Here is a 56,368-nt window from a genome sequence, read left to right on the forward strand (position 1 = left end):
ACGCCGGCGATCTTGAGCGCGAAGCCCATGTTGTCGGCGACGGTCATGTGCGGGTAGAGCGCGTAGTTCTGGAACACCATGGCGATGTCCCGGTCCTTCGGCGGCAGGTGGGTGACGTCGCGGTCGCCGATCCGGATCGCACCGGCGTTGACGTCCTCCAGGCCGGCCAGCATGCGCAGGCTGGTCGACTTGCCGCAGCCCGAGGGGCCGACCAGCACGAGGAACTCGCCGTCCGCGATCTCCAGCTCCAGCGCGTCCACCGAGGGCTTGTCCGCCCCGGGGTAGACGCGGGTCGCCTTGTCGTACGTGACAGAAGCCATGGTTGTCGCTCTCCTTCACCGGCAGGAACGTGCCGGACGATCCGAGTAAAGGGGGGTTTGTCAGGGTTCCGCCGGGCCGCCAGTGGTCTGAACCACTGCTCGAACCGACTCCCGGCGACGCTACCTGCGGTTCCCTGACTTGTCAGCCCCCACCCGACCCGATTTCGGCATCGGTTCCATCACGCCCACCCATCCCACCAAGCCCCGGATATCCCCCCATCCCGTCACCCGGGCCCGGTAGACTGCCCCCGGTGCCGCCGTGATCCATCGCGGACGGCCACCGTGCCTCCTTAGCTCAGCTGGCCAGAGCACCGCTCTTGTAAAGCGGGGGTCGTCGGTTCGAACCCGACAGGGGGCTCAGGTGTACGAGGGAAGGGCCGGTCCGACGGGGTGTCGGGCCGGCCCTTTCGCGTGGGCGGGGTCAGTCCGGGGGGAGGGCGAGGGTGGCGACGGCGCCGCCGTCGGGGTGGTTGGTGAAGGTCAGGGCGGCGCCGATGACGCGGGCGTGGCCGGTGGCGATGGTGAGGCCGAGGCCGTGCCCGCGGCCGCGTTCGGGGGCGTTGGTGCGGAAGCGCTGCGGGCCGTGCCGGAGGAGGTCCTCGGGGTAGCCGGGGCCGTGGTCGCGGACGGTGATCCGCAGGCCGTCGACGTGCAGGTGGACCGGGCCGGCGCCGTGGCGGTGGGCGTTGAGGATCAGGTTCCCGAGGATGCGGTCCAGCCGGCGCAGGTCGGTGCGGACCTGCCGGTCGGCGGTGATGTCGACGGTGACGTCCAGGCCGGTGAGGGAGACGGTGCGGCGCGCCGCGCGCTCCAGGGGGACGGCCGAGAGGTCGGGGGACTCGGCGTCGGCGTCCAGGCGGGAGACCTCCAGCAGGTCCTCGACCAGGCCGCGCAGTGCCTGGACCCGGTTCTGCACGAGCTGGGTGGGGCGTCCGGGCGGCAGCAGCTCGGCGGCGGTGACCAGCCCGGTGAGCGGGGTGCGCAGCTCGTGGGCGACGTCCGCGGTGAAGCGCTGCTCGTCCTCCAGGCGCCGGTGCAGGGTGCGGGACATCAGGTCGACGGCGGCGGCGAGGTCGGCGACCTCGTCCTTGCCGTCGACGAGTTCGCCGATCCGGGTGTCCGTCCCGCCGGCCGCGATGCCCCGGGCGGCGGTGGCCGCGGTGCGCAGCCTGCGGCTGATCCGGTCGGCGACGAGCACGCCGGCCAGCACGGTGGTGAAGACCGCGGCGACGACGGTGAGCAGGATGATCCGGTCCAGGTCGGCGATGGCCTGCCGGTCCTGGGTGAAGTCCACCCGGACGGACAGCACCCCGTTCTGCACCGGGCCGGCCGCCCACATGGACTCGCCGGTGCCGTCGGCGGCGAGCAGCGAGCCGTGCCGGCCGCCGTCGGCGAGGGCGCGCAGCCGGTCGGGCAGGGCCGGGTCGTTCACGGCGGCGCCGTGGCCGGCCACCTCGCCGTCGCGCCCGTAGCCGGCCAGGGCCGAGTCGAGGGCGGCGAGTGCGGAGGAGCGGGCCTGGTCCACGTGCTGACGGATCATCGCCTGGTGGACCAGCAGGCCGACGGCCACCGCGACCAGGACGGCGATGGCGGCGACGGCGGTGGCGATCTGGCGGCGCAGGGTCATGCCGGGCGCCGCAGCTTGTAGCCGAACCCGCGGACGGTCTCGATCCGGCCGGAGCCGATCTTGGCGCGCAGTCGCTGCACGTGGACGTCCACGACCCGGGTGTCGGCGCCCCACTCGTAGTCCCAGACGCGTTCGAGCAGGGTGGAGCGCTCCAGCACGATCCCGGGCGCGGCGGTGAACTCCAGCAGCAGCCGCAGTTCGGTGGGCGTGAGCGGGACGAGGCGGCCGTCCACCCGGACCTCCATGCTGTCGGTGTCCACCTGGAGGCCGTCGAAGCTGCGGACGGACGGGGTGGGGGCGGGGGCGGTCGGCGGGACCGCCGGCTGCGGGACCCCGGGAACTCCGGGAACCCCGGGGGTGCCGGGGAGCGGCGGGGCGTCGGCCGCCGGGGCGTCCGGGGGCGGTGGGGCGTCGGTCGCCGGGACGACCCGGACGCGGCGCAGCACCGTACGGATCCGGGCGACCAGGACGGCGCTCTCGAAGGGCTTGACCACGTAGTCGTCCGCCCCTGCCTCCAGGCCGGAGACCACGTCCACCGGGTCGGTCCGGGCGGACATCATCAGGATCGGCAGCTGGCTCTCCTCCCGGATCCGGCGGCAGAGGCCGACCCCGTCGAGCAGCGGCAGCATGACGTCCAGCAGGAGCAGGTCGGGCCGGACGGCGTGGAACGCCTCCAGCCCCTCCAGGCCGTCGGCCGCCGTGGTGACCGGGAAGCCGTAGCGTTCCAGGGCCATCCGGGTGGCCTCGCGGATCACCTCGTCGTCCTCGACCAGGAGGATGTGCGGGTGGGCGGGGGTGGTGGCGGGGGTCATCGCTTGGCTTCCGGGAGCACGGCGGGGGCGGAGGGCCCCGAGGGGGTGGAGGGCGCGGCGGGCCCGGAGGACGGCCGGACGGGGCGCGGGGACGGGACGACGGCCTCGGGGGCCGCCTGCCTCGGCGCGAACGGGGTGGGGCGTGCCACTGCCGGGCCGGACTCGGGGGCGGCGGTGTCCGCGCCGGTGCGCGGGAGCAGGCCGACGCCCTCGTCCTTGCGCTCCTTCAGGACGAGCCTGTTGTCGTTCCACTGGTAGAGGCTGGTGGTCCGGGCGTAGGCGCTGGTGGGCTCGAACAGCCACAGGTCGGTGCCGACGGTAGCGGCGCTGAACGCCGGCTGGACCTGCACCTGGAGGACGGGCAGCAGGTGCTCCTCGGCGAGGGCGTAGACGTGCAGCACGACCCGCCCGGGGGTGGTGACGACGGTGATCAGCTCGGGCTGCCCGTCCCCGGAGAGGTCGCGGAACTCGGGGGCGCGGACCTCGCACCCGGCGCAGGAGCCGAGCGCCTGACGCTCCTCCGGGCCCACGTTCGGGTCCTTGGCGAGGACGGTGCGCACGTCGACCGCGGTGATGTCGTGCCCGGGGACGGTCAGGTCCGGTACGGGCTGCGGCGGCTCCTGGGTGACGCCGGCCGCGGCGGCGGACGGCGGCGGGGAGGTGGGCAGCTTCGGCCAGAGCGGCTGGAGCACCGGCGGCGGCGTGACGGCCCGGACCGGGCCCTGGTCGCGCAGGTCGCCGGGGGTGGCGCGGCCGAAGGCCAGGCCGGCGAGGGCGAGGACGACGACCAGGCCGGCCAGGGTGGCGAGCTGGACGGCGCCGGGCCGGCGGCGGGGTGGTGGTGTTGCTGCCACGGTCGGTGTTCGTCCTCCTGCTCTGCGGCGTCGCTCCGGTCGTCGTTCCGGTCGTCGCTCCCGTCACCGCCCCGGTGGTAGGTCGCGCGGTCGGTGGTCGGCGGTTCCGCGACGGTGACTTCGTGCGGGCCGTGCGGGCCGTCCGGGTAGTCCGGACCACGTGGGTCGTACGGCTCGTACGGTCCAGGTGGTTCATGCGGTTCATGCGGTCCGTACGACCGGTCCCGGCCGTCAGGCCAGGTCCGCCAGCACGATGATGTTGTCCGTCCAGTGGCCGTCCGAGCCGATCCGCCCGCCGCAGGTGATCAGCCGGAGTGCGGGCGCGGGCGTGTCGCCGTACACCTGCTCGGTCGGGAAGTGGTCCTTGGCGGCCTGGAGCAGCGTGCGGACCTTGAAGTCCACGGTGCTGCCGTCGGCGCGCCGGATCCGGATCAGCTCGCCGGGCCGCAGTTTCGGCAGCTGCTTGAAGACCGCCGGGCCGTGCGCGGTGTCGTAGTGCCCGATGAGCACGGCGGGGCCGTTCTCGCCGGGTGTGGGGCCGTTGCGGTACCAGCCGACCTCCTCGCCCCGGTCGGCCGGCGGCACCTCGACCGTGCCGTCGGGGTTCAGGCCGAGGTCGGTCACCGGTGCGTCCACTCCGACGGAGGGGACCAGCAGGCGGGTCGGCGGCGAGGACGCGTACGGCTTCGGGGCGGTGGACGTGGATGTGGACGCGGCGCCGGCCGTGGCCGGGGTGCCCGGGGCCATCGCCGGGGCGTCCGTGCCGGTGCCGGTGCCGTGCCCGGAGGTCTCGACCCGCACCACCGGGGTCTCCCGGCCGGACAGCGCGAGCGAGGTGCCGAGGACCAGGCAGAGCAGGCCCGCGGTGCCGAAGGCGGTGCGGCGCAGCGGGCCCGGAGCGGGCCGGGCGGCGCGTCGGCGGCCCCGCCGGTGGTCCTTGGCGCGACGGCGGGTGTCGGTCCCCGCCACCGGGACGGCCCCGGCGCCGCTTCCCCGCCCGGCCGGGTTCGGGGAAGCGGCGCCGGGGTGCCCGGCGGACTCGGGACCGGTGTCAGCCGCGCGCACCGGAGCGGCGGCGCAGAACGGCGAAGCCCAGGGCCGCGGCGCCGACGGCCGCGACGGTGCCGCCACCGGCGAGCATCAGGCCGGAACCCTCGGAGGCGGCGGAGCCGTCACCGGCCTGCGCGGCGCCCTTGGGCACCTCGCGGACCTGCGGCTGGGCGCCACCGGGCGCGACCGGGGCGGGCGAGGCGACGCCCTTGGGGGCGGCCACGGCCGGCGAGGCGTCGGTCTTCGGGGCGGCGGACGGCGTGGGCACGGCGGTCCTCGGCGCCGCGTCGCCGTTCGGGGCGGCGACACTGGGGGCGGCCGGCTTCGGCACGCCGTCGGCCCAGGCCTGCCCGCCGCTGATGGTGGCCAGCAGCGCGGCGCCGGTCAGGGCGCAGACCGCCAGGACGCGGCGGGCGGGCGAGTGGTGGGTACGGCTCCTGCTCATGCGGGGTGTCTCCATCTGCATCGGTCGGTAGGTGGTGGCCGCCGGTCCGCGGTGCGGTTCGCGGGCCCCGGCGTGCCGGTGTCGCGGGACGTCCGTCGTCGGCGCCGGACGCGTACGTCCTCGTCGAGGACGCCCTCCGGCCGGCTCATCCGGTTCGACCGGTTCGGCCGGTGGCGTCGTGGATGACGGTAGGAGGGCCGTGTCGCGGTCCTCGGCCGGTCGTGTCACGGCCGTTCATCGGCTGCGTAACGGCGCGGCGCTGCCGACGTTGCGGTTGCCCGTTGCCCGTTGCCCGTTGCCCGTTGCCCGTTGCCCGTTGCCCGTTGCCCGTTGCCCGCCGCGCGCCGCCGCCCCGCGGCTACCGCCCCGCCCGCAGCCGGCGGAGGGTCCAGCCCGGGCCGAGCGGCCGGGTGTGGGCCGTGAAGAGCTCGGCGGCCCGGCGGTAGGAGAGGCGGGCGTGGCCGGTGTACGGGCAGCGGTCGCGGGCGGGGGTGCCGGCGGGGGCGCGGCGGTCGGTGAGGAAGAGCGGGCCGGTGACGCGGCCGGCCACCAGGAGGGGGAGCAGCCGGGCGGTGCCGGACTGCCAGTGGACGGTGGCCTGCCCGGCGCGGGTGCGGCGGCGGGGCGGGTCGAGGTGGTCGGTGTCCAGGGCGAGGACCGTCTCGATCGCGGCGCCGGACTCGTGCAGCAGGTGCCAGAGCGCCTGTTCGCGCAGCGGCGCGCGGAGGGTGAACAGGGCGCGCAGTTGCTCGGGGGTCAACGGGCCTGCGGCCGCCGCGGGTTCGGGCAGCGGGCGGGCGAGCAGGCCGGTGGTCGGGTCGCCGTCGAGCCAGCCCCTGGCCCGCCACCAGGCCACGGCCGCGCGCAGGGTGGAGAGTTCCCGGTTGAGGGTGCGCGGGTCGGTGTCGGCCGCGCGCCGGGCGGCCGCGTCGCGCAGTCGTTCGGCGGCGTCCGGGTGGTCGAGCAGTGCGAGCGGCAGGACGGGCGGCCGGGCCCGCCGCCGTTCGGGGCCGGTGGGGGAGGGCCGGTCGGCGAGCGCCCAGGCCCAGGTGTCCAGCGCGATCCGGTAGATCCGCCGGGAGCCGTCGGCGAGCCCGGAGGCGGCCAGGTAGCGCTCGACGGCGACGGCGTACTCGACCGGTGGGAGTCCTGCCGCGGTTTCTGTCACGATCGCCTTCTTCCGCAGTAAATCAATTCCGCCAAGCCGCTCGAACCCTAGCCAAGAATCGCAGTAAAGGGCAGGTCGGGAGCCATTGAAAGACGAATTTACTGCGGCAGTTCGCTCCGCCCGGAAAATTGACTCCAAAAGGCTCAACTTTTTCGCCGGAATCCCTTGAAGCGCTCCCCTTCGGACCGCAGACTTGCTGCACATGGCAATGCAGACCGAACGGATCCCGGCCCGCAGAAGGCGACTGGGAGACCGTCTCGCCGTGCTCGGCGAGCGCGAATTCACGTGGTTCTTCATCGGATACACGACCTCCCTGATCGGCTCCTCGATGGCGCCGGTCGCGGTCGCCTTCGCGGTGCTCGACGGCGAGGGCGGCGCCGGGGGAGCCGGCGGTGGCGGCGGCACCGCCCTGGGGTGGGTGATGGCGGCCCGGATCCTCCCGGTGGTGCTGGTGCTGCTGGCCGGCGGGGTGATCGCGGACCGGCTCGGCAGCCGCCGGGTGATGCTGGGCTCGGACCTGCTGCGCGGCCTGGTCCAGGCGCTGTTCGCCGGACTGCTGGCGGCCGGGCACGCGCCGGTCTGGGCGATGGTCGTGCTGGTGGCGCTCTGGGGGGTCGGCGAGGGGCTGTTCATGCCGGCCTTCGGCGCGATCGTGCCCGATCTGGTGCGCCGCAAGGAGCTGATGGCGGACGCCAACACCTTGCTGGGGCTGGCCCGTTCGGTGTCCACCGTGGTCGGCCCCGCCACCGCCGGGCTGGTCACCGCCGCCTGGGGGCCGGCGACGGTGCTGCTGGCCGACGCGGTGACGTACGGCGTCGGCGCCTTCGCGCTGGCCAGGTTGCGGCTGCCGGTACGGGCGGCGGGCGGCGAGGAGTCGATGATCCGGGACGTGCGGGCCGGCTGGTCGGAGTTCGTCTCCCGCCCGTGGCTGTGGATCACCACCGCGCAGATGGGCCTGTTCAACCTGCTGGTCTGGGCCCCCTTCCTGGTGCTGGGCCCGCTGCTCTCGCAGCGGGGCCTCGGCGGCGCCCGGGCCTGGGGCCTGGTGATGGGCGTGTACGGCGCCGGGGCGGTGCTGAGCGGCCTGCTGATGCTCGGCCGGGCGCCCGCCCGTCCGCTCGCGGTGGCGTCCGCGGCGGCGCTGGCCTGGGCGCTGCCCTCCGGGGCGCTCGCGGCCGGGGCGGGGCTGCCCTGGGTGGCCGCCGGCGCGCTGGTGGCCGGGGCCGGCTCGGCGGTCTGCGGGACGCTCTACAACACCACCCTGCAGAAGTGGGTGCCGGTGGAGCTGCTCGGCCGGATGACGGCCTTCGGCGTCCTGGGCGCCTTCGCCCTCGGCCCGCTCGGACTGGCGGCGGCCGGTCCGCTGGCGGGCCGGTTCGGCGCGGACACCGTGCTGCTCGTCGGGGCGGTCTGGCAACTGGCGGCCGGGGCCGTAGTGTTGGCCGTACCGGCGGTACGGAACCGCCGCTGGGAGGAGGGCCCGGACAGCTGACCAACCCCTCGGACGGCTTCGGGGCGCACCCCCGGCCCACCGCGCACCGCGCCCGGCCGGCCCCGGAGCGCGACCGGCTGCCCCTCCCGCGCACGCAGGCCTCCGCGGCGGGCGGGGCGGCCGACCCGGTCGTACGGTGGAGGACGGGGGAGACGGAGGAGGTCGATCATGCCCGGCTCGCTCACCATCAGCCATCACGGGACCGCGGTCACCCTGGACCACGCGGACGCGGAGCGGCTCGCCACCGTACTGGCGGACCTGGCGTACCTGCTGGAGATCCCGGGGTCGAACCGGCTCAGTGACGACCAGCTGGCCGTGCTGTGCGAGGGACGGTCCCCGGACCGCGCCGATCTGGTGCACTGGTGCGCTTCGCTCGCCCGTGGGCTGAAGACGCAGCTCTGACCGGAGCCGCCCGTGCCGCAGGCGGGCCGTCGTCCGGCGGACCGCCGCGCCACGGCCTGCCGCCCCGGCACCCGCCGCCCGACGGCCTGCCGCGCGACCGCCCGGCGCGCGACCGCCCGCCGTACGATGGCGCGCGGGGCGGGGACGCCCCCCGGGTGCCGGGGTGGCCGGCGGCCGGTCCGGCGGAGGGCGGGGGCCCGAGCGTGTCGCAGTCCTGGTCGATGTCCTGGCTGACCGTGCCCACGCCGCTGCCCAGCGGGCCGATGCGCATCGCGGTGACCCCGCTCGGCGTGGCGTCGGCCGGTTACACCGGGCCGCGCGAGGGCGAGCTGCCGGCGTGCACCGACGAGTCGAAGATCACCGCCGTCACCGAGCGGATCGGTGCCTACCTGGCGGGCCGCACCCGCGAGTTGGGCCTGCCGGTCGACTGGAGCCTGAGCTCCGGCCCGCACCGCGCGGTGCTGCAGACGCTCTGGCGCGAGGTGCCGTACGGCCGGACCATCACCTACGGCGAACTGGCCGCCCGCAGCGGGGTGTTCGAGGACATCACGGAGCCCGGCCTGGCCGCCCGCACGGTCGGGCAGATGATGGCCGCGAACCCCGTCCCCCTGCTGGTGCCCTGCCACCGGGTGGTGGCGGCGGACGGGATCGGCGGCTTCGGCGGCGGCCGGGTCGGCATCGAGGTGAAGCGCTGGCTGCTCACCCTGGAGGGCGTGCTGGAGCCGACCCTCGACTGGAACGGCCCGCTGTAGCGGCGGGGGTGCGGGCGGGGGCGCGGGCGGCGGCGAGCGGCCCGCGGCCGGCAGTGGGCCCGCCGCTCCCGCCGGTCGTCGCGCCCGGCCCGCCGCTCCCGCCGGTCGTCACGCCCGGGCCGCCGCCGGCTGCGCCCCCGGAGACACCCGCCCGGGCTCCTGCTGCGGGTGCACCGGCCGGATGCCGGGTACCAGGGTGTACTCGATGCCGCGCACGTCCGGCTCCGCCCCCGCGCACTCCGGCCGCTCGCCGAGCGCCAGCCGCACCGCGTCCCACGGCAGGTTGAGTCCGCACAGCCGCAGCTGGTGGAGCCCGGCGGCGGGGCGGGTGTTGACGTCGATGACCACCGGCAGGCCGTCGAGGCGGCGGAACTGGACGTTGGACAGGTACGCCATCCCGGTCGCCCGGACCAGCCGCCGGACGGGCTCCAGGTAGCAATCCTCGGTGGTGAAGCCCCGGCGGCGGCCCTCCTTGGTGCGCCCGACCGCGGCGAGCGGGCTGCCGTCCCGGTCGGCGAGGCAGTCCACCGAGACCTCCGGCCCGTCCAGGTGGGGCATCACCAGCAGGTCCACCGGCTCGCCGTCCGGGCTGCCCCCGGCCAGTGCCGCGGCGACCTGTTCGACCTGCACCCGGTGGTCCCAGCCGGCCAGCCGCCGCGCGTTGTAGGGCTCCCGGGTGAGTACCCGGAAGCCCGCGCCGCCGGCTCCGGTGGTGGGCTTGAGGCAGGCGGTGCGGCCGGTGCCCTCGATCCGTTCGACGGCGTCCCACAGCTCGGCGGGGGTGCGCACCCGCCACCAGGGCGGGGTGGGCAGCCCGGCCCCGGCGATCGTGGCGTAGCCGTCCGCCTTGCTGGTGAAGGCGGCTATCGCGGTGGCCGGCGGGCAGAGCAGCGTGGTGCCGATCGCCTCGAACTCCGGCCGGGCGAGGGCGATGGCGAGCTGGTGCAGCTGCGGGACGAAGACGTCGATCGCGTGCCGGGCGCAGTAGTCCAGGGCGTAGCCGACGTAGCCGTCCGCGGCCAGGCCGGCGGGCTCCGGGGTGCCGTGGTCGGCGGCGGCGAGCACGGGGGAGTCCGGGTCGCCGTGGGTCGCGTGGACCACGACGGGGCGCGGGGCGGCGCGCAGTTGCTCGATGAAGAAGACGTTCTCGGCGTAGGTGCGGTTCAGCCAGACACGTACGGGTGCACTCATGTGACCCTCCCAGGAGGGAAGTTGACGAAGGGTCAGGGCACCCTAGCGGCCTGTTCGAACGCCCCGGACGGCAGGGGCGCCGTGGGCGGATGGTGGCGCGGGGTGGCGCGGGTCGGGGCTTCGATGGGGGAGGATGGGGCGCGGCACTCCGATATGTTCGAATAAATAGTCGAACAAATATCGATCGGGTGATCCATTCGTACTATTTGTTCGGCCATTCGGAACCACTCGAACGAGTGATTGCGGGGCGCCCCTGAATGGGCCCACCATGAAGCTGCAACACGCATGTGCAAGGCGACGCTTCATTGGGATATGCGAAGGGCTCCCCTCATGTCGACCGAAACGAATGCCGGTATTCCCGCGCCCGGTGCGCAACCGGAGATCCGGCAGCAGCAGAGTCTGAGCACGGCGGGCGCGCGGAACCTCGCGACGACCACCAAGTCGGCGCCGCAGATGCAGGGCATCAGCCCGCGCTGGCTGCTCAGGAGGCTGCCCTGGGTGCAGGTGTCCGGCGGCACCTACCGGGTGAACCGCCGCCTGCGCCACTCGGTCGGCCGCGGCCGGGTGGGTTTCGTCAAGACCGGCGCCGAGGTGCGGATCGTCCCGCCCACGCTGGCCGAGGTGCCGGTGCTGCGCGGCTTCCAGGACGAGGCCGTGCTGGAGGAACTGGCCTCGCGCTTCGTGCAGCGGGACTTCGGCGCGGGCGACGTCCTGGTCCAGGCCGGGGCGCCGATCACCGAGGTGTTCCTGATCGCCCACGGCAAGCTCGACCGGCTGGGCACCGGCAAGTACGGCGAGGAGACGGTGATCGGCACCCTCGCCGACGGCGACCACCTCGGCGACGAGGCGATCCGGCAGGACGGCGGCGCCTGGCCGTACACCGTCCGCGCCGCGACCTCCGGCACCGTACTGACGCTGTCCTGGCCCTCCTTCCAGGAGCTGCACGACCGCTCCGAGGCGCTGCAGCTCCAGGTCATCGAGTACCTGAACGGCTTCCAGCAGGCGCAGAACAAGCACGGCGAGGCCGCGATCGACCTCGCCGCCGGCCACCAGGGCGAGTACGAGCTGCCCGGCGCCTTCGTCGACTACGAGCTCAAGCCGCGCGAGTACGAGCTGAGCGTCGCGCAGACGATCCTCAAGGTGCACACCCGGGTCGCCGACCTCTACAACCAGCCGATGAACCAGACCGAGCACCAGCTGCGGCTGACCATCGAGGCCCTGCGCGAGCGCCAGGAGCACGAGCTCGTCAACAACCCCGAGTTCGGCCTGCTCGGCAACGCCGCGTACGAGCAGCGGTTCCAGACCCACTCCGGCCCGCCCACCCCGGACGACATGGACGAGCTGCTCAGCCGCCGCCGCGGCACCAGGATGTTCCTGGCCCACCCCAGGGCCATCGCCGCCTTCGGCCGGGAGCTCAACAAGCGCGGCCTCTACCCGGGGACGGTCGAGGTCGAGGGCAAGCAGATCCTGTCCTGGCGCGGCGTCCCGGTCTTCCCGTGCAACAAGATCCCGATCGTCGGGAGCACCAGCTCGATCATCGCGATGCGAATCGGGGAGGACAACCAGGGCGTCATCGGCCTGCACCAGACCGGAATTCCGGATGAATACCAGCCCAGCCTCTCGGTGCGGTTCATGGGAATCGACGACAAGGCCATCATTTCCTACCTGGTGAGCGCCTACTACTCCGCCGCGATCCTGGTGCCGGACGCGGTCGGTGTCCTGGAGAACGTGGACATCGCGCAGTACTGACGGATCGCGCAGTACCGAAGGTTCGCGGGGCCGCTCGCAGAGCCGCGCCGTCCGCCGGGGCCGTCCACCGGCCCCGGCCGGGCGGATGCGTAACCGGCCCGACGCGTACGTGCTGCGCACCAGCCCGGTGCATACCTGCTGGGTACCGGCGCAGTGCGTACCTGCTGTGCACCGGCCCGGCGCGCACCGGCACAGCGCAACCCCGGCCCGCCGTCGGCGGGCCGTCCCACGACAGGCGCCCGACAGGGGGAAACACCCATGACCAGTCCCACGCTGGAGCGGGACCACAAAGAGGGCCACGAGGCGGCCGACATCCTCGCCCGGACCCGCGCCCTGGTCGACCCGGTCCTGCGGGCCGCCGTCGACTCGCTGCCCGGCACCATGCGCAAGGTGGCCGGCTACCACTTCGGCTGGTGGGAGGCGGACGGCACTCCCGCCCAGGCCTCCGCAGGCAAGGCGATCCGACCGGCCATGGTCCTCGCCGCCACCCAGGCCCTGGGCGGCAAACCCAACGAGGCCGTCGCCGCGGCCGCCGCGGTGGAGCTGGTGCACAACTTCACCCTGCTCCACGACGACGTCATCGACCGGGACGACACCCGGCGCCACCGGCCCACCGCCTGGCGGGTGTTCGGCACCACCGAGGCCATCCTGGCCGGGGACGCCATGCACTCCCTCGCGCTGCGGCTGCTCGCCGAGGACACCCACCCGGCCGCCCACGGCTCGATCCGCCGGCTCGCCGACTGCGTGGTGGAGCTCTGCGAGGGCCAGCAGATCGACTGCGCCTTCGAGCGGCGCAACGACGTCTCGCTGCCCGAGTGCCTGGCGATGGCGGAGGCCAAGACCGGCGCGCTGCTGGGCGCGGCCTGCGCGATGGGCGCCCTGTACGCGGGCGCCTCCGAGGACGCGGCGCAGGCGCTGGACTGCTTCGGACGGGAGATCGGCCTGGCCTTCCAGCTGATCGACGACCTGATCGGCATCTGGGGGGATCCGGCGGTCACCGGCAAGCCGGTCGGCGCGGACCTGGTCGCCCGGAAGAAGTCGCTGCCGGTGGTCGCGGCGCTGGGATCCGGCACCGTCGAGGGCAAGCTGCTGGCCGAGCTGTACGCGATCGAACGCCCGCTGGACGCCGATGAGTTGGCGCAGTGCGCGGCGGCCGTCGAGGCGGCCGGCGGGCGCGGCTGGGCGCAGGGCGAGTCCTGCGAGCGGATGGCCGCGGCGATGGCGCAGCTGGCCGCCGCCGTCCCGGAGCCGGCCGCGGCGGACGAACTGCTGGCGCTCGCCGAACTGGTCACCCGCCGCAAGCACTGAACGGGGCACCCGCGCCGGAGGCGGCGCGCGTCGAACGCGTCCCCGGAGCGCCCTGAGGAGCGTCCCAAGGGGTCTTGCCGGGCGTGTCGCCGGGAGTGGTGCCGGGAGTGGTGCCGGGAGTGGTGCCGGGAGTGGGAAGTCGGTCCGGCCGACTTCCCACTCCCGGTGCCCGGGCACCGCTGCCGACCGGCGCCGCCGTCAGCCGAGGGCGGCCAACAGCCGCCGTTCCTTGGCGGGTTCGAGGCCCTGCCGCACCGCCGCCCCCGGCCGCCCCTTGCGCCCCTCGGCGTCGGTGTCCTCGACCGGCCCGCGCCGCCGCAGCCACTCCCAGGTGTCCCGCGCCGTCTCGGCGAACGGGCGGCAGCGCAGCCCGGCCGCCTCCGCCCGGCCGGTGTCGGCCAGCCAGGCGCCCGCCATCTCGGGCAGGTCCGGTGCCCAGAGGGGGAGTTCGGTCCACGCGCCCACCTGGTCCGGCCCCTCGGCGAGCAGCGGCTCGTCCGGCACCCAGACCAGCTCGGTGTCCGCGGCCCCCGCGACCTCCCGGCAGGTCGCCAGCCACTCGCCGAAGCTCAGCCGCCCGGGCGGCGCCGTGGTGATGCAGCGCCCCGTCGTCCCGGCCGTCAGCAGGTCCAGCCCGAAGCCGGCGAAGTCCCGGACGTCGATCACCTGCATGGTCCGCCGAGGATCCCCCGGGGCCAGCACCCGACCACCGCGTGCCATCCGCTCCAGCCACCAGGGCAGTCGGCCGCCGAACTCGTACGGTCCGACGAGCAGTCCGCTGTTCAGCACCAGCGTGCGCCCGGCGCCGAACCCCGCCAGCACGGCGCGCTCGCAGCCGGCCTTCAGGGCGGTGGCGGGCGGCTGGCCGGGCGGGGTGTCGGCGGGGCAGGGGTGCAGTGCGGAGTCCTCGTCGACCGCCCGGGCGGGCCAGTCGGCGAAGGCGTGCACGGAGGAGACGAAGGTGTAGTGGCCGGCCCGCTCGCGCAGCAGCCGGGCGCTGAGCGCGGCCTGGGCGGGCTGTTGGGCGGAGGTGTCGACGACGGCGTCCCAGCTGCGGCCGTCCACCAGCCGGGCGAGGTCCCCGGCACTGTCGCGGTCGCCCCGGACCGCCTCGACGCCGGGCAGGTCGGCGGCGCTGCGACCGCGGTTGAAGGTGGTCACCCGGTGGCCCCGGGCGAGGGCCTCGGCAGCGTAGGCCCGTCCCAGGAAGGACGAGCCCCCAAGCAAGAGGATCTTCATACCGAGGACCCTCTCCGGGCCGCACCGCCCGTACGCCCGGATTCGCGGTCAGCAGATGCCGGGCCGGAGAAGTCGGGCCGCAGAGGTCGGGTCACGGGTGTCGGGTCACGGGCGTCCGGTCACGGGCGTCGGGTCGCCGGATGCCGCGGGGCGTCCGGTCCGACATGCCGCCCCACCCGGCCCCGCTTAGCATCCGAGGTGTACCGCGGTCGGCGACCGAACCCCGGTCCGGCGCCCGCCCGGAGCACGGCCCGGAGCACGGCCCGGAGCACGGCCCGGAGCACGGCCCGGAGCACGGCCCGGAGCACGGCCCGGACGGCGGACCCGCCGGCCCCCGCCGGTGACGAACGGCCCGCCGACGCCGAGCACTCCGCCGACCGGCTGCCCGCCCCGGACGAAGGACCCGCGATGAACCAGCCCGAGCTGGAGGCCCTGGCCGCCGACGCGTACGTCTACGGCTATCCGCTGGTTGCCGGCCTCACCATGGTCGAGCGCTTCGCCCGCGGCGGCCTGGGCACCCTGCCGGCGGCGCCGTTCAACCACATCAGCCACGCCACCCGGCTGGCCGGTCCGGCCGACCGCTTCGTCTCGGTCAACAACGACACGATCTACTCGATCGCCCAGCTCGACCTCTCCGAAGGCCCCCAGGTGCTGCGCGTCCCGGACACCGCGGGCGCCTACTACGTGCTGCAGATCATCGACGCCTGGACGGACAACGTCGCCTACCTCGGCCGCCGGGCCACCGGCACCGGCGCGCAGACCTGGCTGATCGTCCCACCAGGCTGGCACGGCACCCCGCCGGACCCGAACCGGGTGATCGAGCTGCCGACCACCGTCGGCACCCTCGTCGGCCGCTTCGCCTGCACCGGGCCGGAGGACCTGCCCCGGGTCCGGGCCCTCCAGTCCGCCCTGGAACTGGAGCCGCTGGAACCCGGCGGCCTGGTCGCCGGACTGCCCGAGCCGGACGGGGACGTCCCCGAGCGGCTGGCCTTCTTCGAACGGCTGCGGGTCTGGATGCAGGCCTTCCCGCCCGCCACCGCGGACATCGAGTACCAGCGCCGCTTCGCCCCGCTCGGCCTGCTGGACGACGGCGCCTCGCCGTACCGCTCGGCCGCCCCCGAATGGACGCTGACGCTGGCCAAGGGCCTGGCCGCCGGCCGCGAACGGGTCGAGGACGCCACCCGCCCGCCCGAGGACCACCCGCCCGGCGAGTGGCGCAGCACGCTCCACCTGTTCGACTACAACACCGACCACCTGGGCCCCGGCACCCTGGACGACCCCGAGTGGCGCATCCCCGACCGCCGCGCCGCCTACCTCAGCCGGGCCGCCGCCGCCCGGGCCGGCCTCTGGGGCAACCACGCCTACGAGGCCTCGTACGCGATGACCTACGACGACTCCGACGGCCGACCCCTCACCGGGGCCCACGACTACACCCTGCGCTTCGACCAGCCGCCCCCGGCCGGGGCCTTCTGGTCCGTCACGATGTACTCCGTCCCGGACTACTACCTGGTGGAGAACCCGATCGACCGCTACTCGATCGGCGACCGCACCCCCGGCCTCGCGCACGCCGAGGACGGCTCCCTCACCCTGGCCCTCCAGCACGACCAGCCCGAGGACCCGGCCGCCGCCGCCAACTGGCTCCCCACCCCGCCCGGCGAGTTCCGCCCCATCCTCCGCATCTACCAGCCCGAGCCCGCCGTCCTGGACGGCAGCTACCAGCCCCCGCCGATCCACCGGGCCTGACGCCCCGCAACCCGCCCCCGCCCGGAGAGCTCGTGCCCGCCGTCCCGGCCGGCGACCGCAGGCCCCCTGGCGCCCCGCGGCACGCCGACCACGCCCTCGGCCTGTCCCGCTGGCGCGCTGGCTCCGCGCCTCGCTTGGGAAGTCGGCCTGGTCGACTTCTTGTGCATCCTCGGTCCGGCTTCTGGGGGCGGCAGTGGCAGGTCGGTCCACGGCGCTGCTGCCCTGACCCTGTTGCGCACGAGAAGTCGGCCCGGTCGACTTCTCACGCATCCCTCCCTCCCCGGGGGCGGGCAGCTGCCGTCCCGTGCCCGCGGTCCTGGCCGGCGACCGCAGGCCCCCTGGCGCCCCGCGGCACGCCCACTACCCCTCGGCCTCTCCCGCTGGCGCGCTGGCTCAGCGCCTCGCGCGGGAAGTCGGCCTGGTCGACTTCTTGTGCATCCTCGGTCCGGCTTCTGGGGGCGGCAGTGGCAGGTCGGTCTGCAAGGCCGCTGACGTCCGACGCGTTGGGCGTGGGAAGTCGGCCCGCTCGACTTCTCACGGGTCCCTTCCTGCCCGGGGGCGGGCAGCTGCCGTCCCGTGCCCGCGGTCCTGGCCGGCAATCGCCGGCGCCCTGGCGCCCCGCGGCACGCCGACCACGCCCTCGGTCTCTCCCGCTGGCGCGCTGGCTAAGCGCCTCGCGCGGGAAGTCGGCCTGGTCGACTTCTTGTGCATCCTCGGTCCGGCTTCTGGGAGCGGCAGTGGTAGGTCGGTCTGCATTGGCCGCCGATGCCCGACGCGTTGGGCGTGGGAAGTCGGCCCGCTCGACTTCTCACGGGTCCCTTCCTGCCCGGGCTCGCGGCCGGGACGGGCAGGCCGGCCTACGCGCTGCTGGGCTGACCCTGTTGCGCGCAGGAAGTCGGCCCGCTCGACTTTTCGTGCGCCCTTGGCCCGGCTTCAGGGGGTGGCAGTGGCAGGCCGGCCTTCATGCCCGCCGATGCCTGACTCGCCGCGCGTGAGAAGTCGACTGGGCCGACTTCTCACGGCGCCCCTTCGCCGGATTCCGCGAGGGGTGGGAGGGCCGGGGCGCCGTACTCGGCTGGTGCCCGCCGCTGCTGTGCGTGAGAAGTCGACCGGGCCGACTTCTCACGGCGCCCCTTCGCCGGATTCCGCGAGGGGTGGGAGGGCCGGGGCGCCGTACTCGGCTGGTGCCCGCCGCTGCTGTGCGTGAGAAGTCGACCGGGCCGACTTCTCACGGCGCCCGGGTGCCCCGGCGGGCTGTGGTGTCAGCGAGGTGGCGGTGGGGTGTCCGGGCCGGGGGCGGTGGTGGCCGTGCCCGAGGGGGACGGGGAGCCGGTCGGCGGGCCGGACGGCGAGGGGGACGACGTGGGCGGGCTCGACGTGGTGGGGGCCGCCGTGGGCGAGGTGTCGGCGGAACCGGTCGGCGTCGGCGCCGGTGTCGAGGACGGCGACGGATCGGCCGGGGAGGAGGCGGAGCCGCCGCGGTTGTGCGGCCCGCCCTCCAGGGTGACCACCGCCTGCGAGGGCGGCAGCGCGATCCGGGCGGTCCAGTGCGCGGTCGGCGCCTGGTCCTCGTCCACGGTGACGATCACGGTGATCCGTTGGCCGGGCGCCAGGGTGCCGGAGTCGCGGCTGAGCCGGAGCCAGCCGGCCTCCGTCACCGCGTGCCAACGGATCTCGGTGGTACCGGAGTTGGTGAGGGTGAGGATGGTCCGGCTGCCGTACTCGCCGGCCTCGACGGTGAGCAGCCCGGCCGGGGCGGGTTCTCCGGTGCCCGTCGCGGAGGCCCGGTCGACGGATGGGGCCGGTGCGGCGACCAGGGCCGGGCTGTCGAGCGGGGTCGCGCCGTGGGCCGGGACCGGGATCACCGAGCCCTGGAAGGTGAGCCGCGGAAACCCGGGAAGCAACGTTTCTGCACCGTCCGCACCGGCACCATCCGCGACCATTCCGGCCCCAGCCCCAGCCCCAGCCCCAGCCCCCGCCAGCTCCAGCCCGGGCATGCCGGGCGCACCCGACCCCGTCGGGCCGTCCACCGCGGGCCGTGGTTCCTGCCCGGCGGGCCGCCCGGCCCCGTCCACCCGTACGGCCGACACCGAGGCCGCGGAACCCGAGCCGCCACCGCCCCGGTGCCCGGCCCAGAGCGCGATCACCGGCGCCGCCAGGACGGCCGCGAGCACCCCGGTGGTCACCACCCGCCGGCGCACCGCCAGCCCGCGCCCCGCGTCCGGCGCCCGGTGCCGGGGGAAGCCGCTCTGGTCGAACCGCAGCCCCGGCGACGCCACCCGAGCCGCCGCCACCCGAGCCGCCGTCGCCGGAGCATCCGCCGCCCGAACGGCAGCCGCCCGGGCGGTCGCCGCGCCGGTGACCGCAGCGGTGAGCGGGCCGGTGACCGCGGCGGCCCCGGAGGTGTCCACCGGAGCGCGCAGCAGCGCCAGCCCCGACAGCCCGGCCGCACCCTCGGCGGCCTCGTGCGCGGCCACCCGCTCCGCCGTACCCCGGCAGGTCGGGCAGTCCAGCACGTGCTGCACCAGTTCCCGTCGCAGGGCCGGGCCGAGCACCCAGTCCCGCCAGGACTCCGCCCCGGCGCCGCCGAGCCGGTCCAGCTCCGGGCAGCTGCCCACGCCGAGCACCAGCAGCGCCGCCCTGGTCCGGGCGACCTCGGCCTCGGCTCCGGCCAGCAGCGCGCGGGTCCGCTCGAACGGCAGGCCCAGTACCGCCGCCACCTCCAGCGGGGTCAGCCGGTGCCGGACGGACAGCTCCAGTGCCTCGCGCTGTTCCGGGTCGGTGCCGGCCGCCTCGGGCCAGGCGAGTGAGGACAGCTCGCGCCGCCGCCGGGCCGCCTCGGCCTCGGTCTCGTCCGTCTCGGCCTCGTCCGGTGCGGCGCCGATCGCCGCCGCCCGCCCCGTCCCCGTCCCCGTCCCGGTCCCGGTTCCGGCACCCGCCACGGCCGGGCCACCGTCCGCGAGCCGGCGCAGGCAGCAGTACCGGGCGAGCGAGAACAGCCAGGCGCGCAGCAGCCCGGGCTCGGTGAGCCGGGTGCCGTGCCGCCGGGCGAGTTCGCGGACCTCGCGCAGGGCGTCGGCGGCCGCGTCGTGCTCGCAGAGCACCGAGAGGCAGTAGGTGAACAGGCCGTCCACCTGCCGGTCGTACGCCGCGAGCGCGGCGCCGGTCCGCTGCTCGACGGGATCGGCCGAGCCTGCGGCCCCGGCCGATCGCGCGGCCCCGGCCGACTCGGCGGGCCCGACCGGTCCGGTCAGCCACCGAGGCCTCCCCGGCCGGCCGGACCACCCCGGCCCGACCGCCCCGGTCGGCCCAACAGTTCTCGTCGTCACCCGTCCGACGGTAGAGAACGCGGACGGCTGACTCCGACCATTCGCCGCGTATGTACTTCTTTCGGGTAACAACATCGTCCATCTGTCTGGATGCGCGGCGGGCCCGCCGGCGGCCCGCCGTTGTCACACCCAGGCGCTACGGTGGGCCGCATGCCTCCGCGTTCCAAGACCACCGCCAAGCCCCGCCCGGCGTACCGATGCACCGAGTGCGGCAACCAGCTGCCCAAGTGGGTCGGCCGCTGCCCGGAGTGCAACGCCTGGGGCACGGTCGAGGAGTACGGCGCGGTGCCGATCCGCACGACGGCAGCCGGTCCGGTCAGCGCGCCCGCCCGCCCGATCGCCCAGGTGGACGGCCAGGTCGCTACGGCCCGTTCGACGGGCGTGCCGGAGCTGGACCGGGTGCTCGGCGGCGGCCTGGTGCCCGGCGCGGTGGTGCTGCTGGCGGGCGAGCCCGGCGTCGGCAAGTCCACCCTGCTGCTGGACGTCGCCGCCAAGGCGGCCACCGCGCAGCACCGCACGCTCTACGTCACCGGCGAGGAGTCGGCCGGCCAGGTCCGGCTGCGCGCGGACCGGATCAACGCCCTCTCCGAGCACCTCTACCTCGCCGCCGAGCAGGATCTCGGTGCGGTGCTCGGGCACATCGAGGCGGTCAACCCCGGCCTGCTGATCCTGGACTCGGTGCAGACCATCGCCTCCGCGGAGCTGGACGGCGCCCCCGGCGGCCCGGCCCAGGTCCGCGAGGTGGCGGGCGCGCTGATCCGGGCGTCCAAGGAGCGCGGCATGGCCACCCTGCTGGTCGGCCACGTCACCAAGGACGGCCAGATCGCCGGCCCGCGCCTGCTGGAGCACCTGGTGGACGTGGTGCTGAGCTTCGAGGGTGACCGGCACGCCCGGCTGCGGCTCATCCGCGGGGTCAAGAACCGCTACGGCGCAACCGACGAGGTGGGCTGCTTCGAGCTGCACGACGAGGGCATCGTCGGCCTGGCCGACCCGTCCGGCCTCTTCCTGACCAGGCGTGACAAGCCCGTTCCCGGGACCTGCCTCACCGTCACCCTGGAGGGCAAGCGCCCGCTGGTGGCCGAGGTGCAGGCGCTGATGGTGGATTCGCAGATCCCCTCGCCGCGGCGCACCACCTCGGGCCTGGAGTCCCCCCGGATCGCGATGATCCTGGCCGTGGTCGAGCGGCACGGCGGGGTGAAGCTCGGCAAGCAGGACATCTACACCGCGACGGTCGGCGGGGTGAAGCTGACCGAGCCCTCCGCGGACCTCGCGGTGGCGCTCGCGGTGGCCAGCTCGTCCACCGACACCCCGCTGCCCAGCAACCTGGTGGCGATCGGCGAGGTCGGCCTGGCGGGCGAGGTGCGGCGGGTGACGGGTGTGCAGCGGAGGCTCGCCGAGGCGCACCGGCTGGGCTTCACCCACGCCCTCGTCCCGCCGGACCCGGGCAAGGTCCCGCCGGGCATGAAGGTGGTCGAGGTGGCCGACATCGGCGAGGCGCTGCGGGCCATCCCGGGCCGCCGCCGATCGGCCGCCAAGCCGCGCACCGAGCCGCGCGGTGAGGCACCGTCGGCGCCGCCGGCCCCGCGTTCCGCCCGGGCCGCGGACCGCCCCGCGGCGTACCCCGAGGAGCTGATGGAGGGCTGGGAGCCGCTGGACTCCGACGAACTGCGCTGACCCAAGCCCTGCCGAAGCCACACACAGTTAGACTTTCCCCAGTCTCATTGGCCAAAAGGCAGTACCGAGCGGTACTGAGCGACAGAGCAACAGACCGCGGACCGGCGCACGGCGTGAGGCGCGCGGCACGGGTCGACCGGAGGAGTCACGTGGCAGCCAGCGACCGGGGGGCGGACAAGGCCTCCCGCGAGGAGGCCCTGCTGCGGGCCTCCCTCACCGCCATCGCGCCCGGTACCGCGCTTCGTGACGGCCTGGAGCGGGTCCTGCGGGCCAATACCGGCGGTCTGATCGTGCTGGGCTTCGACAAGACCGTCGAGTCCCTGTGCACCGGCGGCTTCGTCCTGGACGTTGAGTTCAGCGCCACCCGGCTGCGCGAGCTGTGCAAGCTCGACGGCGCGGTGGTGCTCGACAAGGACATCACCAAGATCGTCCGGGCCGGCGTGCACCTGATGCCGGACTCGACCATCCCCACCGACGAGACCGGCACCCGCCACCGCACCGCCGAGCGGGTCAACCGGCAGACCGGCTACCCGGTGGTCGCGGTCTCGCACTCGATGCGGCTGATCGCGATGTACGTCAACGGCACCCGCCGGGTGCTGGAGGACTCCACCACCGTCCTGTCCCGCGCCAACCAGGCGCTGGCCACCCTGGAGCGCTACAAGCTGCGCCTGGACGAGGTGGCCGGCACGCTCTCCGCGCTGGAGATCGAGGACCTGGTGACGGTCCGGGACGTCACCGCCGTGGCCCAGCGCCTGGAGATGGTCCGGCTGATCGCCACCGAGATCGCCGGCTACGTGCTGGAGCTCGGCATCGACGGCCGGCTGCTCTCGCTCCAGCTGGACGAGCTGATCGCGGGCGTGGAGCCGGAGCGCGAGCTGGTCGCCCGGGACTACTTCCCCGAGCGGGCCGCCAAGAAGGGCCGGACGGTCACCGAGGTGCTGGCCGACCTGGAGGCGCTCACCCACGCCGAGCTGCTGGACCTCCAGACCGTCGCCAAGGCGCTCGGCTACTCGGGTTCGCCGGAGTCGCTGGACTCCGCCGTCTCGCCGCGCGGCTACCGCCTGCTGGCGAAGATCCCGCGCCTGCCCAACACGGTCATAGAGCGCCTGGTCGAGCACTTCGGCGGCCTCCAGAAGCTGCTCGCCGCGAGCATCGACGACCTGCAGACCGTCGAGGGCGTCGGCGAGACCCGCGCCCGCTCGGTCCGCGAGGGCCTGTCCCGCCTTGCCGAATCGTCCATCCTGGAGCGCTACGTCTGACCTGACGCGCAGCCGTACGGACGCCCGAACTCGGCGACGGCCCCCGGGGGGACAGACCTCCCCGGGGGCCGTCGCACGTCCGCACGAACCGGAGCCGCACCGAACGGGAGCCGTGCCGCGCCGAAGCGCGGAGCACCGCACCGAACCCGCCTCCGAACGCGACGGAGCCCCCGAACGCGACGGAGCCCCCGAACGCGACGGAGCCCCCGGCCGCGCGGCGGCCGGGGGCTCCAGGAAAAGTTGACCGGTTCTCAGCTGTCCAGCCGGATCGAGGCCCGCGCCGAGACCTTGTCCCCGGAGAGCCCGGTGAGCTCCGCGAGCACCACGTAGGTGCCGCTCGGCGGCGGCGTCTGGTCGGCGGTCGCGCACTGCGGCTTGCTGCGGCTGCGGTCCCAGGTGAACGTCTCGGTCTGGCTGCCGTTCGCGCCGAGCTGCACCCAGATGTTGCCCTTGTCGGCCGGGCAGTCGCCGGAGGACCAGACCCGGTCGTTGGTGCTTCCGCTCACCGTGATCACGGAGGCGGTGCGGCCCAGGTCCACCCGGCAGTTGGTGCCGGAGGAGTTCTTGACCGTCAGGGCCAGCCGGGGCTTGTCCTTGGGCTGGTACGAGTTCTGGGTACCGGCCAGCTCCAGCGCCACCTGCGAGGAGGCGCAGACCGGCAGCGCCATGATCTCGGGGGTGTTCACGGCCGGAGCACCGCCCGTGCCGCCGCCGCCCGTACCGCCGGAGCCGCCCGTACCGCCGCCGGTCGCCGGCGCCGCGCCGCCTCCGGGGGCCGGGTTGGCGCCGCCGGTGCCGGTGCCGCCGCTGAGGTTGACCTCGGTGCCGCCGCCGCCCGCCACCGGGCCGCCGGTGCCGCCGCCGGGGCGCGCCGCGGGGCCGCTCGGGGAGGCGCCGGGCGTGATGGCCTGGGCCGGGGTCTGGTTCTGGGACTGGGACGGAACGGCCTGTGCGGCGTTGCCCGGTGAGCCGCCGTCACCGCCCCCGCCCGGGTCGATCATCAGCCAGGCGATCAGGGCGACGACCGCCGCGGCGGCGACGAGCACGACGATGCGCCGACGCCAGTAGATCGAGGCCGGCAGTGGTCCGACGGGTTGACGCAGAGAAGGCACGATCAAACTCTACGAGACTGTGTGTGGCGATTGACTCACCAACACCGCACAGTCGCCCCTTCCTTCACATGATCCGCCATTTGATCCGTTCGAGCGAGCTCCAATCGGACGATTTCCGGAGCCTCCCCGGGAGGATCCGGAGTGGCCTGATCCACTTCGGCCCGGTCGGCGGGCATGGGAGGATCGAAGGGCCATGACTGCCATCACCACCCCCGCCCTCCCTGTCTCGGCCGCCGACGCCGCCCGGCTGCCGATGCCCCTGCCGCTGTTCCACTCGACCGTCCTGGACTGGTACGAGGCGAGCAAGCGGGACCTGCCCTGGCGGACCCCCGACGCGACGCCCTGGGCGGTCATGGTGAGCGAGTTCATGCTCCAGCAGACCCCGGTCAAGCGCGTGCTGCCCGCCTGGGAGGCCTGGCTCACCCGCTGGCCGACCCCGGCCGCCCTCGCCGCCGAGCCGTCCGGCGAGGCGGTCCGGATGTGGGGCCGGCTGGGCTACCCGCGCCGGGCGCTGCGCCTGCACGCGGCCGCGGTGGCGATCACCGAGGAGCACGGCGGCGAGGTCCCGGACGACCACGCCACGCTGCTCTCGCTGCCCGGGGTGGGGGAGTACACCGCCGCCGCCGTCGCCTCCTTCGCCTTCCGCCAGCGGCACGTGGTGCTGGACACCAACGTCCGCCGGGTCTTCGCCCGCGCGGTGACCGGGGTCGAGTACCCGCCCCAGGCGACCACCGCGGCCGAGCGCCGCACCGCCACCGCGCTGCTGCCGGACGACGCGGAGACGGCGGCCACCTGGGCGGTCGGCGTGATGGAGCTGGGCGCGCTGGTCTGCACCGCGCGCGGCCCGGAGTGCGGGGACTGCCCGCTGTTCACCGCCTGCGCCTGGCAGCGGGCCGGCCGCCCGCCGTACGAGGGCCCGGCCCGGCGCGGTCAGTCCTACGAGGGGACGGACCGCCAGGTGCGCGGCAAGCTGCTCGCGGTGCTGCGCGAGGCGCACGGGACGGTGCCGCAGGCCCGGCTGGACGTGGTCTGGCCGGACGCGGTGCAGCGGGCCCGGGCGCTGGACGGCCTGGTGGCGGACGGCCTGGTCGAGCCGGTCGAGCAGGGCGTCTACCGGCTGCCCCAGTAAGCGGCGGAACACGACGGCGCCCCCGGGAGAGGACCTCCCGGGGGCGCCGTCGTGTGCGGGGGCCGTCAGACGGCCGCCGCCTCCAGCGAGGCCTCGGCCGGCTTCTCGCCCTTGCCGGTTCCGCGCAGCGGCACCTCGCGCAGGAACACCGCCGCGGCGATCGCGATCACGGCCACGCCCGCGCCCCACAGGAAGACGGTGTGCATGCCGTTGGACACCGCGTGGTTGTAGGCGTCCTGGACGTAGTCCGGCAGCTTGTGCAGCTCCTCCAGGCTGCTCTGCTGCGGGTCCTTCATGCCGCCCGGGGGCATCGGCTTCCCGGCCAGCATCTCCGCCATGGTGTCGGTCACCCGGTTGTTGAACAGCGCGCCGAACAGCGCGACACCGAAGGAGCCGCCGATGGTGCGGAACAGGGTGGCGGTGGAGCTGGCCACGCCCATGTCCTTGAGCTCGACGCTGTTCTGCGCGACCAGCATGGTGATCTGCATCAGGAAGCCCATGCCGGCGCCGAGCACGACCATCCAGCAGGCCGAGGTGAACCTGCTGGTCCCGATGCCCATGGTGGAGAGCAGGATCAGGCCGGCGGTCATCACGATGGTGCCGATGATCGGGTAGATCCGGTACTTGCCGGTCTTGGTGACGGCCTGGCCGACCACCAGCGAGACGATCAGCATGCCGAACATCATCGGCATCAGCAGCAGACCGGAGTTGGTCGCCGAGGCGCTCTGGACCGTCTGCTGGTAGAGCGGCAGGAAGACGGTCGAGCCGAACATCACGAAGCCGACGATGAAGCCGATGATCGAGACCAGGGTGAAGTTCAGGTTCCGGAACAGGCTCAGCGGGAGCATCGGCTCCTCGGCCCGCTGCTCCACGTAGCAGAAGGCGATCAGCGAGGCGGCGGCGAGCGCGGTCAGGCCCAGGATCTCCTTGGAGCCCCAGGCGTACTGCTGGCCGCCCCAGGTGGTGATCAGCACCAGCGAGGTGATGCCGGTGGTGAGCAGCACGACGCCCGCGTAGTCGATCTTGGCGGTGTTGCGGACCTTCGGCAGCTTCAGGGTGACGACGACCACGGCGAGCGCTATCACGCCGAGCGGCAGGTTGATGTAGAAGGTCCAGTGCCAGCTCAGGTGGTCGGTGATGAAGCCGCCGGCCAGCGGGCCGCCGATGGTGGCGAGGGCCATCACCGCGGCGAACATTCCCTGGTACTTGCCGCGGTCGCGCGGCGGGACGAGCGCGCCCATGATCGACATGACGCCGACCATCAGACCGCCGGCGCCCAGGCCCTGTACGGCGCGGAAGCCGATCAGCTCGTTCATGTTCTGCGCCAGGCCGGACAGCGCCGAGCCCACCAGGAAGATCACGATCGAGGTGAGGAAGGTGCCCTTGCGGCCGTACATGTCGCCGAGCTTGCCCCAGACCGGGGTGGAGGCGGCGGTGGCCAGGGTGTAGGCGGTGACCACCCAGGACAGGTGCTCGCCGCCGCCGAGGTCGTGGACGATGGTCGGCATCGCGGTGCCGACGATCAGGTTGTCGAGCATGGCCAGCAGCATGGTGACGACCAGACCGACCATCACGAGGCGGATCTCGCGGGGCGACCGCGGTTGCTCCTCCTCGGCCGTCTTGTCCTCCGGTACCGGGCCGGCGGTCTTGGGCTGTGACATGGGGTGGGGTCTCCCGGAGCGTGGTTCGGACGGAGCGTCGTGCCGTGCGGCGGCTCACTTACTTGTCGCCCGGCTAGTTTATCGACCGTCGGCACGGTAGGTTGTTTACTAGCCGGTCGTCAAGCCAGTTTCCCGACCGGCCTTCTGGGCAGGGAGAATGAGTCCGGGGCGGCCGCCGTCCCGGGGTCCGCAGTAGTCAACCGACGCAGTCATGAGGCAGGCCATGGGCACTCCGCACAGCCCCCGCAGCGACACCCGGGCTCGCATCATCGAGGTGTCGCTGGAGCTCTTCTCCGAGCAGGGCTACGAGCAGACCTCACTGCGCGAGATCGCCGACCGCCTGGGCGTCACCAAGGCCGCGCTCTACTACCACTTCAAGACCAAGGACGACATCGTCCTGGGCATCGTCGAGCGGATGGCCGCGCCGATCGACGAGACCGTCGCGTGGGGCCGCCAGCAGGTCTGGAGCCCGGAGGTGCGCGACGAGCTGATCCGCCGCTTCGCGGACGGGATGGCCGAGCGGGCCCCGCTGCTGCGCTTCTTCCACGAGAACCAGCCCGCGCTGCGCGAGTCCCCGGCCGGGCTGGCCTTCAGGGATCGCATGATCACCATGATGCAGCTGGTGCACGGGCCGGACGCGGACTTCCACGACCGGCTGCGGGCCGCGATGGCGCTGTTCACCGTCCATTCGTCGCTGTTCCTGGTCAAGCAGGACAGCGCGAACTGCGGTCACGCCCCGAACGTGTGGGGCGAGCGGCTGCCCCCCGCCGAACTGGACGAGGCGATCGGCGCGGCCCGGGACATCGCGCTGGAGATCGGCGCCCGGATCAGCCACCCCGCGCCCGGCGCCCGCTGAGCGCCGCGGGGCGGCTCAGAAGTTCGTGACGCCGTGCCCCGCGAGGTAGGCGATCGGGTTGACCACCGCGCCGTAGCGGTTGCTGGTGCGGATCTCGAAGTGCAGGTGCGGCCCGGTCGAGTTGCCGGTGCTCCCGGACATGCCGATCCGCTCGCCCGCCGACACCCGCTCGCCCGCCGCGACGGCCACCGAGGACATGTGGGCGTACTGCGCGAAGTGCCCGTCCGCCAGCCGCAGCACGACCTCCTTGCCGTACGCGCCGTCCCAGCCGGCCGACACCACGGTCGCGTCGCCGACCGCCAGCAGCGGCGTGCCCGGGGCGACCGCGAAGTCCACCCCGGTGTGGTACCCGGCCGCGTAGCTGCGGTTGGGCTTCCCGTACGGGTTGCTGGTCGGTGCGTTCGGCACCGGCGCCGACCATCCGGGAGCCGGGGCCGGGGCCGGGGCCGGGGCCGGGGCCGGGCCGGGGTCGGGCTCGGGGGCCGGCTCGGCGGCGGCTTCCGGTGCCGGTTCCGGTTCCGGTGCCGGCGGGTCGAACGGCAGCAGGTTGGCCGCCACGGCCACGGACTGCTGCGCGGAGTCGCCGTCGTCGGGCAGCTTGTAGGCGCTGGGTCCGGCCACCTGGACCAGCCCCGCGCTCGGCACGTCCACCTTCGGCACGGTGAAGGCCGAGCTGCCCGGGGTGGTGGGCAGCACGGTCTGCGCCGAGGCCGAGCCCGGGGTGGCGACCAGCAGCACGCCGGCGAGCAGCACGGCGGCCGCTCCGGCCGAGACCAGCGCGTGGTCGTGCTCGGCCCGCTGCCGGCTGCCGGGCAGCGTGGTGTGCCGGGGCGATCCGAGCGTGCGCAGCGGCGCGGCGTGGGTACGGACGGCGTGGTCGAGCCGGGGCTGCCAGGCCGCGGCCCGGGCCGCCGTACGGGCGGCGAGCGTGTGCAGCGGCGCGGCGTGGGTACGGACGGCGTGGTCGAGCCGGGGCTGCCAGGCCGCGGCCCGGGCCGCCGCACGGGCGGCGAGCCGGCGCAGGGCCGGCGCCAAGGGCGGGACGTTGGACATCGCTTGCCGTACCTCACGGGTCGTACGAGGGCAGCACGAAGGGCCCGTTCGGGCGCGTGCTGAGCGGGGGACCACTCAGGTGTAACGGTCACCGAGCGGAGTCCCAAACGGGGTGACGTACTACGGCGTGTAGTCGGCGTGGCGCCGGAGATTCAAACCGATGGAGTACCGATCATGAGATCCGATCGTCCAGGTCCGCTCCGGCGCGCCCGCCGGTTCCCCCGGGTGCGCTACTACCGCCGGTCGTACCGGGCCGCGGGCCTGTGACCAGCGCCACGCGCGGCCCGGGTTTGGCGGGCTCGAACCGCTTTCGTACGGACCGCTGACCGGTCCGGCCCGCTGCGGCACCATCGAGCCATGTATGGCAACAGGAGCGAAGACCCCGACGCCAGTGACCGCCCGAGCCTGCCGGACCGCCGCTTCGCCGCCCTGCGCGGCTGCGAGCGGCTGCTGTCCGGCGTCCAGCCGCAGAGCATCCGCGAACGCCTCGCCGACCTGGCCGGCCCGCTCCCGGACGCCGGCCCCGGGCCGGACGCCGCTCCCGGCTCGGGCGCCGCCCCCGGGCCGGACGCGGCCCCCGGGCCGCACGCCGTCCCCGACCTGGACGGCCGCCCGGACCAGTACGGCGACGGCGTGGTCCGCACCCTGGAGCACCGGGTCGCCGAGCTGCTCGGCACCGAGGACGCGGCCTTCTTCCCGACCGGCACCATGGCCCAGCAGATCGCCCTGCGGATCCACGCCGAGGCGGCCGGCCCGCGCACCGTGGTCACCCACCCGCTGGCCCACACCGACCGGCACGAGCGGCACGCGCTCGGTGTCCTGTCCGGCCTGCGCAGCCTCTGGCCGACGACCGAGCCGCGCCAGCCCACCGCCGAGGAACTGCGCGCCCTGGACGAGCCGTACGCCGCGCTCAGCCTGGAGCTGCCGCTGCGCGACGCCGGGTTCGTGCTGCCGGGCTGGGCGGAGCTGGTGGAGCTGGCCGCGGTGGTGCGGGAGGAGCACGGTGCGGCGCTGCACCTGGACGGCGCCCGGATCTGGGAGTCCGCGGTCGCCCTCGGCCGGCCGCTGCCGGAGGTCGCCGCCCTGGCCGACTCGGTCTACGTCTCCTTCTACAAGACGCTCGGCGGGATCAGCGGCGCCGCGCTGGCGGGTCCGGGCGGCTTCGTCCGCACCGCCCGGGCCTGGCGGCACCGCTACGGCGGGCAGCTCTACCAGCAGTGGCCGTTCGCGCTGGCCGCGCTGACCGGACTGGAGCGCGAACTGCCGCGGCTGCCCGGGTACGTGGCGCACGCCCGGACGGTCGCCGCGGCGCTGGACCGGGCGTTCGCCGCCGTCCCCGGCGCCCGGGTGCACCCGGCCCCGCCGCACACCCACCAGTTCCAGCTCTGGCTGCCGTACCCGGTCGGGGAGTTGGAGGAGGCCGGACTGGGGCTGGCCGAGGACACCGGGATCGGGCTGTTCGGCGCCTGGCGCGCGGGCGGGCCGCCCGGGCTGTCGATGACCGAGGTCACGGTCGCGGCGCCCGCCCTCGGCTGGACCGCCGCCGACGTCACGGTGGCGGCCGCCGCCTTCCTGGACCGGCTGGCGGCCGGCCGGGCCTGACAAAGCGTCCGGCCCGCCCCCGCGCGCTGCGGGGACGGGCCAGACGTGGAGTTGTCAGAGCTGCCTGGTCACAGGCCGATCGCTACCCGGGGGTGACGATCAGTTGTCGACCGGGCGGACCCGGATCCAGGTCTCCAGGTAGTTCGAGGACTCGTTCTCGACCTCGATGCTGGTGCCCGTCTTCGGGACGTCGACGCCGGCGTACTGGTTGTCCTTGCTCCACCACGACTTCAGGTCGTTGAACTCGTCGACGCCCTTGGCCTTCGGGATGACGGTCTCGACGCCGGCCTTGTGCAGGGTCAGCGGGGAGACGCGACGGGAACCGAAGGTGGAGTCGAAGCCCTGGACGCGCGGCTTCATCAGGGCGCCGTCGGACCACTTCAGCGGGGCCGGGTGCGAGTCGACCGGCAGGACCAGGCCGTGGCCCGGGTGGGCGCTGACGTTGTTGTCGGTCTGCGACTCGTCCCAGAACCAGATCAGCAGGCCGGGCTGGTACGAGTAGTGCTCGACCCAGCCCGGCTTGTCGGCGAAGCCGAAGTTGTACGGGCCGGTCTTCAGGGTCTGGTCGAAGGACACGTACTGCCGGTTCTCCGCGATGTAGTACTGCGCGTAGTCCTTGGTGTACGAGCCGCTGAAGCGGGAGAACCCGTCGGCCACCCAGCCGTTGTCACCGTTCTCGACGTCGTCGCTGAACACGGTGGCGCCGTCGGCGACGACCGCGACGTTGTCCAGGGTCAGGCCGCGGAAGTGCAGGCCGCCGTCGCTGGTGTGGCGGTAGCGGAACTTGACCTTCTGGCCCGCGAAGGCGTCCAGGTTGAACGACAGGTCGCCCCAGGCGGCCACCTGGCCGCTGAGGGCCGGACGGCCGTTCTCGCGCGGCAGGGCGGTGCCGTTCCAGGTGCCGTCCACGACGGTCCAGTTCTTGCCGCCGTCGGTGGAGACCTCGCCGAACGCGTAGTCGAAGTCCTGCTCCAGCTCGTACCAGGCCTTGGCGTTGATGCTGGCCTTGGCCTTGCCGGTCAGGTCGATGTCGCGGGTGAGCGTGACGTTCAGGTTGTCGGCGCTGCCGCTCCACCACTCACCGGTGCCGCCGAACGGCTTGTTGATGTCGGTGGTGATGCTCTTCTTCGGCAGGTCGACGATCAGACCCTGCGGCAGGTTGCTGTTGTACTCCGCCGGGCCGATGTGGTGGGTCGACTCGGTGCCGGCCTTGGCGCGGTCCACCTTCAGCCAGCCGAGCTGGTACTTGCTCCAGCCGTCGAGGTCGTTCGGCATGTCGCCGATGCTGTTCTTGCCCTCGCCGAGCCAGGAACCGGAGGACATCAGCGACCAGAAGCCGACCGAGTTGTCGATGCCCTTGCCGGCGGTGTCGTAGAGGTCCGGCAGACCGAGGTCGTGGCCGTACTCGTGGGCGAAGACGCCGAGGCCGCCGTTCTCGGGCTGCATCGTGTAGTCGCCGATCCACAGGCCGCTGTTGCCGACCTGGACGCCGCCGAGCTTGTTGCCCTCGGGACCGGCCGAGCCCTGCAGGTTGCCGTAGACGTACGAGCGGTGCGCCCACAGGGCCTTGGTGCCCTGCTTGCCGCCACCGGCCGACTTGTCCTCGCCGGCGTGCACGATCTGGAAGTGGTCGATGTACCCGTCGGGCTGGTTGAAGTTCCCGTCGTGGTGCGAACCGTAGCGGTCCCACTGGTCGTACGAGGCCAGGGTCGCCTTGATCTGGGCCTCGGTCTGACCCTTGGCCTGCTGGTCCTTGTACCAGATGTCCACGGCGTCGCGGATCAGGTCCTGGGCGCTGGCGCAGACGTTGGAGCCGCAGTAGTCGGAGCCGTACCGGGCCTCGTTCCACGGGACGCGGACCCAGTCCTGGACCACGCCGTCGACCGAGTAGCGGCCCGAGGACTGCTTCTCGTAGTAGGTCTTCAGCGAGGGCTTGTCCTTGGCGAAGTACAGGTCCTGGTAGTGCTGCTGGTTGTAGTCGGCCTGCCACTGGGTCGAGTTGTTGGTGGCCGGGTCCGGCTTCTCGATCTCGTTGTGCTTGGGGCCGGCCTCGCCGCCGTACTTGACCTTGCCGTCCGGCGTCTTGGTGGTGTTGTCCACCTGGTCACCGAAGTCGACCAGGATGGTGAAGATCTTGTCCGTGCGCTCGCGGGCGAGCTCCACGTACTTGTCCTTGCCGAGCTTCACGCTGGTGCTGCCGTTGTGCTGCTCGACCTCGGCGGTGCCGTTGAGCAGCTTCTCGGTGGCGGCCTTCTGCTCCGCCTCCACCTTCGCCGTCAGCGGGCCCGGAAGGTTGTGCTCGGTGTTCTGGACGGCTTCGGCCGGGTCCCGCGGGACCGGGGCCGAGCCGGCGGCGACGGCGGTGCCCGGGAACAGGCCCGCGCCGAGCGTGACTATGACCGCTGCGGCCGTGGCAGCCGCAGCGGTTCTCCTGGTGCTCTTCAACGTTGTGACGTCCTCCCCGACCGGGGCCCAGCTCTTGGCCAAAGCCCGGCAAACCAAAATGAAAGACAGGTGGACGTCATTTGATACAAGCGTGCACAGAAAAGATAGACCTTGACCGTGACATGGTCACGGCGCTATGCTCCGCGACTCCCTATCACCTGACCGTCTGTCAACCGTATGTTGGTTAAAGCTCGCTGAGAAACCGAGCGCACCCGTACCAGCCCATGCGGAAGCCGTCGTCCCGGTCCGTACCGGTGCCGACCGCGGAGGGGCCGGAACGCACCGAGCCCCCGGCGCGAACGCCGGGGGCTCGGTGGCTGTGAAGTTGTCTGTTAAAAGTTGGGCTACTTCGTCAGGTCCGGACCGGACGAGGCGACCGCGGCCGGGGTGTCCGCGACGGCCGACTTCTCCTCGCCGCGGAAGGTGAACTTGGCCTCCTTGCCCTCACCGTCGACGTCGACGACGACGATGTGGCCGGCCCGCAGCTCACCGAAGAGGATCTTCTCGGAGAGGTGGTCCTCGATCTCGCGCTGGATGGTGCGGCGCAGCGGACGGGCACCCAGGATCGGGTCGTAGCCGCGCTTGGCCAGCAGCTTCTTGGCCTCGACGCTGAGCTCCAGGCCCATGTCCTTGTCCTTGAGCCGCTCGTCCACCTTGTCGATCATGAGGTCGACGATCTGGATGATGTCGTCCTCGGACAGCTGGTGGAACACCACGATGTCGTCGACGCGGTTCAGGAACTCGGGGCGGAAGTGCTGCTTGAGCTCCTCGCCGACCTTCGCCTTCATCCGCTCGTACCCGGTCTGGGTGTCACCCGTGGCCGCGAAGCCCAGGTTGAAGCCCTTGGAGATGTCCCGGGTGCCGAGGTTGGTCGTCATGATGATGACGGTGTTCTTGAAGTCGACCACGCGGCCCTGGGAGTCGGTCAGGCGACCGTCCTCCAGGATCTGCAGCAGCGAGTTGAAGATGTCCGGGTGGGCCTTCTCGACCTCGTCGAAGAGGACGACCGAGAACGGCTTGCGGCGGACCTTCTCGGTCAGCTGGCCGCCCTCCTCGTAGCCCACGTAGCCGGGCGGGGAGCCGAACAGCCGGGAGACGGTGTGCTTCTCGGAGAACTCGGACATGTCGAGCGCGATCAGCGCGTCCTCGTCGCCGAAGAGGAACTCCGCCAGCGTCTTGGACAGCTCGGTCTTACCGACGCCGGACGGGCCGGCGAAGATGAACGAACCGCCGGGGCGCTTCGGGTCCTTGAGGCCCGCACGGGTGCGCCGGATGGCCTGGGAGAGCGCCTTGATGGCGTCCTTCTGGCCGATGACGCGCTTGTGCAGCTCGTCCTCCATGCGCAGCAGGCGGGACGTCTCCTCCTCGGTCAGCTTGAAGACCGGGATGCCGGTGGCGGTGGCCAGGACCTCGGCGATGAGCTCCTCGTTGACCTCCGCGACGACGTCCATGTCGCCGGCCTTCCACTCCTTCTCGCGCTTGGCCTTGGCCTGCAGGAGCTGCTTCTCGTCGTCGCGCAGGGACGCGGCCTTCTCGAAGTCCTGCGCGTCGATCGCGCTCTCCTTCTCGCGGCGCACGTCGGCGATCTTCTCGTCGAACTCGCGCAGGTCCGGCGGCGCGGTCATCCGGCGGATGCGCATCCGGGAGCCGGCCTCGTCGATCAGGTCGATCGCCTTGTCCGGCAGGAAGCGGTCCGAGATGTACCGGTCGGCCAGGGTGGCGGCGGCGACCAGGGCGGCGTCCGTGATGGAGACCCGGTGGTGGGCCTCGTAGCGGTCGCGCAGACCCTTGAGGATCTCGATGGTGTGCGGCAGCGAGGGCTCGGCGACCTGGATCGGCTGGAAGCGGCGCTCCAGCGCGGCGTCCTTCTCCAGGTGCTTGCGGTACTCGTCCAGGGTGGTGGCACCGATGGTCTGCAGCTCGCCGCGGGCCAGCATCGGCTTGAGGATGCTGGCGGCGTCGATGGCGCCCTCGGCGGCGCCCGCGCCGACCAGGGTGTGCAGCTCGTCGATGAACAGGATGATGTCGCCGCGGGTGCGGATCTCCTTGAGCACCTTCTTCAGGCGCTCCTCGAAGTCACCGCGGTAGCGCGAGCCGGCCACCAGGGCGCCCAGGTCCAGCGTGTAGAGCTGCTTGTCCTTGAGCGTCTCCGGGACCTCGCCCTTGACGATCGCCTGGGCCAGGCCCTCGACCACGGCGGTCTTGCCGACGCCGGGCTCACCGATCAGCACCGGGTTGTTCTTGGTGCGGCGGGACAGCACCTGCATGACCCGCTCGATCTCCTTCTCGCGCCCGATGACCGGGTCGAGCTTGGCCTCGCGGGCGGCCTGGGTGAGGTTGCGGCCGAACTGGTCCAGGACCAGGGAGGTCGACGGGGTGCCCTCGGCGGGCCCGCCGGCGGTGGCCGACTCCTTGCCGCCGCCGGTCTGGTAGCCGGAGAGCAGCTGGATGACCTGCTGGCGCACCCGGTTGAGGTCGGCGCCCAGCTTCACCAGGACCTGGGCGGCGACGCCCTCGCCCTCGCGGATCAGGCCGAGCAGGATGTGCTCGGTGCCGATGTAGTTGTGGCCGAGCTGAAGGGCCTCGCGGAGCGACAGCTCCAGCACCTTCTTCGCCCGGGGGGTGAAGGGAATGTGACCGGACGGGGCCTGCTGGCCCTGGCCGATGATCTCCTCGACCTGCTGGCGAACGGCCTCAAGAGAAATCCCGAGGCTCTCCAGGGCCTTGGCGGCGACGCCCTCGCCCTCGTGGATCAGACCCAGGAGGATGTGCTCGGTGCCGATGTAGTTGTGGTTGAGCATCCGGGCTTCTTCCTGAGCCAGGACGACAACCCGCCGCGCGCGGTCGGTGAACCTCTCGAACATCGTTTATCGCTCCTCAGAGCGGTCGGGCAGTTCGGGGTCCGTCCCCGCCCTGTCCTTCCGCATGCTAGTCCCGCTCAGCGGCGCGGCCCACGGATTCACTCCCCGGTAGAGGAGCGAGATGCTGCGCGACCAGCCGACACCAATCCCAACCTGATGCTGGGAAACGGTGTTCCCGCAGGCGGGCCGGATGCACCGGATTCCGCTACGCCATCGGCGAACACGCGCCGCCGGGGCGCGGCCGGAACCGTCCGGCCGGTCGCACATACTGCCCCTGGACGGGCCGAAGAACCCGTCCACCTGCATTCATACCCGGTATCGGGGCGGTTCTCGCGCAGTTTCCGCGGTGGCGGTGTTCGCCTGGCGAGAAGTCGGGCCGTGGTGACGGCGGTTCAACGGCGGCCGGGGCCGGGTACGCCGTCCCGGGTGTCCTCGTTACCGCTTCGCCCTTACAGCGTTGCACAGCCCGTGATTGTTCCGCCGCCCGAGCCCGTGCCCGAGCCCGTGCTCCGCAGGCTCCCGGTGCGGCGGCCCCGCGGGCACGCGCCGCGGGGCGCGGAGGAGACTCCTCCGCGCCCCGTGCGTGTGATGGCGGCGCCGCCTCCGGCCGCCGGGGCCCCGCACCCGCTCCGGCGGGCCTGCGGAGCCGGGATCAGGACGCGTTGGCCTTCTCGTAGGCCTCGCGGACGTTGCTCGGAACGCGGCCGCGGTCGTTGACCTCCAGGCCCTGCTCCTTGGCCCACGCGCGGATCTTGGCGGTGTCCGGGGCGCCGCCGCCGGACGGCCGCGCCGCGGCGCTGCGGCCCGGACGACGGGCGCCGGCGAGCCGGCCGCTCTGCTTGCGGCCCTTCTCCACGTACGGCGCCAGCAGACCGCGCAGCTTGTCCGCGTTGGCGCTCTTCAGGTCGATCTCGTAGGCAACGCCGTCGAGCGCGAACGTCACCGTCTCGTCCGCCGAACCGCCGTCGAGATCGTCTTCAAGAATGACCTGCACCCTCTGTGCCACGGGCTTCCCTTTCCGCTAAACGACCCATTGCCTAAGGAAAGGAAAGCGCCTTTCTCCGGAAAACACAAACCCTTGACCCGGGTGGAGCGGCTCAGAGGTGCAGCAGCATGCGCGAGTTGCCCAGTGTGTTGGGCTTCACCCGCTCCAGGTCGAGGAACTCGGCGACGCCTTCATCGTACGAGCGGAGGAGTTCTTCATAGACATCCGTAGCGATCGCCGCCGGGTCTGTCGTACCATCATCGGTTTCCTGGAGCTCGCCGATCTCGACGAAACCGTGTTTCGCGAAGAACGCGACCTCGAACGTCAAGCAGAAAATCCGACGGACGCCCAGCCAGCGTGCCGTCTGCACCAGCTTCTCCAACAGCAGGTGCCCGATCCCGGTGCCCCGGACGACCGGATCCACCGCGAGCGTGCGGACCTCGGCGAGGTCCTCCCACATCACGTGCAGCGCGCCGCAGGCCACCACCACGCCGTTGTCGTCGCGTTCCGCGACCCAGAACTCCTGGACGGATTCGAACAGTGTGACTGTGGGCTTGTCCAGCAGAATGCCGTCGCGCGAGTAGGTGTCGATGAGCCTGCGCACTGCCCGCACGTCCGTGGTCCGCGCCCGGCGGATGGTGACCTCCATGGTCCCGGACGTTATCGCGCCGCTCCCGGTTCCGTCGCACCGGTATCGGGTCCGTCGTCCGCGGAATCCGCCCCGGTCGGATCGGGCGGGAACAGAGCGGCCACCCGCAAGGCGTCCCGGAGCGCTTCGCGTTGCTCGGGGGACATCAGGCCGAAGAAGTGCACCAGGGCCGCCGCCGGATTGTCGCTGGTGGCCCAGGCGTCGTTCATCAGTGCCGCCGTGTACGCCTCACGCGAGGAGACCGGTTCATATCGATAGGCCCGGCCGACCCGCTCGCGGCGCAGCCAGCCCTTTCTGTGGAGCTTGTCCAGGACGGTCATCACCGTGGTGTACGCGATTTCGCGTTCCGACCGCAGATCCAGGAGAACCTCGCGAACCGTGACCGGTCGGTTCCACTGCCACACCCGGGTCATGATGGCGTTCTCAAGTTCGCCGAGTTGCCGGACCATAGTGCGGCCAGGATAGGGAGTGAATGGGGCAAATCTTGTGAAGTACGCCAAACCGGCGCGCCGCCACCCCCGGGAATCGGGAATGGCGGCGCGCCGGTCGTTCGGGGCGGCTGACGGCGTCGGTCGCGGGTTCCGCCCGCCGGTCCTCGCGGGGCCCGTCGGCCCGCGCGGGATCAGTCGACGTCTTCCTTGGCCCGCTGGGCCCCGCCCTGGCTGCGGACGATGGCCCGCACCAGGAATCCGAAGCCGATCGCCATGACCAGCGGCGGCACGATCGCGCTGACGTAGTCCATCAGGTCACTCCTCCTCGGTCTTCTCCGCCGTCGCGGCGGAAGCCTTCGGCTCCGGCTTCACCAGCGGGAAGAGCACCGTCTCCCGGATGTTCTTGCCGGTCAGCAGCATGATCAGGCGGTCCACGCCGAGGCCGAGGCCACCGGTCGGGGGCATCGCGTACTCCAGGGCGCGCAGGAAGTCCTCGTCCACCTGCATCGCCTCGACGTCGCCGCCGGCCGCCAGCAGCGACTGGGCGGTGAGGCGGGCGCGCTGCTCGACCGGGTCGACCAGCTCGGAGTAGGCGGTGCCGATCTCGGTCCCGAAGATCACCAGGTCCCACTTCTCGGCCACGCCGGGCTGCGAGCGGTGCTGGCGGGTCAGCGGGGAGACCTCGGTCGGGTAGTCCTTGATGAAGGTCGGCCGGACGGCGTTCTCCTCCAGCAGGCGCTCGACCATCTCCAGCACGATCTGGCCGTGGCCCCAGTCCTTCTCGAACGGGATGCCGTGCTCGGCGGCCAGCTTGCGCAGCTCCTCGACGCCGGTCTCCGGGGTGACCTCCACGCCCAGGTGGGCGGAGATGCCCGGGTAGACCGCGACCTCCTCCCACGGCTCGGCCAGGTCGATCTCGTGCTCGACGCCGTGCGCGTCCACGCCCTTGATGACCGTGGTGCCCAGTGCGTCCCGGGCCGCGTTGACGATCGTCTCGCGGATCAGCTCGGCCTGGGTGTCGTAGTCGCCGTACGCCTCGTACGACTCCAGCGAGGTGAACTCCGGGTTGTGGGTGGAGTCCGCGCCCTCGTTGCGGAAGTTGCGGTTGATCTCGAAGACCTTCTCGGCGCCGCCGACCACCAGCCGCTTGAGGTACAGCTCGGGGGCGATGCGCATGTAGAGGTCGATGTCGTACGCGTTGATGTGCGTCTTGAACGGACGGGCGTTGGCGCCGCCGTGCACCGGCTGCAGCATCGGGGTCTCGACCTCGATGTAGCCGCGGTCCTCGTAGGTGCGGCGGATCGAGCGGACGACCTTGCTGCGCAGGTGCAGGATCTCGCGGGCCTCGGGGTTGACGATCAGGTCCACGTAGCGCTGGCGGACCCGGGCCTCCGGGTCGGTCAGGCCCTTGTGCTTGTCCGGCAGCGGGCGCAGGCACTTGGCGGTGAGCTCCCAGCGGTCCACCATCACGGACAGCTCGCCGCGCTTGGAGGTGATCACCTCGCCCTCGACGCCGACCTGGTCGCCGAGGTCGATGTCGGTCTTCCAGGCCGCCAGCCGCTCCGCGCCCAGCTTGTCCAGCGAGAACATCACCTGGAGGTCGCCGGTGCCGTCCCGCAGGGTGGCGAAGCAGAGCTTGCCGCCGGTGCGGGAGAGGATCACGCGGCCGGTGACACCGGCCCGTTCGCCGGTCGCGGTGTCCGGCTCCAGGTCCGGGTGCTTGGCACGCAGGTCCGCGATGGTGGTGGTGCGGGGGAATCCGACCGGGTACGGGTCGACGCCGGCCGCCCGGAGCCGGTCCAGCTTCTCGCGCCGGACGCGCATCTGCTCGGGAAGGTCGTCGGTCGCGGGAACAAGGCTCTGATCGCTCACCCCACAAGGGTAGCCAGCCACACACGGTGCTCCGCGCCGGGATTCCCGCGGGGGAGGCCGTGACGGCGGCCTCCCCCGGGGAACGAGCGGTCGGGTCAGCCGTTGCGGCGGGCCCGGAGCCGGCGGGCGGTGACCAGACCGGCGGTGCCGAGCACCACGGCGGCGGCGCTCGTCGCGGCCAGCGGCAGGGCGGCGGAGCTGCCGGTGGCGGCCAGCGGGCCGTCGGAGGTCCGGACGCTCCCGGTGCCGCCGGTGCCGGTGCCGCCGGTGCCCGTGCCGGTCTCCCGGACGGGGCTCGTGGAGTCCTTGTCGCTGAGGCCGGCCGGGACGACCGCGGTGGTCGGCGCGGGGGAGGGGTCGGTGACGGGCGCGGTGGTGGGCGTCCCGGTCGGGGTCGGGGCGGGGGTGCCGCCGGTGCCGGGGGTGGTGGCCGGGGCGGCCCGCAGGGAGACCTTCAGCAGGTCGTTGGCGGGGTTGCGGTCCCAGCTCATGACGGCGCTGGGGTGGCCCGGCTCGTAGTCGCTCGCCATGTTCTGCAGCGAGACCGTCGCGGTGAGCTCGTCGGTGCCCGCGGGGACCGAGAGGGTCAGCTTGTGGGAGTTGGTGGCGCCGGCCGGGATGAAGAACCCGCCCAGCCCCTCGCAGTTGAACTTGTTGAGCGGCTTGTCGGACTTCTGGCCGAGGACGTAGTCGTTCGGCCGGCAGGTCGACGGCAGGCCGGTGACGGTGACGCCTTCCGGGAACTGCACCTGGAGTTCGGGCGCGCTCTCGCCGCCGCTGCGGTCCATGATCGAGGCCGGGCCGCCGCTGACGGCGCCGAGGGTGAAGGTGCCGGTGGTGCCGGAGGCGTCCGGTGCCCAGGCGCCGTTCACCGCGAAGTCGGCGTCGTTGTCGGCGAGGACCTCCTGCTCGGTGGAGTAGGCGTTCATGTCGAGGCCGTCCGGGATCCCCTCGCCGGAGGTCGGCACCAGGGTGGCGGGAGCGCCGGTGCCGCGCTGGAACGACATCCGCTTGCGCAGGTCCGCGGCGCTGCTGCCGCTCGCTCCCTCGGCGGGGAAGACGGAGTAGTCGGCGAAGGCGTAGCGGGCGTCCGCGCCCACGGTGAGGTCGAGGCCGTTCAGCTTGACGGCCTGGCCGGGGGCGATCTCGCCGTCGATGGTGCAGATGCCGTGCACGGTGGGCATCGGGGAACCGAAGCCGTGGCCCGCCCAGTCGCCCTTGTCCTTCGCGTACTCGCAGTTGGAGGGCCAGGTGGCCACGTCGAGGCCCGGGGTCAGGTAGACCTCGACGACCGCCCGCCGGGCCGCGACCTCGCCGTGGTTGGCGAAGGCGAGAGTCGACGGGAGCGTGCTGCCGACCTTGACGTCACGCTGCTCCGAGGGCTCCTTGGTGCGGAAGCCGGCACCGCCGATCTCCACCTGGATGTCGGCCTCGGCGGTCTCGGCGCCGGGGGCGCTGAGGGTGGCGTGGACGGTGCCGGTGGAACCGGGGCGGACGCCCGCGACGGCGCTCAGCCACGGGTGGCTGGTGATGTTGATGTTCTCCAGGTCGAGGCGCCAGATGTCGCAGGTGATCACCTTGCCCGCGGTGGCGCAGCCCGGGACGGCGAGCGTGGCCAGCCCGTCGATGCCGGTGGTGTCGAACGCGAGTTTGGCGCCGGTCACGACGTCGGTGCCGGTCCGGCCGATCCGCAGGTGGATGTTCTCGCCGAACTGGGGCTGAGGGGCCGGCTGGGTCGAGATCTGGATCGTGCCGGTCGGGAAGATCCGGAGCTGGGTGCCGGCGGCGTGCGCCGGGACGGTCGCGGTGCCGGCGGCCAGGGCGGCCACGATCGTGGCCGTGCCCGCGCCGAGGATCCGGCGCGTGCGAGTCGAAAGCATGTGAATCCCCCGCGGTTGGAGTGGTGAGGCTCCGCACCCTAGGGATTGTTGAACGGTCGTCAACCCGGTTGATCAGTGGCCAATTCGCCCAGGACGGGATCGAACGGCCTGGTCATCTGGGTGAAGGTTATGAAGACGTGATCGACGGCGGCCGGCGGGATCACGGCATTGTCGACACATGGACCGGCCTGCGGGCGATGGGCCGGCGTGCCGGCGGAGGGCGGCGCACGAACGGAGGGGAGACCGCGGTGGCGGTCTCCCCTCCGTTCGGCGGATGGGCCGGTTCAGCCGGTGCCGGTGGCGAGTTCGACGTCCTCGGTCTCCTCGGGGGACAGGTCGGCGGGCGGGGCGGGCCGGGCCGGGGGCTTGGGGCGGCGGCCGAACAGCTCGGCGGGGGTGGGCATCCGGTGCGGACGGGGCGGGGTCTTCGCGGCGGCGGGCTGCTCCGGGCGGGACTCGGTGCTGCTCATGGTGGTCCGTCCTCCTACGGGGGTGGGGTGACTGTGCGGCGGTGCGGCGGGGCTCGGTACGGCCACCAGGTGGCGGGGCTGCCCGGTGTGGAGGGCGAGCCGTTCGCGGACGGCGGCCTCGGCCAGCGCGTGGCAGCGCCCGGCCAGCCGGGAGCGGCGGGCCCGCTCGCCCTGGCCGCAGGGCTGGCGGCTCAGCCCGCGCAGCGCGGTGAGGTCCTCGGGCCCGGGCAGGTACCCGTCGGACACCGCGTCCTCCAGCCGCTCCAGGTAGCCGGGGGCGCTGCCGGGCAGGGCGGAGCGGTAGCGTCCGAGGTCGGCGAGCAGGAAGGCGCGCAGTCGGCCGCCCTCCTGGACGGCCTCGTCGATCGCCTCGGTCAGGCGCAGGGCGTCCTGGACGTCCTCCGCCCAGAGTTCGGCGCCCGGCCCGGCGAGGGCCGGCCGGTCGGGCCGGAGGTGGAGGGGGACGGCGGGGTGCAGGGCTTGGGCGAGGGCTCGGCGCAACACGCGGACTTCGTCGGCGCTGAAGGCCATACCGCCGCGCGATCCGTGTGGCGTAGGCATGGGCTGACACTACGTGAGGAATATCCGATTTGTCGGTAACGTCGCGCCGAACCACCCATGTTCGGCCTGGTGAAAAAACCTTTCGCCGCCACCTGTAACGCCATCCGGGGGCCAGCTGGTCATCCAGGTGTCAGGGGAGAACGAGCGAGGGGGCCGGGCAGGATGCAACCGGACGGTCAGGGGAAGGCGTCCCGGGGCGGGCGGCGGGACGAGGACTTCCAGGCCTTCGCGGCCGCCCGCGCCAGACCGCTCTACCGGTCGGCCTGCCTGCTCGCCGGCGGGGACACCCACCTCGCCGAGGACCTGGTGCAGGAGGCGTTCGGGCGGATCTACGTCCAGTGGCACCGCACCTTCCCGTTCGGGGCCAAGCGCCGGATCGACAACCCGGCCGGGTACGCGCACACCGTGCTGGTGCGGGTCTTCCTCTCGCACCGCGGCCGCCGCTCCAGCGGCGAGCGGCCGGTCGACGCGGTGCCGGACGGCGAGGCCCCGCAGGGCGACCCGGAGCTGCGGCTGGCCCTGGTGGACGCGCTCGGCCGGCTCGCGCCGCGCGACCGCGCGGTGCTGGTCCTGCGCTACTGGGAGGACCGCAGCGTCGAGGAGACCGCGGCGATCCTCCAGCTCACCCCGGGGGCGGTCCGGACCCAGTCCTTCCGGGCGCTCGGCCGGATCCGCGCGTTGCTCGGCGGCAGCCTCGACGAGCTGGCCGAGCGCTGAGCCGGCACGGCACGGCACGGCGCGGCGCGGCGCGGCGCGGCAAGGCGGCGTCTCCGCACTACTCACGTCAACTCGATTGGTAGAGAGGTAGGTTCAGCATGTCCGCTGAGCACGACGGGCCCGACGAGCGGTTCGAGCAGTCCTTCACCGAGGCCCTCGGCCGGGCGGGCGGGTCCTACGACGCCGAGGCCACCCGGCTGGTCGACACCGGCTGGTCGTACGGGCGCCGGCTGCGCCGCAGGCGGCGGATCGGCACCGTGGCGGGCGTCGCCGCGCTGGCCCTGGTCGGGGTGGGCGCGGCCGGGATCGGCAGCCTGCTGCCCGGGCCCGGCCCCGTGCCGAGCGGCCCGGCGTCCGCCGGCTCGGCCTCCTCCGGTGCGGCGGCGGGCCCGCCGGTCTCCGGCCCGGAGTTCCAGCGGATGCTCACCGAACTGCTCCCGCCGGGGACGGTCCAGGTGGGCGAGGCGCGGGGGACCGAGAGCGACACCCCGCAGCTGCGGCTGGTGCTGGACGACGGGAACGGTCCGGTCCAGTACCTGTTCTGGATCATGCGCAACGGCGTCGAGCCCGGCTGCCTGGGCCCGCTTCCGGGCGACGCCTGCAGCGAGACCGACCTCCCCGGCGGCGAGCACCTGACCCTCTACCAGGCGGGGACGCGCCCCGGCGAGCCGGCCGGCTCCAAGACCTGGTCCGCCACGTTGACCGGGCCCGGCTACGAGATCCTGCTCCAGGAGTGGAACCGCAAGCCGCTGGACCAGGGCACGCCGATCACCCGCACCGACCCGCCGCTGACGCCGGACGGACTCGCCGCGGTGGTGAAGGACCCGCGCTGGAAGAAGGTCGTGGCGGCCATCCCGAAGGACCCGCGGGCGGGTAAACCGCTCCCGACCCCGCAGCCGGGAGCGACTCTGCTCACCGTCCCGACACCCGCGCCGACCGGCCTGACCACCCTGCGGCCCTCCGACGCGGTGGCGGGGGCCGCGTCGGCCCTGCCGGGCCTCCCGGCCCCCGGCCGCTGAGCGCCGCTCAGCTCGCGGGGCGGTTGCGCTCGTACACCAGGCGCAGGCCGATCAGGGTCAGCCACGGCTCGTGCACGTCGATGGTGGCGGCCTCGCCGAGGACCAGGGAGGCGAGACCGCCGGTGGCGATCACCTGGACGTCGTCCGGGTCCTTGGAGAGCTCCCGGGCCATCCGCTCGACCAGGCCGTCGACCTGCCCGGCGAAGCCGTAGAGGATGCCGGACTGCATGCCCTCGACGGTGTTCTTGCCGATCACGTTGCGCGGGCGGGCCAGCTCGATCTTGCGCAGCTGGGCGCCGCGGACGCCGAGCGCCTCGACCGAGATCTCGATGCCGGGGGCGATCGCGCCGCCGACGTAGTCGCCGCGCGCGTTGACGGCGTCGAAGGTGGTCGCGGTGCCGAAGTCGACCACGATGCACGGGCCGCCGTACAGGTGGTTGGCGGCCAGCGCGTTGACGATCCGGTCGGCGCCGACCTCCTTGGGGTTGTCCATCAGGACGTGCACCCCGGTCTTCACGCCGGGCTCCACGATCACCGCGGGGACGTCGCCGTAGTAGCGGCGGGTCACCTCGCGGAGCTCGTGGAGCACGGCGGGGACGGACGAGCAGATCGCCAGGCCCTCCACCGCGGCCTCCTTGACCGCGGTGTGGTTGCCCATCAACCCCTGCAGCAGCACCGCCAGTTCATCGGCCGTGCGGCGCGGATCGGTGGAGATCCGCCAGTGTTCCACCACGTCCTCGCCGTCGAACAGGCCGAGCGTGGTCTGGGTGTTGCCGACGTCGATGGTGAGGAGCATGGGCCGCTTTCTGCGAGTCGGGACGGGGCTGCGCGGGTCCGGACGGTCAGGCGCGCAGGTCCAGGCCGATGTCCAGGATCGGCGAGGAGTGGGTGAGCGCGCCCACGGCCAGGTAGTCGACACCAGTCTGGGCGACCTCGCGCGCGCTGGCCAGGGTCAGTCCGCCGGAGGCTTCCAGCTTCGCCCGGCCGGCCACCAGCGCGACGGCCTCCTTCAGCTGTCCGACGGTGAAGTTGTCCAGCAGGATCAGGTCGGCCCCGGCCTCCAGCACCGGCGTGATCTGCTCCAGGGTGTCCACCTCGACCTCGACCGGCAGCTCCGGGTACGCGGCCCGGACGGCCCGGAAGGCCTCGGCCACGCCGCCGGCCGCGACCACGTGGTTGTCCTTCACCAGCGCGGCGTCCGAGAGCGCCATCCGGTGGTTGGCGCCGCCGCCGCAGCGCACCGCGAACTTCTCCAGCGCGCGCAGGCCCGGGGTGGTCTTGCGGGTGTCCCGGACCACCGCGCCGGTGCCCTCCAGGGCGTCCGCCCAGGCGCTGGTCGCGGTGGCGATGCCGGACAGGTGGCAGAGCAGGTTGAGCGCGCTGCGCTCGGCGGTCAGCAGGTCGCGGGTGCGCGAGCGGACCGAGAGCAGCACCTGGCCGGCCTCGACCCGGTCGCCGTCCTCGACGTGCCGCTCGACCTCGAACTCCTCCTCGCAGACCAGCGAGACGACCGCCTCGGCGACCCGCAGGCCGGCCACCACGCCGGCCTGACGGGCGGTGAAGTCGGCGGTGGCGACGGCGTCGGCGGGCACGGTCGCCACCGAGGTGACGTCCTCGCCGCCGGCCAGGTCCTCGGCCAGCGCCAGGGTGGCGATGTCCTCGACCTCGACCGGGTCCAGCCCGGCCTGCTCCAGCAGCTCGGCCAGCTGCGGGTCAAGACCGGTCTCGTAGCCCTCGCCGTCGCCACAGGCGCAGCCGTCGCCGCAGCCGCCCTGGTCGGCCAGGGGGAGTTCCTCGTGGGAGTGGGTCATGGTTCTACTGCTCCTCAGGGGTGCTGACGGGACCGCCGGTGGCGGCGAGGGTGGTGATCAGGTGGCGCCGCCAGTGGGCGTCGTCGCGCTCGGGGAAGTCCTCGCGCCAGTGGCAGCCGCGGGTCTCCTCGCGCTGCGCGGCGGCCGCGACCAGGGCGGTGGCGACCAGCAGCAGGTTGGCGGCCTCCCAGGTCTCCACCCGGGGGTCGGCCGGCTTCTCCTCGGCGACGTGGGCGTAGGCCTGTTCGGCGAGGAGTGCGAGCCCGGCGGCGGTGTCGGCCATCGAGGCGGCGGAGCGCAGGATGCCCGCGCCGCGCGACATCAGCCGCTGGATCTCGGCGCGCGCCTCGGACGGGGGCAGCGGGACGGGCTGCGCGGCGCGCGCGGCGGCGACGTCCACCGCGCGCTCGGGCAGTTCGCCGGACCGGTCGCGGCCGGCCAGGTCGGCGGCGATCCGCTCGGCGAAGACCAGGCCCTCCAGCAGCGAGTTGGACGCCAGCCGGTTGGCGCCGTGCACGCCGGTGCAGGCGACCTCGCCGCACGCGTACAGGCCGGGGACGGTGGTGCGGCCGTGCCGGTCGGTGCGGACGCCGCCGGAGGCGAAGTGCGCGGCCGGGGCGATCGGGATCGGCTCGGTGACCGGGTCGATGCCGTTGGCGCGGCAGAAGGCGAGGATGGTCGGGAAGCGCTGCTCCCACATCTCGGCGCCGAAGTGCCGCCCGTCCAGGAACATGTGCTGGGCGCCCTGCTCCTGCATGCGCCGGGTGATCGCCTTGGCGACGATGTCGCGCGGGGCCAGCTCGGCCAGCTCGTGCTGTCCGACCATGAAGCGGACGCCGTCCGCGTCCACCAGGTGGGCGCCCTCGCCGCGGACCGCCTCGGAGACCAGCGGCTGCTGGCCCTCGGCCTCCGGACCGAGCCAGAGCACGGTGGGGTGGAACTGGACGAACTCCAGGTCGGTGACGGCGGCGCCGGCCCGCAGGGCCAGTGCCACGCCGTCGCCGGTGGAGACCGCCGGGTTGGTGGTGGCGGAGAAGACCTGGCCCATGCCGCCGGTGGCGAGCACCACCGCGCGGGCCCGGACGGCGCCGACGCCGTCGCGCTGGCCCTCGCCCATCACGTGCAGGGTCAGTCCGGCGGCGTGGCCCGCCGCGTCGGTCAGCAGGTCGAGGACGAGCGCGTGCTCGATCAGCTCGATGTGCGGGTCGGTGCGGACGGCGGCGACCAGGGCGCGCGATATCTCGGCGCCGGTCGCGTCCCCGCCCGCGTGGACGATCCGGCGGCGGTGGTGGCCGCCCTCGCGGGTCAGCAGGATCTCGCCGTCCTCGCCCCGGTCGAACAGGGCGCCGGTGGCGATCAGCCGGCGGACGGCGTCCGGGCCCTCGGTGACCAGGGTGCGGACGGCCTCCTCGTCACAGACGCCGGCGCCGGCCACCAGGGTGTCGTCCAGGTGCTGTTCGGGGGTGTCCCCGTCGCCCAGGGCGGCCGCGACGCCGCCCTGGGCCCAGCGGGTGGAGCCCTCGTCCAGCACGGCCTTGGTGACCACCATGGCCCGCAGGCCGGCCTTGCGGACGTTGAGCGCGACGGTGAGGCCGGCGACCCCGGAACCGACCACGACCACGTCGGTGGTGGCGGTCCAGCCGGGGGCCGGGGCGGTGAGGCGGTGCGTGGACATCGGTGGGTGGCTCCTTCAGCGCGAGGCGGCGTCGGCCGCGCCGTTGCCGCCACCGTACGCCGCGTCGCCGCGCAGCAGTCCGGTGCCCTCCTGGGCTTCGGCCGGGTCCCCGCCCAGGCCGGTGATCCGGTTCCGCTCGTCCACGAAGACGACCTTCGGCTCGTAGCCCTTGGCCTCGGCGGTGTCCATCTGCCCGTAGGCGATGAGGATGACCAGGTCGCCCGGGTGGACCAGACGGGCGGCGGCGCCGTTGATGCCGATCACGCCGGAGCCGCGCGGGCCGGCGATCGTGTACGTCTCCAGCCGGGCGCCGTTGTTGATGTCGACGATGTGGACCAGCTCGCCGGGGAGCAGGTCGGCGGCGTCGAGCAGGTCCTCGTCCACCGTGACGGATCCCACGTAGTGCAGGTCGGCCTGGGTCACGGTGGCCCGGTGGATCTTGGACTTGAGCATGGTGCGGAGCATTGCGGGTCACGCCTCCTGTGAGTGCATGCCGGAAGGGGGGTGGTGCCGGTGGTTCAGCGGCAGATGACGTGGACGTTGTCGATCAGGCGGGTGGCGCCCACCTTCGCGGCGACGGCCAGCACCGCCTCGCCCTGGAAGTCGTCCGCCGCCTCCGAGAAGTCGTGCGGGTCGATCAGGGCGAGGTAGTCCGGGGTGACGCCCTCGGCGCCGTCCAGGGCGGCCGCGGCGGCCTCGCGGACGGCCTTCGGGCCCTGCGCGGCGGCGTCCCGGCCGGCGAACAGGGCCTTGGACAGGGCGAGCGCCTGCGCGCGCTCCTGCTCCGAGAGGTAGCGGTTGCGCGAGGACCGCGCCAGGCCGTCCTCCTCGCGGACGGTCGGCACGCCGACGATCTCCACGTCGAAGTCCAGGTCGGCGACCATCCGCCGGATGATCGCCAGCTGCTGGGCGTCCTTCTCGCCGAAGAAGGCGAAGTCCGGGTCGGTGATGTGCAGCAGCTTGGCGACCACGGTCAGCACGCCGTCGAAGTGGCCGGGCCGGGTGGCGCCCTCGTAGCGCTCGCCCATCGGGCCGGCCGCCATGCGCACCTGCGGCTCGCCGTTCGGGTAGACCTCCTCGACGGACGGCGCGAAGACCACGTCGGCGCCGTTCTCCTCGGCCAGCCGCACGTCCTCGTCGAGGCTGCGCGGGTAGCGCTCCAGGTCCTCGCCGGCGCCGAACTGCAGCGGGTTGACGAAGACCGTCACCGCGACCCGGCCGTCCCGGCCGACCTGCCTGCGGGCGGCCCGGATCAGCGCGGCGTGGCCCTCGTGCAGCGCGCCCATGGTCATCACGACGGCGTTGTCCACCGGCTGCTCGTCCGGCCAGAACGCGGCCTCGAATTCGTTCACGGTGCGGGTCACGACGGCCCGGTGGACCTTGGGCGTCCGCTGGGGCTTGTTCGACTGCTTGCCGCGTGCCATCTAGCGCTTCTCCTCGTTCAGTACGTCCAGCAGCGCCGCCGCCGACGTTTCGTCGATCGTTCCGTTGGCGAGCGCCCGCTGCGCGGTGGCGCGGGCCATCGCACGGTAGGCCGCCGGGATGTCCGGGGACACCGTACTGAGCTGCGCCAGGTGGCGCCGCACGGTGCCCGAGTCGCCCCGGGCGACCGGGCCGGTGAGGGCCGCGTCGCCGGAGCGCAGGCTGTTGTCCAGGGCGGCGCCGAGCAGCGGGCCGAGCATCCGGCCGGGCTCGGCGACACCGGCCGTGCGCAGCAGGTCCATCGCCTGCGCGACCAGGGTGACCAGGTGGTTCGCACCGTGGGCGAGGGCGGTGTGGTAGAGCGGGCGGACCTCCTCGGGCACCCACTCGGGCTCGCCGCCCATCTCCACCACCAGGGCCTCGGCGACCGGCCGCAGCTCCTCGGGGGCGGTCACGCCGAACGGGCAGCCGGCCAGCCGGGCCAGGTCCACCGAGGTGCCGCTGAAGGTCATCGCCGGGTGCAGGGCCAGCGGCAGCGCCCCGGCCCGGGTGGCGGGTTCCAGGACGGCGACGCCGTGCGCGCCGGAGGTGTGCACGAGCAGCTGTCCGGGGCGGACCGCGCCGGTGGCCGCCAGCCCGGTCACCAGATCGGCCAGCGCGTCGTCCGGCACGGTCAGCAGCACCAGGTCGGCGGCGGCCAGCACCTGCGGCGGGGTGACGATCCGCACGCCCGGCAGCAGCGCCTCGGCGCGGCGGCGGGAGGTGGCGGACACCCCGGAGGCGGCGACGACGGTGTGCCCGGCGAGCTGCAGCGCCGCGCCCAGCGCGGGCCCGACCCTGCCGGTGCCGACCACGCCGACGGCCAGCCGGGCCGGGCGGTTGCCGGGGTCGCCGGGAGCACCGAAGACCTGGTCGCCGAGACCGTCGGCGAGCGGGGCGAACTCGCCGGAGTCGGCGAAGCCGGACGGATTCACGTCCACCCTTGTCCTGCCTTGTCCTGAATGACCGTTCCAGTCCACTCGACGGGTACCGGACGTACCGCCCCAGTCTACGGGCGCGCCCGAACGCCGGAGCGGATCCGCCTCGGCGGCTCAGTCGGTGGCCCCGGCGCGGATCAGCCCGGCCTCGTACGCCAGCACCACGGCCTGGACCCGGTCGCGCAGGCCCAGCTTGGCCAGGATCCGGCCGACATGGGTCTTCACGGTCGCCTCGGAGAGCACCAGCCGGGCCGCGATCTCGCCGTTCGACAGCCCCTGGGCGACCAGCAGGAACACCTCCCGCTCGCGCTCGGTCAGCGGGCCGAGGACGTCCGAGCCGGGCGCGCTCTGCGGAGTGGGCAGCACCTCGGCGAAGCGGTCGATCATCCGGCGGGTGGTGGTCGGGGCGACCACCGCGTCCCCGCCGTGCACCGCGCGGATCGCGGCCACCAGCTCGGTCGGCGGGACGTCCTTGAGCAGGAAGCCGCTGGCGCCGGCCTTGAGCGCGGCGAAGGCGTACTCGTCCAGGTCGAAGGTGGTGAGGATGAGCACGTGCGGGGCGTTCGGCAGCGGGCTGCCGTCCTCGGCCAGGCAGATCCGGCGGGTCGCCTGCACGCCGTCCAGCCGCGGCATGCGGACGTCCATCAGGATCACGTCCACCTCGGTGCGCCGCAGCTGCTCCAGGGCCTGCGCGCCGTCGCCCGCCTCGGCGGCGATCTCGATGTCGCCCTGTGACTGGAGGATCATCCGGAAGCCGGTGCGCAGCAGTTCCTGGTCGTCGACGAGCATCACGCGGATGGTCAAGGTGGGACTCCTTGGGGGGATGGACGGCGGACGGGGGCTGAGGACTGGACGGGGGCTGGGGGCTGGGGGCGGGGGCCGGACGGAGGGGCTAGTGGGCCGTCCTGAGCGGCAGGACGGCGCGGATCCGGAAGCCGCCGCCGGGGCGGGGGCCCACGTCGAGGCTGCCGCTGACCATGCCGACGCGCTCGCGCATGCCGATCAGGCCGTGGCCGAGACCGTCCACGCCGCCGGCGACCAGCTGCTCGTCGGTGCTGCCGCGCCCGTCGTCCTCCACCAGGACGGCCAGCTCGCGCTCGCCGAAGTCGACCGCGACCCGGGCGTGGACGTCGGGGCCGCCGTGCTTGCGGACGTTGGTGAGCGCCTCCTGGACGATCCGGTAGACGGTCAGCTCGACGCCGCGCGGCAGCTCGCGCGGCTGCCCGGAGGTGGCGTAGTCCACGTCGAGTCCGGCCGTGCGGACCTGCTCCAGCAGCTCCGGCAGCTCCTCGACGCCCGGCTGCGGCACGTACTCCTCGGCCTTGGTGTCGGAGGTGCGCAGCACGCCCAGCAGGCGGCGCATCTCGACCAGCGCCTGGCGGCCGGTGGAGGCGATCGTGCCGAGCGCCTCCTTCGCCTGCTGCGGGGAGTTGTCCAGGACGTACGCGGCGCCGTCGGCCTGGACGATCATCACCGAGACGTTGTGCGCGACCACGTCGTGCAGCTCGCGGGCGATCCGGGCCCGCTCGGCGGCGACCGCCACCTTGGACTGGGCGTCCCGCTCGCGCTCCAGCCGGGCGGCGCGGTCCTCCAGCTCGGTCAGGTAGGCGCGGCGCACCCTGGTCAGCCGGCCCCAGGCCCAGCAGAGGATGAACGGCGTGCTCATCAGCAGCGTGATCAGCGCCGCCTCGCCGAAGGTGTACGGGCGGGTGTGCGCGTCGCCCGCCCGGTCGAAGACCGTCTTCACCGGCTTCATCTGCCAGAACACCAGCGGCCCGGCGGCCAGGCCGGCCACCAGGGCCAGCCGGGAGGTCCACTTCTGGCCGAAGGCGGCGCCGGTGTAGGCGAAGACCAGGTAGGCGATCGAGGAGCCGCCCGGCGACACGTTCGCGACCACCTGGCCGACACCGATGCCCGCGGCGGCGGCCACCGTGAGGTCGGGGTAGCGCCGCCGGAAGACCATCAGCAGCGGCAGCAGCACCGCGACCAGGATCGAGGCGTCGGAGCGCCAGCCCTCGTCGAGGGAGGCGTCGTTCGGCAGCAGGCCGAAGAACAGCACCATCGACGCCCAGGCGGCGTCGACCACCATGGGGTGACGGCGGAGCCAGGCGTTGAGTCGATGCACGTGTCCAGCGTAGGCAGTCGCCCGGCGTGCCCAGGTCCGCCGGTAGGGCGATCCGTCCTACTCCGTAGGTCGGAGAAGCACCTGATCCGATGGGGAGGGGCGGTCCGGCGCCGGGTAGCGTCCCACCCCATGACTTGGATGCGGTGGGCGCCCGCCATGGAACAAGCCCTGTACGACCCCGGGCGGGGCTTCTACCGCAGGCCGGAGGGCCCCGCCGGGCACTTCCGCACCTCCGTGCACGCCTCGCCGAGGTTCGCCCGTGCGGTGGCCCGGCTGCTGCTGGAGGTTGACGCGGCCCTCGGTCGTCCGGAGGAGCTGGCCCTGGTCGACCTGGGGGCCGGGCGGGGCGAACTGCTCACCGGCGTCCTGGCCGAGCTGCCCGCGCAGGTGCTGGCGCGGCTGCGCCCGTACGGCGTGGAGATCGCCGACCGCCCGGCCGGACTGCCGTCCACAGCCCTGTGGACGGACGAGCCGCCGCGCGGGGTGACCGGGCTGCTGTTCGCCAACGAGTGGCTGGACAACGTCCCGCTGGACGCCGGCGAGGTCGACGAGGACGGGGTGCTGCGCTACGTCGAGGTGGACACCGCGACCGGGGAGCAGCGGCTCGGCGAGCCGGTGTCGGAGGCCGACGCGGCCTGGGCCGCCCGCTGGTGGCCGGTCGCGGAGCCCGGCGAGGTGGTGGAGTTCGGCGGCCCCCGGGACGCCGCCTGGGCGCGGGCCGTGGCCGGGCTGGAGTGCGGCCTGGCCGTCGCCGTCGACTACGGGCACACCGCCGGGCGGCGGCCGCCGTTCGGCACGTACGCCGGCTTCCGCGACGGCCGGGAGGTGGCCCCGGTGCCGGACGGCTCCTGCGACGTCACCGCGCACGTCGCGCTGGACGCCGTCGCCGCGCCCGCTCTCCACAGCCTGTGGACAACGCAGCGGGAGGCCCTGCGCGCGCTCGGCGTGAGCGGCGGGCGCCCGGCGCTCGCGCTGGCCACCAGCGACCCGGCCGGCTACCTGCGGGCGCTGAGCGGGGCGGGGGAGGGGGCCGAACTGACCGACCCGGGCGGGCTGGGCGGGTTCGGGTGGCTGGTGCAGGCCGTCCGGATGTCGGAACCTGCGAGCCTGGCGCCCCTGCCGGGATGGCAGACTCTGGGGGCATGAGGGAGACCACGGTCGGCATCGGGGCGGGAGCCGAGAACTTCACCGGCGCGGCGGGCACCACCGACATGGTGCTCAACATCGGCCCGCAGCACCCGGCCACCCACGGCGTGCTGCGGCTTCGGATGCTGCTCGACGGCGAGCGCATCGTGAGCGCCGAGCCGGTGATCGGCTACATGCACCGGGGCGCCGAGAAGCTGTTCGAGGCCCGGGACTACCGGCAGATCATCATGCTGGCCAACCGGCACGACTGGCTCTCCGCCTTCTCCAACGAGCTCGGCGTCGTCATGGCCGTCGAGCGGATGCTCGGCATGGAGGTCCCCGAGCGGGCGGTGTGGATCCGCACCCTGCTCGCCGAGCTCAACCGGGTGCTCAACCACCTGATGTTCCTCGGCTCGTACCCGCTGGAGCTCGGCGGGATCACCCCGGTCTTCCACGCCTTCAACGGCCGCGAAGACCTCCAGCACGTGCTGGAGGAGGCCTCCGGCGGCCGGATGCACTACATGTTCAACCGGGTCGGCGGCCTCAAGGAGGACCTGCCGGCCGGCTGGCTCGGCCGGGTCCGCACCGCCGTCGCCACCGTGCGCTCGCAGCTGCCGGTCTTCGAGGACCTCGTCCTCGGCAACGAGATCTTCCGCGCCCGCACCGCCGGCGTCGGCATCCTCACCCGGGCGCAGGCCGAGGCGTACGGCGTCAGCGGCCCGATCGCCCGGGCCGGCGGCCTCGACCTCGACCTGCGCCGCGACGAGCCGTACCTCGCGTACGGCTCCGAGGAACTGCGCCAGGTGCTCACCGTGGTCACCCGCGAGGAGGGCGACTGCCTGGCCCGCTTCGAGTGCCTGCTGGAGCAGACCCTCAACTCGCTGGACCTCGCCGACGCCTGCCTCGACAAGCTCGCCACGCTGCCGCCCGGCCCGGTCAACCAGCGGCTGCCCAAGGTGCTCAAGGCGCCCGAGGGCAGCACCTACGCGTGGACCGAGAACCCGCTCGGGATCAACGGCTACTACCTGGTCTCGCGCGGCGACAAGACGCCGTGGCGGCTCAAGCTGCGCTCGGCGTCCTTCAACAACGTCCAGGTGCTGACCGAGCTGCTGCCGGGGACGCTGGTCGCGGACATGGTGGCGATCCTGGGGTCGATGTTCTTCGTGGTCGGCGACATCGACAAGTAGGGCGGTGCCGGCGGGTGGGCCGGGGCCGACCGGTGGGGCCGGTGCCGGCGGGCGGGGGTGGTGCCGGGTGCCGACCGGTGGGGCCGGTCAGTCCTTCGCCGGTCGGTCCTTCTTGGACTTCCTGACCGGGTCCGCCGGGTGCGGGGCCACCTTGCGGTCGCCCTTGGTGGCGATCCGCTCCTCGCACAGCCGGGCCAGCACCTCGTACCCCTTCCGTCCCATCAGCTCGGTGAGCTCGGGGCGGTAGCTGACGTACACCGCCTCCGCGCCCTGGTGCGCCGCCGGGGCACCGGTGCACCACCAGTGCAGGTCGTGGCCGCCCGGGCCCCAGCCGCGGCGGTCGTACTCGCCGATCGTGACCTGGAGGTAGCGGGTGTCGTCGGGGCGGTCGATCCAGTCGTAGGTGCGGCGGACCGGCAGCTGCCAGCAGACGTCCGGCTTGGTCTCCAGCGGTTCGCGGCCCTCCTTGAGCGCGAGCGCGTGCAGCGCGCAGCCGGCCCCGCCCGCGAAGTCCGGGCTGTTCACGAAGATGCAGGCGCCGCCGACCCGGCGGGTCTGGCGGTCGCCGTCCTCGTCCAGCATGGTGATGCCGCCGTCGGACGTGATCCGGCCCTCGGCGTCGGTGCCCTCGGCGAAGTTCTCCCACAGCTCGGGGGTCAGCCGGGCCGCGTGCCCCAGGACGCGCTTCTCGTCGTCCTCGTCCGAGTAGTGCGCGCCGAGCGTGCAGCAGCCGTCCGACTCGCCGCGGCCCTCGCGGATGCCGTGGCAGCCCTGGCCGAAGACGCAGGACCAGCGGGAGGTCAGCCAGGTGAGGTCGCAGCGGAAGACCTGCTCCTCGTCGGCGGGGTCGGCGAACTCGACCCAGGCGCGGGGGAAGTCGAGCGGGACCTCGTCGCGAGGGATCTCGCGCCGCAGGGTCGGCATCGCGAGATCGACGGGGGCGGGGGCGGCCTCGGGCTTCGCCTTGGACTTCTTCTTGGACGTTTCTGCTGGTGCCACCCGGCAAGGGTAGAGCTTTCGGCGGCGGGAGCGCGGTGGCGGGACCGGTGGCGGGGCCCGAAGCGGGGCCGAAGCGAAGCCGAAGCGGGGCCTGAGCGGCGGGGCCGAACGGCGTGAAGGCGGGGTGAAGAGGTCCGGCGGGCCCTGCGGGCGGGTCCGGAGGCGGGCCTACGATGGCGGCCGGTCCGCCACGGACCGCTACCGGGCCGCCACCGGCCCGTGACGGGGAGGTACGGGGATGGCAGGCGGCAGCACCGGGGCGTCCGGCCGCGCGGGCGGGGAGTTCGTCCTCAAGCCGTGGGAACTGCACGGCGAGGGGCGGGAGTTCGAGAAGCTCGGCGGCGAGCTGGCGAAAGCCGTCACCGCCCTGGAACAGGGCCTCGCCGCGCTCGGTGCGCCCTGGGGGACGGACCGGCCGGGCAGCGGCTTCGCCGCCGTGTACGGGCAGGCGCGCGGTGAACTCGTCGGCGGGCTGCGCGGGTTGGCCGGGAGGGTGACCGGCGTCGGGGCCGGGCTGCACACCATGGCCGCGCGGACGGCCGACGCGGACAACTCGGCGGCGAGCGGGTTCGGGGCGACGGCGGTGCCGGCGGCGGCAGGTTCGGTGGTGCCGGGGGCCGCGGCAGGCGCGGCGGTGCCGGGGCCGGCGGCGGTCCCAGGGGTGCCGGGGGCCTCGCCGGTGGCGCCCGCGGTGCACTCCACGGCGCCGGGGGCAACCCCGGGGGCGGCTCCCGCCGTCCCCAAGGACATGTCGGTCTGACGGACCCGGCTCGAAGGGGGAAGCGCGTGTCCCGGAAACTGCCCGAGGAACTGGTCCCGGTGCTGGCCCGGACCGGCCAGCAGTGGCCGCAGGCCGACGAGGAGGGCCTGCGCAGGGCCGCCGGGGTCTGGCGCGAGTTCGGCAAGGAGGCCGACCGGCTCACCCGCCGCTGCGGCGAGTCCGTCCGGCGGGTCACCGCCGACAACTCCGGCCACGCGGTCGAGGCCTTCGGCACGTACTGGCAGAGCTTCAGCGCCGGCAACAAGGGCCACCTGGACGACGCGCACAGCGCGGTCGGGCTGGTCGCCGGGGCCTTCGACACCGCCGCGCGCGCCGTGGACACCTGCAAGGCCGAGATCGTCGCGACCCTGCAGCAGCTCGCCGCCGAACTCCGGCACGCCGAGGAGCAGGCGGCCAAGGCCAAGCAGACGGCCGCCGAGGTCGCCGAGGTCGCCGCGACGGCAGGCGGCGACCCGGCGCGGAGCGGGGTGGTCGGCGGACTGGAGAAGGCCGTCGGCGGCTTCGCGTCCAAGCTGAGGAACACCGCCACCGAGCAGGTCGCGGCGGGCG

Annotated in this window: 47 protein-coding genes and 1 tRNA gene (2 of these 48 only partly in view); 18 read left to right on the plus strand and 30 right to left on the minus strand. The window is 73.7% G+C overall.

The genetic code is table 11. From position 1 onward, the window contains the following. Window positions 1-320: the beginning of a sn-glycerol-3-phosphate ABC transporter ATP-binding protein UgpC gene (locus ACGFSC_RS02275; protein ID WP_359915308.1), read on the minus strand. It extends 772 nt beyond the left edge of the window; only the first 320 of its 1,092 coding nucleotides appear in the window; it begins with the start codon at window positions 318-320; its stop codon lies beyond the left edge, outside the window. Between the two features lie 284 nt (window positions 321-604). On the opposite strand from ACGFSC_RS02275, the gene ACGFSC_RS02280 reads away from it, so the two are divergent. After that, window positions 605-678: transfer RNA gene (locus ACGFSC_RS02280), tRNA-Thr, on the plus strand. 63 nt (window positions 679-741) lie between these two features. On the opposite strand, the gene ACGFSC_RS02285 is transcribed toward ACGFSC_RS02280, so the two are convergent. From ACGFSC_RS02285 to ACGFSC_RS02310, 6 genes are all read right to left on the minus strand, one after another. Continuing rightward, window positions 742-1,947 carry a HAMP domain-containing sensor histidine kinase gene (locus ACGFSC_RS02285; protein ID WP_359915306.1) on the minus strand — a complete coding sequence of 402 codons (1,206 nt, stop codon included), beginning with the start codon at window positions 1,945-1,947 and terminating at the stop codon, window positions 742-744. Continuing rightward, complete coding sequence (locus ACGFSC_RS02290; RefSeq protein WP_359915305.1) at window positions 1,944-2,759, minus strand: response regulator transcription factor; 816 nt, start codon at window positions 2,757-2,759, stop codon at window positions 1,944-1,946. The genes ACGFSC_RS02285 and ACGFSC_RS02290 overlap by 4 nt, the downstream gene beginning before the upstream one ends. After that, window positions 2,756-3,613 (minus strand): hypothetical protein, encoded by an 858-nt coding sequence (locus ACGFSC_RS02295; protein WP_359915303.1) that lies wholly within the window; start codon window positions 3,611-3,613, stop codon window positions 2,756-2,758. Before ACGFSC_RS02295 ends, ACGFSC_RS02290 begins: the two co-directional genes overlap by 4 nt. A 231-nt stretch (window positions 3,614-3,844) precedes the next feature. After that, complete coding sequence (locus ACGFSC_RS02300; protein ID WP_359915301.1) at window positions 3,845-4,582, minus strand: class F sortase; 738 nt, start codon at window positions 4,580-4,582, stop codon at window positions 3,845-3,847. Window positions 4,583-4,664: 82 nt separating this feature from the next. Then, window positions 4,665-5,108 (minus strand): sortase-dependent protein, encoded by a 444-nt coding sequence (locus ACGFSC_RS02305; RefSeq protein WP_359915299.1) that lies wholly within the window; start codon window positions 5,106-5,108, stop codon window positions 4,665-4,667. Window positions 5,109-5,466: 358 nt separating this feature from the next. Next, on the minus strand, window positions 5,467-6,276 hold the full coding sequence (locus tag ACGFSC_RS02310; RefSeq protein WP_359915297.1) for a hypothetical protein: 810 nt from the start codon (window positions 6,274-6,276) through the stop codon (window positions 5,467-5,469). Between the two features lie 202 nt (window positions 6,277-6,478). On the opposite strand from ACGFSC_RS02310, the gene ACGFSC_RS02315 reads away from it, so the two are divergent. The 3 genes from ACGFSC_RS02315 (at window position 6,479) to ACGFSC_RS02325 (ending at window position 8,922) form a co-directional block, all read left to right on the plus strand. Beyond that, window positions 6,479-7,768 carry an MFS transporter gene (locus tag ACGFSC_RS02315; RefSeq protein ID WP_359914566.1) on the plus strand — a complete coding sequence of 430 codons (1,290 nt, stop codon included), beginning with the start codon at window positions 6,479-6,481 and terminating at the stop codon, window positions 7,766-7,768. A 168-nt stretch (window positions 7,769-7,936) separates the two neighbouring features. Beyond that, window positions 7,937-8,170 (plus strand): hypothetical protein, encoded by a 234-nt coding sequence (locus ACGFSC_RS02320; RefSeq protein WP_359914569.1) that lies wholly within the window; start codon window positions 7,937-7,939, stop codon window positions 8,168-8,170. A 203-nt stretch (window positions 8,171-8,373) separates the two neighbouring features. After that, the gene (locus tag ACGFSC_RS02325) at window positions 8,374-8,922 is read left to right on the plus strand and encodes a methylated-DNA--[protein]-cysteine S-methyltransferase (RefSeq protein ID WP_380353551.1); all 549 of its coding nucleotides are present in this window, start codon (window positions 8,374-8,376) and stop codon (window positions 8,920-8,922) included. A 108-nt stretch (window positions 8,923-9,030) separates the two neighbouring features. Here the strand turns inward: ACGFSC_RS02325 and ACGFSC_RS02330 are convergent, their stop codons facing one another. Beyond that, entirely contained in the window at window positions 9,031-10,113 is a 1,083-nt protein-coding gene (locus ACGFSC_RS02330; RefSeq protein WP_359914572.1) for an ATP-grasp domain-containing protein, read from the minus strand. Window positions 10,114-10,443: 330 nt separating this feature from the next. Between ACGFSC_RS02330 and ACGFSC_RS02335 the strand changes: the two genes are divergently transcribed. Then, window positions 10,444-11,862, plus strand: a complete 1,419-nt coding sequence (locus ACGFSC_RS02335; protein ID WP_359914574.1) for a family 2B encapsulin nanocompartment shell protein — start codon at window positions 10,444-10,446, stop codon at window positions 11,860-11,862. Between the two features lie 258 nt (window positions 11,863-12,120). Continuing rightward, entirely contained in the window at window positions 12,121-13,170 is a 1,050-nt protein-coding gene (locus ACGFSC_RS02340) for a family 2 encapsulin nanocompartment cargo protein polyprenyl transferase (RefSeq protein WP_359914577.1), read from the plus strand. Between the two features lie 198 nt (window positions 13,171-13,368). Here ACGFSC_RS02340 and ACGFSC_RS02345 read toward each other — a convergent pair whose 3' ends face one another. Further along, entirely contained in the window at window positions 13,369-14,409 is a 1,041-nt protein-coding gene (locus ACGFSC_RS02345; RefSeq protein ID WP_359914580.1) for an NAD-dependent epimerase/dehydratase family protein, read from the minus strand. Between the two features lie 408 nt (window positions 14,410-14,817). Between ACGFSC_RS02345 and ACGFSC_RS02350 the strand changes: the two genes are divergently transcribed. After that, window positions 14,818-16,152: a DUF1254 domain-containing protein gene (locus ACGFSC_RS02350; protein ID WP_359914583.1), complete on the plus strand. Its 1,335-nt coding sequence runs from the start codon at window positions 14,818-14,820 to the stop codon at window positions 16,150-16,152. A 1,262-nt stretch (window positions 16,153-17,414) separates the two neighbouring features. Here the strand turns inward: ACGFSC_RS02350 and ACGFSC_RS02355 are convergent. Further along, on the minus strand, window positions 17,415-19,481 hold the full coding sequence (locus ACGFSC_RS02355) for a sigma-70 family RNA polymerase sigma factor (protein ID WP_359914586.1): 2,067 nt from the start codon (window positions 19,479-19,481) through the stop codon (window positions 17,415-17,417). Between the two features lie 150 nt (window positions 19,482-19,631). Between ACGFSC_RS02355 and radA the strand changes: the two genes are divergently transcribed. Together radA and disA are read left to right on the plus strand one after the other, a co-directional pair. After that, window positions 19,632-21,155, plus strand: coding sequence for a DNA repair protein RadA (gene radA / locus ACGFSC_RS02360; RefSeq protein ID WP_359914589.1), 1,524 nt, complete (start codon window positions 19,632-19,634; stop codon window positions 21,153-21,155). A 200-nt stretch (window positions 21,156-21,355) separates the two neighbouring features. Further along, window positions 21,356-22,414 carry a DNA integrity scanning diadenylate cyclase DisA gene (gene disA, locus ACGFSC_RS02365; protein WP_188306273.1) on the plus strand — a complete coding sequence of 353 codons (1,059 nt, stop codon included), beginning with the start codon at window positions 21,356-21,358 and terminating at the stop codon, window positions 22,412-22,414. Between the two features lie 251 nt (window positions 22,415-22,665). On the opposite strand, the gene ACGFSC_RS02370 is transcribed toward disA, so the two are convergent. After that, the gene (locus ACGFSC_RS02370) at window positions 22,666-23,526 is read right to left on the minus strand and encodes a hypothetical protein (protein WP_359910447.1); all 861 of its coding nucleotides are present in this window, start codon (window positions 23,524-23,526) and stop codon (window positions 22,666-22,668) included. A 193-nt stretch (window positions 23,527-23,719) separates the two neighbouring features. On the opposite strand from ACGFSC_RS02370, the gene ACGFSC_RS02375 reads away from it, so the two are divergent. Continuing rightward, window positions 23,720-24,655 carry an A/G-specific adenine glycosylase gene (locus ACGFSC_RS02375; protein WP_359910450.1) on the plus strand — a complete coding sequence of 312 codons (936 nt, stop codon included), beginning with the start codon at window positions 23,720-23,722 and terminating at the stop codon, window positions 24,653-24,655. A 65-nt stretch (window positions 24,656-24,720) separates the two neighbouring features. On the opposite strand, the gene ACGFSC_RS02380 is transcribed toward ACGFSC_RS02375, so the two are convergent. After that, window positions 24,721-26,316: an MDR family MFS transporter gene (locus ACGFSC_RS02380; protein WP_359910453.1), complete on the minus strand. Its 1,596-nt coding sequence runs from the start codon at window positions 26,314-26,316 to the stop codon at window positions 24,721-24,723. A gap of 223 nt (window positions 26,317-26,539) precedes the next feature. Between ACGFSC_RS02380 and ACGFSC_RS02385 the strand changes: the two genes are divergently transcribed. Then, window positions 26,540-27,172, plus strand: coding sequence for a helix-turn-helix domain-containing protein (locus ACGFSC_RS02385; RefSeq protein WP_359910456.1), 633 nt, complete (start codon window positions 26,540-26,542; stop codon window positions 27,170-27,172). Between the two features lie 15 nt (window positions 27,173-27,187). Here the strand turns inward: ACGFSC_RS02385 and ACGFSC_RS02390 are convergent, their stop codons facing one another. After that, entirely contained in the window at window positions 27,188-28,225 is a 1,038-nt protein-coding gene (locus ACGFSC_RS02390; RefSeq protein ID WP_359910459.1) for a M23 family metallopeptidase, read from the minus strand. Between the two features lie 357 nt (window positions 28,226-28,582). Here ACGFSC_RS02390 and ACGFSC_RS02395 point away from each other — a divergent pair, with 357 nt between their 5' ends. Continuing rightward, the gene (locus ACGFSC_RS02395; protein ID WP_359910462.1) at window positions 28,583-29,827 is read left to right on the plus strand and encodes a beta-eliminating lyase-related protein; all 1,245 of its coding nucleotides are present in this window, start codon (window positions 28,583-28,585) and stop codon (window positions 29,825-29,827) included. A gap of 99 nt (window positions 29,828-29,926) precedes the next feature. On the opposite strand, the gene ACGFSC_RS02400 is transcribed toward ACGFSC_RS02395, so the two are convergent. The 8 genes from ACGFSC_RS02400 to ACGFSC_RS02435 all read right to left on the minus strand — a co-directional run bounded on the left by ACGFSC_RS02400 (window position 29,927) and on the right by ACGFSC_RS02435 (window position 41,981). Next, the gene (locus ACGFSC_RS02400; RefSeq protein ID WP_359910465.1) at window positions 29,927-32,272 is read right to left on the minus strand and encodes an immune inhibitor A domain-containing protein; all 2,346 of its coding nucleotides are present in this window, start codon (window positions 32,270-32,272) and stop codon (window positions 29,927-29,929) included. Between the two features lie 344 nt (window positions 32,273-32,616). Beyond that, the gene (locus ACGFSC_RS02405) at window positions 32,617-35,136 is read right to left on the minus strand and encodes an ATP-dependent Clp protease ATP-binding subunit (protein ID WP_359910468.1); all 2,520 of its coding nucleotides are present in this window, start codon (window positions 35,134-35,136) and stop codon (window positions 32,617-32,619) included. A gap of 649 nt (window positions 35,137-35,785) precedes the next feature. After that, complete coding sequence (locus tag ACGFSC_RS02410; RefSeq protein WP_359910471.1) at window positions 35,786-36,139, minus strand: Lsr2 family protein; 354 nt, start codon at window positions 36,137-36,139, stop codon at window positions 35,786-35,788. Between the two features lie 91 nt (window positions 36,140-36,230). Continuing rightward, window positions 36,231-36,767, minus strand: coding sequence for an amino-acid N-acetyltransferase (locus ACGFSC_RS02415; protein ID WP_359910474.1), 537 nt, complete (start codon window positions 36,765-36,767; stop codon window positions 36,231-36,233). An 11-nt stretch (window positions 36,768-36,778) separates the two neighbouring features. Next, entirely contained in the window at window positions 36,779-37,216 is a 438-nt protein-coding gene (locus ACGFSC_RS02420) for a BlaI/MecI/CopY family transcriptional regulator (protein ID WP_359910476.1), read from the minus strand. A 297-nt stretch (window positions 37,217-37,513) separates the two neighbouring features. Further along, on the minus strand, window positions 37,514-39,070 hold the full coding sequence (gene lysX / locus ACGFSC_RS02425) for a bifunctional lysylphosphatidylglycerol synthetase/lysine--tRNA ligase LysX (RefSeq protein ID WP_359910479.1): 1,557 nt from the start codon (window positions 39,068-39,070) through the stop codon (window positions 37,514-37,516). 95 nt (window positions 39,071-39,165) lie between these two features. After that, window positions 39,166-40,950 carry a hypothetical protein gene (locus ACGFSC_RS02430; protein ID WP_359910482.1) on the minus strand — a complete coding sequence of 595 codons (1,785 nt, stop codon included), beginning with the start codon at window positions 40,948-40,950 and terminating at the stop codon, window positions 39,166-39,168. Window positions 40,951-41,234: 284 nt separating this feature from the next. Continuing rightward, the gene (locus tag ACGFSC_RS02435; RefSeq protein ID WP_359910485.1) at window positions 41,235-41,981 is read right to left on the minus strand and encodes a hypothetical protein; all 747 of its coding nucleotides are present in this window, start codon (window positions 41,979-41,981) and stop codon (window positions 41,235-41,237) included. Window positions 41,982-42,143: 162 nt separating this feature from the next. Between ACGFSC_RS02435 and ACGFSC_RS02440 the strand changes: the two genes are divergently transcribed. Next, the gene (locus tag ACGFSC_RS02440; RefSeq protein WP_359910488.1) at window positions 42,144-42,698 is read left to right on the plus strand and encodes a SigE family RNA polymerase sigma factor; all 555 of its coding nucleotides are present in this window, start codon (window positions 42,144-42,146) and stop codon (window positions 42,696-42,698) included. A 98-nt stretch (window positions 42,699-42,796) separates the two neighbouring features. Further along, entirely contained in the window at window positions 42,797-43,717 is a 921-nt protein-coding gene (locus ACGFSC_RS02445; protein ID WP_359910491.1) for a hypothetical protein, read from the plus strand. A 7-nt stretch (window positions 43,718-43,724) separates the two neighbouring features. Here the strand turns inward: ACGFSC_RS02445 and ACGFSC_RS02450 are convergent, their stop codons facing one another. From ACGFSC_RS02450 to ACGFSC_RS02485, 8 genes are all read right to left on the minus strand, one after another. After that, window positions 43,725-44,513 carry a type III pantothenate kinase gene (locus ACGFSC_RS02450; RefSeq protein ID WP_359910494.1) on the minus strand — a complete coding sequence of 263 codons (789 nt, stop codon included), beginning with the start codon at window positions 44,511-44,513 and terminating at the stop codon, window positions 43,725-43,727. A 46-nt stretch (window positions 44,514-44,559) separates the two neighbouring features. Beyond that, window positions 44,560-45,528 carry a carboxylating nicotinate-nucleotide diphosphorylase gene (nadC, locus tag ACGFSC_RS02455; protein WP_359910497.1) on the minus strand — a complete coding sequence of 323 codons (969 nt, stop codon included), beginning with the start codon at window positions 45,526-45,528 and terminating at the stop codon, window positions 44,560-44,562. Between the two features lie 4 nt (window positions 45,529-45,532). Further along, complete coding sequence (locus tag ACGFSC_RS02460; protein ID WP_359910500.1) at window positions 45,533-47,203, minus strand: L-aspartate oxidase; 1,671 nt, start codon at window positions 47,201-47,203, stop codon at window positions 45,533-45,535. 15 nt (window positions 47,204-47,218) lie between these two features. After that, a complete protein-coding gene (panD, locus tag ACGFSC_RS02465; protein WP_359910502.1) occupies window positions 47,219-47,668 on the minus strand; it encodes an aspartate 1-decarboxylase in 450 nt (149 codons plus the stop codon). Between the two features lie 53 nt (window positions 47,669-47,721). Next, window positions 47,722-48,627 (minus strand): pantoate--beta-alanine ligase, encoded by a 906-nt coding sequence (gene panC / locus ACGFSC_RS02470; RefSeq protein ID WP_359910505.1) that lies wholly within the window; start codon window positions 48,625-48,627, stop codon window positions 47,722-47,724. Continuing rightward, complete coding sequence (locus tag ACGFSC_RS02475) at window positions 48,628-49,491, minus strand: Rossmann-like and DUF2520 domain-containing protein (protein WP_380357507.1); 864 nt, start codon at window positions 49,489-49,491, stop codon at window positions 48,628-48,630. Window positions 49,492-49,716: 225 nt separating this feature from the next. Beyond that, window positions 49,717-50,406, minus strand: a complete 690-nt coding sequence (locus ACGFSC_RS02480) for a response regulator transcription factor (RefSeq protein WP_359910511.1) — start codon at window positions 50,404-50,406, stop codon at window positions 49,717-49,719. Between the two features lie 88 nt (window positions 50,407-50,494). After that, entirely contained in the window at window positions 50,495-51,691 is a 1,197-nt protein-coding gene (locus ACGFSC_RS02485) for a sensor histidine kinase (protein WP_380357510.1), read from the minus strand. Window positions 51,692-51,856: 165 nt separating this feature from the next. Here ACGFSC_RS02485 and ACGFSC_RS02490 point away from each other — a divergent pair, with 165 nt between their 5' ends. Beyond that, window positions 51,857-52,873: an SAM-dependent methyltransferase gene (locus tag ACGFSC_RS02490; RefSeq protein ID WP_359910516.1), complete on the plus strand. Its 1,017-nt coding sequence runs from the start codon at window positions 51,857-51,859 to the stop codon at window positions 52,871-52,873. Then, on the plus strand, window positions 52,870-54,039 hold the full coding sequence (locus tag ACGFSC_RS02495) for an NADH-quinone oxidoreductase subunit D (protein ID WP_359910519.1): 1,170 nt from the start codon (window positions 52,870-52,872) through the stop codon (window positions 54,037-54,039). Before ACGFSC_RS02490 ends, ACGFSC_RS02495 begins: the two co-directional genes overlap by 4 nt. Window positions 54,040-54,126: 87 nt before the next feature. Here the strand turns inward: ACGFSC_RS02495 and ACGFSC_RS02500 are convergent, their stop codons facing one another. Beyond that, the gene (locus ACGFSC_RS02500) at window positions 54,127-55,038 is read right to left on the minus strand and encodes a hypothetical protein (protein WP_380357502.1); all 912 of its coding nucleotides are present in this window, start codon (window positions 55,036-55,038) and stop codon (window positions 54,127-54,129) included. A gap of 238 nt (window positions 55,039-55,276) precedes the next feature. Here ACGFSC_RS02500 and ACGFSC_RS02505 point away from each other — a divergent pair, with 238 nt between their 5' ends. Both ACGFSC_RS02505 and ACGFSC_RS02510 read left to right on the plus strand, forming a co-directional pair. Further along, complete coding sequence (locus ACGFSC_RS02505) at window positions 55,277-55,798, plus strand: hypothetical protein (RefSeq protein ID WP_359910522.1); 522 nt, start codon at window positions 55,277-55,279, stop codon at window positions 55,796-55,798. A 26-nt stretch (window positions 55,799-55,824) separates the two neighbouring features. Further along, window positions 55,825-56,368, plus strand: the 5' portion of a protein-coding gene (locus ACGFSC_RS02510) for a toxin glutamine deamidase domain-containing protein (RefSeq protein ID WP_359910525.1). 2,261 nt of this gene lie beyond the right edge of the window; only the first 544 of its 2,805 coding nucleotides appear in the window; its start codon is at window positions 55,825-55,827; its stop codon lies off the right edge, out of view.

The organism is Kitasatospora sp. NPDC048715, assembly GCF_043198905.1.
Taxonomy (GTDB): domain Bacteria; phylum Actinomycetota; class Actinomycetes; order Streptomycetales; family Streptomycetaceae; genus Kitasatospora; species Kitasatospora lactacystinica.

What these genes read in the sequence shown, in the direction of transcription:
- ACGFSC_RS02285 (WP_359915306.1), bottom strand. Translation starts at nt 1,947, where the DNA reads ATGACCCTGCGCCGCCAGATCGCCACCGCCGTCGCCGCCATCGCCGTC.
- ACGFSC_RS02290 (WP_359915305.1), bottom strand. Translation starts at nt 2,759, where the DNA reads ATGACCCCCGCCACCACCCCCGCCCACCCGCACATCCTCCTGGTCGAG.
- ACGFSC_RS02305 (WP_359915299.1), bottom strand. Translation starts at nt 5,108, where the DNA reads ATGAGCAGGAGCCGTACCCACCACTCGCCCGCCCGCCGCGTCCTGGCG.
- ACGFSC_RS02315 (WP_359914566.1), top strand. Translation starts at nt 6,479, where the DNA reads ATGGCAATGCAGACCGAACGGATCCCGGCCCGCAGAAGGCGACTGGGA.
- ACGFSC_RS02320 (WP_359914569.1), top strand. Translation starts at nt 7,937, where the DNA reads ATGCCCGGCTCGCTCACCATCAGCCATCACGGGACCGCGGTCACCCTG.
- ACGFSC_RS02330 (WP_359914572.1), bottom strand. Translation starts at nt 10,113, where the DNA reads ATGAGTGCACCCGTACGTGTCTGGCTGAACCGCACCTACGCCGAGAAC.
- ACGFSC_RS02335 (WP_359914574.1), top strand. Translation starts at nt 10,444, where the DNA reads ATGTCGACCGAAACGAATGCCGGTATTCCCGCGCCCGGTGCGCAACCG.
- ACGFSC_RS02340 (WP_359914577.1), top strand. Translation starts at nt 12,121, where the DNA reads ATGACCAGTCCCACGCTGGAGCGGGACCACAAAGAGGGCCACGAGGCG.
- ACGFSC_RS02345 (WP_359914580.1), bottom strand. Translation starts at nt 14,409, where the DNA reads ATGAAGATCCTCTTGCTTGGGGGCTCGTCCTTCCTGGGACGGGCCTAC.
- ACGFSC_RS02350 (WP_359914583.1), top strand. Translation starts at nt 14,818, where the DNA reads ATGAACCAGCCCGAGCTGGAGGCCCTGGCCGCCGACGCGTACGTCTAC.
- radA (WP_359914589.1), top strand. Translation starts at nt 19,632, where the DNA reads ATGCCTCCGCGTTCCAAGACCACCGCCAAGCCCCGCCCGGCGTACCGA.
- ACGFSC_RS02375 (WP_359910450.1), top strand. Translation starts at nt 23,720, where the DNA reads ATGACTGCCATCACCACCCCCGCCCTCCCTGTCTCGGCCGCCGACGCC.
- ACGFSC_RS02380 (WP_359910453.1), bottom strand. Translation starts at nt 26,316, where the DNA reads ATGTCACAGCCCAAGACCGCCGGCCCGGTACCGGAGGACAAGACGGCC.
- ACGFSC_RS02385 (WP_359910456.1), top strand. Translation starts at nt 26,540, where the DNA reads ATGGGCACTCCGCACAGCCCCCGCAGCGACACCCGGGCTCGCATCATC.
- ACGFSC_RS02390 (WP_359910459.1), bottom strand. Translation starts at nt 28,225, where the DNA reads ATGTCCAACGTCCCGCCCTTGGCGCCGGCCCTGCGCCGGCTCGCCGCC.
- ACGFSC_RS02395 (WP_359910462.1), top strand. Translation starts at nt 28,583, where the DNA reads ATGTATGGCAACAGGAGCGAAGACCCCGACGCCAGTGACCGCCCGAGC.
- ACGFSC_RS02405 (WP_359910468.1), bottom strand. Translation starts at nt 35,136, where the DNA reads ATGTTCGAGAGGTTCACCGACCGCGCGCGGCGGGTTGTCGTCCTGGCT.
- ACGFSC_RS02415 (WP_359910474.1), bottom strand. Translation starts at nt 36,767, where the DNA reads ATGGAGGTCACCATCCGCCGGGCGCGGACCACGGACGTGCGGGCAGTG.
- ACGFSC_RS02420 (WP_359910476.1), bottom strand. Translation starts at nt 37,216, where the DNA reads ATGGTCCGGCAACTCGGCGAACTTGAGAACGCCATCATGACCCGGGTG.
- ACGFSC_RS02430 (WP_359910482.1), bottom strand. Translation starts at nt 40,950, where the DNA reads ATGCTTTCGACTCGCACGCGCCGGATCCTCGGCGCGGGCACGGCCACG.
- ACGFSC_RS02435 (WP_359910485.1), bottom strand. Translation starts at nt 41,981, where the DNA reads ATGCCTACGCCACACGGATCGCGCGGCGGTATGGCCTTCAGCGCCGAC.
- ACGFSC_RS02440 (WP_359910488.1), top strand. Translation starts at nt 42,144, where the DNA reads ATGCAACCGGACGGTCAGGGGAAGGCGTCCCGGGGCGGGCGGCGGGAC.
- ACGFSC_RS02445 (WP_359910491.1), top strand. Translation starts at nt 42,797, where the DNA reads ATGTCCGCTGAGCACGACGGGCCCGACGAGCGGTTCGAGCAGTCCTTC.
- ACGFSC_RS02450 (WP_359910494.1), bottom strand. Translation starts at nt 44,513, where the DNA reads ATGCTCCTCACCATCGACGTCGGCAACACCCAGACCACGCTCGGCCTG.
- nadC (WP_359910497.1), bottom strand. Translation starts at nt 45,528, where the DNA reads ATGACCCACTCCCACGAGGAACTCCCCCTGGCCGACCAGGGCGGCTGC.
- ACGFSC_RS02460 (WP_359910500.1), bottom strand. Translation starts at nt 47,203, where the DNA reads ATGTCCACGCACCGCCTCACCGCCCCGGCCCCCGGCTGGACCGCCACC.
- panD (WP_359910502.1), bottom strand. Translation starts at nt 47,668, where the DNA reads ATGCTCCGCACCATGCTCAAGTCCAAGATCCACCGGGCCACCGTGACC.
- panC (WP_359910505.1), bottom strand. Translation starts at nt 48,627, where the DNA reads ATGGCACGCGGCAAGCAGTCGAACAAGCCCCAGCGGACGCCCAAGGTC.
- ACGFSC_RS02485 (WP_380357510.1), bottom strand. Translation starts at nt 51,691, where the DNA reads ATGGTGGTCGACGCCGCCTGGGCGTCGATGGTGCTGTTCTTCGGCCTG.
- ACGFSC_RS02490 (WP_359910516.1), top strand. Translation starts at nt 51,857, where the DNA reads ATGACTTGGATGCGGTGGGCGCCCGCCATGGAACAAGCCCTGTACGAC.
- ACGFSC_RS02495 (WP_359910519.1), top strand. Translation starts at nt 52,870, where the DNA reads ATGAGGGAGACCACGGTCGGCATCGGGGCGGGAGCCGAGAACTTCACC.
- ACGFSC_RS02505 (WP_359910522.1), top strand. Translation starts at nt 55,277, where the DNA reads ATGGCAGGCGGCAGCACCGGGGCGTCCGGCCGCGCGGGCGGGGAGTTC.